The organism is Streptomyces sp. MS191, from assembly GCF_008042125.1.
GTDB lineage: Bacteria > Actinomycetota > Actinomycetes > Streptomycetales > Streptomycetaceae > Streptomyces.
The window spans coordinates 899,665-955,516 of the sequence record NZ_RDBI01000040.1; the positions used below are offsets into that span (position 1 = coordinate 899,665).

Genomic DNA, 55,852 nt, shown 5'->3' on the forward strand with positions numbered 1-55,852 from the left:
GCGCGGCCCGCCGGCCGGGCGCGCCGCGGGGCGGGGAGGGGTCCTCGGTCACGGCGGGGGTCGTCGGCTTCGCGTCCACGCGGTGATTGTGGCCCCTCACGCGCGAAGGCGCAGCCCGGCCGTGCCGGACTGCGCCTTCGCGTCGGTCGTACGTCAGGAGCGCGCCGCGGCGGTCGCGGCGGCACGCGCGGCGACGACGTCGTCGGATTCCTTGGGCATGCCGAGGCCGGCCATCTTCATCGCGAGGCCCACGGCACCGCCGACGAAGATCACCGCGATGCCGGCCCAGAAGCCGGCCACGTTGGCGGCCACCATGAAGACTCCGGCGATGCAGAAGCCGATGAAGGAGATGATGACACCGGTCCAGGCGGCCGGGGTGTGTCCGTGGGCGCTGCCCGCCATGAGTTGCTCCTCGTTGCAGTTGCTCGGTGGTGGCTCGGGGTGAGGTTCGCGCGCGTGCGCGGGACGCTCGGACTCATTGTCCCGCACGCGGGGCCGCGGAGGTGAATCGGGGGGTGGCCACGCGATCACGCGTCGCGGTCAGTCCCCGTGCGTCGGGTCCTCACCGCGGTCCAGGGCCTTCCAGAGGTCCTCGGGCCGGTCCGGGTCCGTGCCGGTGCGGGCCGTCCTGCGGGCCGCGCGGGGGCTGCCCTCCCGCTCGTAACGGCCGCCCATCGCGGGCCAGTTCCGGCCGAACCGCAGCGCGAGCAGTCCCGCGACGAGGATCAGCAGCGCGCCGGCGGCGGCGACGTACGGCCAGGCGGTGTGGGCCAGGCCGGCCACGGAGGCGGCGCTGTCACCGGTGATGCGGGCGGCCTCCGCGTCCAGCGCGGAGCTGTCGGAGGCGCCGAGCACCGCGCTCAGCGCCGCGCCCGCGCCGCTGAGCGCGAGGAGGCCGGAGACGAGGAGGCGTCCGGCGCGCCGCACGGCGAAGACGGCGACCAGCGCGGCGAGACCGACGATGGCGAGCGCCGTCGGGACACCGGTGACGGTGCCGCCGTCGGCCTCGACGGGCAGGGTGCCGCCGCCGACGGCCGCGGTGCCCTCGGCCCAGATCTGGCCCGCGGACAGCAGCACGACGGTGGCGCCGAGGGCGCCGAGCAGGAGGGCCGCGGCCAGACTGCGGCGGCCGCCGGGCGCGGCGGCCGCGCCGTTCGGGCGTGCGGCTCGGGGCTGGGGTACGGGAACAGCACTCACGTACCCCACTATCCCTTACGTCGTCACGCGCCGGTCATCCGGTTGGCGGTGTGCACGGCGCGGAGCACGGCCGCCGCCTTGTTGCGGCACTCGTTGTCCTCGCCGACGGGGTCGGAGTCGGCGACGACACCCGCTCCGGCCTGCACGTATGCGGTGCCGTCGCGGAGCAGTGCGGTGCGGATGGCGATCGCGGTGTCCGAGTCGCCGGCGAAATCGAGATAACCGACACATCCGCCGTACAGCCCGCGCCGGGAGGGCTCGAGCTCCTCGATGATCTGCATCGCGCGCGGCTTGGGGGCGCCGGAGAGCGTGCCGGCGGGGAAGCAGGCGGTGAGGACGTCGAAGGCCGTCCTGCCCTCGGCGACCCGTCCGGTGACCGTGGACACGATGTGCATCACGTGGGAGTACCGCTCGATCGACATGAAGTCGACGACCTCGACGGAGCCGGGCTCGCAGACCCGGCCCAGGTCGTTGCGTCCGAGGTCGACGAGCATCAGGTGCTCGGCCCGCTCCTTGGGGTCGGCGAGCAGTTCCTCGGCGAGGTCGTGGTCCTCCTGCGGGGTGGCGCCGCGGTGCCGGGTGCCGGCGATGGGGTGGACCATCGCCTGCCCGTCCTCGACCTTCACCAGCGCCTCGGGCGAGGAGCCGACGACGTCGAAGCCGTTCTCGAAGCGGAAGAGGTACATGTACGGGGACGGGTTGGTGGCGCGGAGCACCCGGTAGACGTCGAGTGCCGAGGCCGTGCACGGGGTCTCGAAGCGCTGGGAGGGGACCACCTGGAAGGCCTCGCCGGCCCGGATGCGCTCCTTGATGTCCTCGACGGCGTCCTGGTAGGCCGTGCCGCCCCACAGCGCGGAGTACTCCGGCAGCTCCGAGGCGGGCAGGGCGGCGGGGACGCCGGCGACCGGGCGGGCCAGGTCCTCCTGCATGGCGTCGAGGCGGGCGACGGCGTCCGCGTACGCCTCGTCGACGCCGGTGTCGAGGTCGTTGTGGTTGATCGCGTTGGCGATCAGCAGGACCGACCCGTCCCAGTGGTCGAGGACGGCGAGGTCGCTGGTGAGCAGCATCGTCAGCTCGGGGAGTTCGAGGTCGTCGGCGGTGTGCTCGCCGATCCTCTCCAGCCGGCGGACGATGTCGTAGCCGAGGTAGCCGACCATGCCGCCGGTGAACGGGGGCAGTCCGCCGCCGGGCACGCCGACGAGGTCCCGGGGGGTGTGCAGGGCCTCGACGGTGGCGCGCAGGGCCTGCAGGGGGTCGCCGTCCGTGGGGACCCCGACGGGCGGCGTGCCGAGCCAGTGGGCCTGTCCGTCCCGGACCGTGAGGGTGGCGTCGCTGCGGACGCCGATGAAGGAGTAGCGGGACCAGCTGCGGCCGTTCTCCGCGGATTCGAGGAGGAAGGTGCCGGCGCGTTCGGCCGCGAGCTTGCGGTAGAGCCCGACCGGGGTGTCGCCGTCCGCGAGGAGGCGGCGGCTGACGGGGATGACGCGGCGGTCGGCCGCCAGCTTGCGGAAGGTCTCGAGATCCATGGCGGCTGACCTTACTGGGAGAGCGGGAGCACGTCGGCGTCGAAGCAGGTGCGGGCGCCGGTGTGGCAGGCGGCCCCGACCTGGTCGACCTTCACCAGCACCGTGTCCGCGTCGCAGTCGAGGGCGACGGACTTGACGTGCTGGACGTGACCGGAGGTGTCACCCTTGACCCAGTACTCCCGGCGGCTGCGGGACCAGTAGGTGCAGCGGCCAGTGGTGAGGGTCCGGTGCAGGGCCTCGTCGTCCATCCAGCCGAGCATCAGCACCTCGCCGGTGTCGTACTGCTGGGCGATGGCCGGCACGAGTCCGTCCGGGCTGCGCTTGAGGCGGGCGGCGATGGCCGGGTCGAGATTGCTGCTCATGCGGCCATTGTGCCGTGAGGGTGCGGTGTTCCCGGCAGGGCGTCCACTGGGCGGACCGGGCCGTACCGCCGTACGCTGGCGTGCATGTCGACCCATGCCAAGCGTGAACGACTTCTGCTCGCCGACCTGTTGGAAGCGGCCGGGCCCGACGCGCCGACGCTCTGCGAGGGCTGGCTGACCCGGGACCTCGCCGCCCACGTGGTGGTGCGCGAGCGCCGTCCGGACGCGGCGGCGGGATCGGTCGTGCCGCCGCTGAAGGCGCGCCTCGACCGGGTGCAGGCCGAGTTCGCCGACAAGCCGTACGAGGAGCTGATCCGGCTCATCCGAACGGGTCCGCCGCGGATGTCCCCGTTCACCATCAAGCAGGTGGACGAGGGCGCGAACACGGTGGAGTTCTACGTGCACACCGAGGACGTCCGCCGGGCCCAGCCCGACTGGTCGCCGCGCGAGCTCGACCCGGTCTTCTCGGACGCGCTGTGGTCCCGCCTGGAGAAGAGCGCCCGGCTGCTGGGCCGCAAGGCGCCGGTGGGGCTGGTGCTGCGCCGTCCGAACGGCCAGACGGCGGTGGCGCACCGCGGCACCCCGGTGGTGACGGTCTCCGGGGAGCCGGGCGAGCTGACGATGTTCCTCTTCGGGCGGCAGGACACGGCGAAGGTGGACCTGGAAGGCGAGCCGGACGCGATCGAGCGGCTCCACCAGGCGAAGCAGCTGGGTATCTAGGGCGTGTCCGGGCGACCTTCGCGGGCCCGAGAAGATCACCCGGACAGGACCTGGGGCGACCGGGGCCCCGTACGGCTCAGGCCGTCGTGCGGGGCAGTTCCGCGCGGCGCAGGGCCGGGACGAGCAGCCCGAACGCCCCGCCCAGCGCGCAGACCGCGGCGCTGGCGGTGAAGACCGGGCCGAGTCCCCACAGGCTCACCGCCGCGCCCGTGAGCGGGAAGCTCAGCGGGGCGAGTCCGAGGCTGAGGAAGCTGGAGACAGCGGTCACCCGTCCGAGGTAGGCGGGGTCGCACTCGGTCTGGACGAGGGCTCCGCACAGGGCGCCGGAGAGGCCGGCGAGCAGGCCGACCGAGAGCGCCACGGCGACGGCGACCGGCAGCCGGGGCACCTGGGCGAGCATGGCGATGGACCCGGCGCCCAGGGCGATGGTCCAGCCCAGGACGGCGCCGGCCCGGGGGACGCGGCCCCTGACGGCCAGCAGCAGGGAGGCGGCGCCCGCGCCGGTACCGAAGCCGGCCAGGACCCAGCCGACGCCGGCGGCGCCCCAGCCCCGTGCGTCGGAGAGCAGGGCGAGTCCGAGGTTGAGCGGGCCGACGAAACCCAGGTCGCTGAGAGCGATGACGATCATCAGCGGGCCGAGGACGCGGTGGCCGCGCAGATAGCGCAGGCCGTCGGCAAGGTCGCGCAGGGCTGTGCCCGACCGGGCGGCGGGCTCCTCGGGGAGCGGGCGCAGCCTCAGGCCGAGCAGCAGCGGCAGGGAGGCGGCGAAGAGCAGTCCGGCCACGCCGAAGGCGGCCGCCGTTCCGCCGAGGGCGACGGCGAGGCCGCCGAGCGGGGCGCCGAGGACGGCGCCGACGCGGTGGGCGAGGCCGCGTATGCCCTGGACCCGGGCGAGTTGGTCGCGTGAGGCGATCCGGGGCGGCAGCGCGCCGACGGCCGGCAGGAAGACGGCGTCGACGGTGCCGAAGACGAGGGCGACGGCTGCGAGCACCCAGAGGGCGGGCGAGGTGACGAGCAGGGAGGCGGCGACGCCGAGGACGACGAGGCAGCGGACGGTGTCGGAGGCGATGACGACCCGGCGCGGGCCGAAGCGGTCGGCGATCACTCCCCCGCCGAGCATGAGGACGGCGCGGGGGGCGGCGGCGACCGCCATGACGAGGCCGGCCTCCCCCGGGCTGCCGCCCCGGACGGCGGCCCAGGACAGGGCGAGGTGGTAGACGCTGTCGCCGAGGGTGGAGGCGGTGTAGGCCCCGACCCATCGCAGGACGCCGCGATCGCGGTGGGCCGGCGGGGCGGCGGGGACGGCAGCCGTGGTCGTGGTCAACGGGTCAGCCTCGGTAGGGGAAGCCATGAAGGTGGACGGCGACGTTCTCGCGCCCCTCGGTGTCGCCGGCGGCCTCGGCGGCGCGGGCCCGCTGGTCGTACTTCTGCACGACCGCGTCCAGCTCCTCGCCCAGTGCGGCGAGTTCGGCGGCGGTGAGGCGGGGGAGCCACTCCGAGCTGACGGAGGCCGAACGCCACTCCTCGGGCCAGGTGTGCCGCTCGTCGAGGAAACGGTGGTGCATCAGCGCCCGCTGCTCGTGCACGGTGCGGCCGAAGGCGGCGCTCGCGGCGGCGAGTTCGGGGGCGTCGCGGAGGTCCTCGTCGTGGATGCTGAAGCCGTACGAGCTGGGCTGCCACCACCGCTCCCGGCCGTCCGCGGACCGCGTCTCGGCCTCCTCGATGAGGCCGTGGTCGGCCAGCTTGCGCAGGTGGTAGCTGACGAGGGAGACCGCCTCGTCGACCTGGTCGGCGAGCTGCGAGGCGGTCGCGGTGCGGGCGACGAACAGGGCCCGGTAGAGGCGCATGCGCAGCGGGTGGGCGATGGCCTTGAGAGTGCCGAGGTCGCTGATCCGGCGGTTGTCGGAAGTGGGCATGCACCTGACCGTAGATGCACAAGAAAAGTTGCGCAACAGATATTGCGCAAATGATCCTGCGCTTCTCGGCAAAGAGGAAGGGCCCCCGGAAGGGCCCTTCCTGACGACGGCACGGGCCGGCGGGTCAGCGGACCGGGTGGCCCGCCTCCCGCAGCGCGTCCTTGACCTGCGCGATCCGCAGGTCGCCGAAGTGGAACACCGACGCGGCCAGGACCGCGTCCGCGCCCGCCTCGATGGCCGGCGGGAAGTCGGCGAGCCGGCCGGCGCCACCGCTCGCGATCACCGGCACGGTCACGTGCGTGCGCACGGCCGCGATCATCTCGGTGTCGTACCCGTCCTTGGTGCCGTCCGCGTCCATCGAGTTGAGCAGGATCTCACCCGCGCCCAGCTCGGCGGCGCGGTGCGCCCACTCGACGGCGTCGATGCCGGTACCGCGCCTGCCGCCGTGCGTGGTCACCTCGAAGGTGCCGGCCGGGGTGCGCCGGGCGTCCACGGAGAGCACCAGCACCTGACGGCCGAAGCGCTCCGCGATCTCCCGGATCAGCTCCGGCCGGGCGATGGCCGCGGTGTTCACGCCGACCTTGTCCGCGCCGGCGCGGAGCAGCTTGTCGACGTCCTCCGCGGTGCGCACGCCGCCGCCCACGGTGAGCGGGATGAAGACCTGCTCGGCGGTGCGGCGCACCACGTCGTAGGTCGTCTCCCGGTTGCCCGAGGAGGCCGTGATGTCCAGGAAGGTCAGCTCGTCGGCGCCCTCGGCGTCGTACAGCTTCGCCATCTCGACGGGGTCGCCGGCGTCGCGCAGGTTCTGGAAGTTGACGCCCTTGACCACCCGGCCGTTGTCCACGTCCAGGCAGGGGATCACCCGTACCGCGAGGGTCACGCGCCCTCCCCCGTTCCCGCGGGCCGGTACGCCTCGACCTCGACCTCGACGACCAGCCGCGGGTCCACGAAGCCCGAGACGATGATCATCGACGCGGCCGGGCGGACGGCGTCGAACAGCTCCTTGTGGGCGCGGCCGACCTCCTCCACGTCCCGGGCGTGCGTGATGTACATCCGGGTCCGCACCACGTGCTCCGCGCCCAGGCCGAGCTTCTCCAGGGCCCCGAAGGCCACGTTGAAGGAGTTGACGGCCTGGTCGTACGGGCCGCCGTCGGCGATCTGGCCGTCGACCACCGAGGTGCAGCCGGCGACCAGCACCAGGCCGCCGGGCAGCTCCACCGCGCGGGAGTAGCCGAACTGCTCCTCCCAGGGGGCGCCGGTGGTCACCCTGCGGACCTCGGAGGTCACGACACCACCGCCGCGACGGCCGCGAGGGCCTCCTCCAGGGTGAAGGCCTTGGCGTAGAGCGCCTTGCCGACGATGGCGCCCTCGACGCCCTCCGGGACCAGCCCGGAGATGGCCCGCAGGTCGTCCAGGGAGGACACGCCGCCGGAGGCGACGACGGGCTTGTCGGTGGCGGCGCACACGTTGCGCAGCAGTTCCAGGTTGGGTCCCTGGAGGGTGCCGTCCTTGGCGATGTCGGTGACGACGTACCGCGCGCAGCCCTCGGAGTCGAGGCGGGCCAGCGTCTCGTAGAGGTCGCCGCCGTCACGGGTCCAGCCCCGGCCGCGCAGCGTGGTGCCGCGGACGTCGAGGCCGACCGCGATCTTGTCGCCGTGCTCGGCGATGACCTTGGCGACCCACTCGGGGGTCTCCAGGGCCGCGGTGCCCAGGTTCACGCGGGTGCAGCCGGTGGCGAGGGCGGCGGCGAGCGAGGCGTCGTCGCGGATACCGCCGGACAGCTCGACCTTGATGTCCATGGCCCCGGCGACCTCGGCGATCAGCGCCCGGTTGTCGCCGGTGCCGAAGGCGGCGTCGAGGTCGACCAGGTGCAGCCACTCGGCGCCGGAGTTCTGCCACGCGAGGGCGGCCTCCAGCGGGGAGCCGTAGGAGGTCTCCGTGCCGGACTCGCCGTGCACCAGGCGGACGGCCTGGCCGTCGCGGACGTCGACGGCGGGGAGGAGTTCAAGCTTCTGAGCCATGATCAGAGGGTCTCGATCCAGTTGGTGAGGAGCTGGGCTCCGGCGTCGCCGGACTTCTCGGGGTGGAACTGGGTGGCCCACAGGGCGCCGTTCTCGACGGCGGCGACGAAGGGTTCGCCGTGGGTGGCCCAGGTGACCTTGGGGGCACGGATGTTGGCGTTGCCGACCTCCAGGGTCCACTCGCGCACCGCGTAGGAGTGCACGAAGTAGAACCGGGCGTCGGCGCCGAGGCCCGCGAACAGCTCACTGCCCTCGGGCGCGTCGACCGTGTTCCAGCCCATGTGGGGCACGATCGGCGCCTTCAGCGGCTCGACGGTGCCGGGCCACTCGTCGAGGCCCTCGGTCTCCACGCCGTGCTCGATGCCGTTGGCGAAGAGGATCTGCATGCCGACGCAGATGCCCATGACGGGGCGTCCGCCGGAGAGCCGGCGGCCGACGATCCAGTCGCCGCGCGCCTCCTTCAGGCCCTGCATGCAGGCGGAGAAGGCGCCGACACCGGGGACGAGCAGGCCATCGGCGTTCATGGCCCGGTCGTAGTCGCGGGTGATCTCGACGTCGGCGCCGACGTGGGCGAGGGCGCGTTCGGCGGAGCGGACGTTGCCGAAGCCGTAGTCGAAGACCACGACCTTCTTCGGATTGCTCATTCCCAGATTCCCTGAATCCGCAGGACGCCCGCGGCCAGGCACATCACGGAGGCGATGGCGAGGACGGCGATCACGCCCTTGGGCAGTCCCTGCTTGGAGAAGGAGTACACGCCGCCGGCGAGGAAGAGCCCGACGACGATGAGGACGGTGGAGAGGCCGGTCATGGGGTTACAGGGCGCCCTTCGTGGAGGGAAGGATGCCGGCGGCCCGGGGGTCGCGCTCGGAGGCGTAGCGCAGGGCGCGGGCGAAGGCCTTGAACTGGCACTCCACGATGTGGTGGGCGTTGCGCCCGTACGGCACGTGGATGTGCAGCGCGATCTGGGCCTGGGCGACGAAGGACTCGAAGATGTGCCGGGTCATCGTCGTGTCGTAGGAGCCGATCATCGGCGCCATGTTCTCGGGCTCGGTGTGCACCAGGTAGGGGCGGCCGGACAGGTCGACGGTCACCTGGGCCAGCGACTCGTCCAGCGGGACGGTGCAGTTGCCGAAGCGGTAGATGCCGACCTTGTCGCCGAGGGCCTGCCTGAAGGCGGCGCCCAGCGCGAGGGCGGTGTCCTCGATGGTGTGGTGCGAGTCGATGTGCAGGTCGCCGTCGGTCTTCACGGTGAGGTCGAACAGACCGTGGCGGCCGAGCTGATCGAGCATGTGGTCGTAGAAGCCGACGCCGGTGGCGACGTCGACCTTGCCCGTGCCGTCCAGGTCGATCTCGACGACGACGGAGGTCTCCTTGGTGGTGCGCTCGACCCGTCCTACGCGGCTCATGAGCTCTGCTCCTTCTTCAGTGCGCGAACCGCATCGAGGAACGCGTCGTTCTCTTCCGGGGTGCCGGCGGTGACCCGCAGCCAGCCCGGTACGCCGTTGTCCCGGACCAGGACGCCCCGGTCGAGGATCTTCCGCCAGGCCTCGTGGGAGCCCTCGGCTCCGCCGAAGTGCCCGAACTGGACGAAGTTGGCGTCGGACTCGGTGACCTCGTAGCCGATGGCCCGCAGCTCGTCGACCAGGCGGTCGCGCTCGGCCTTGAGCTGCTCGACGTAGCCGAGCAGGGTGTCGGTGTGCTCCAGGGCGGCCAGCGCCGTGGCCTGGGTGACGGCCGACAGGTGGTACGGCAGGCGGACCAGCTGGACGGCGTCGACCACGGCGGGGTGGGCGGCGAGGTAGCCCAGGCGCAGTCCGGCGGCGCCGAACGCCTTGGACATGGTCCGGGAGACGACGAGGTTCGGCCGGCCCTCGATGAGGGGCAGCAGCGAGGCGCGGTGGCTGAACTCCACGTACGCCTCGTCGACGACGACCAGCGAGGGCCGGGCCGCCTGGGCCGCCTCGTACAGGGCGAGGACGGTCTCGGCCTCGACGGCGGTACCGGTGGGGTTGTTGGGGGAGGTGATGAAGACGACGTCCGGGCGGTGCGCGGCGATCGCCCGCTCCGCGGCGTCGACGTCGATGGTGAAGTCCTCGTGGCGCGGGCCGGAGATCCAGCCGGTGCCGGTGCCGCGCGCGATGAGCGCGTGCATCGAGTACGAGGGTTCGAAGCCGATGGCCGTGCGGCCGGGGCCGCCGAAGGTCTGCAGCAGCTGCTGGAGGACCTCGTTGGAGCCGTTGGCCGCCCAGACGTTGCCGACGGCGACCGGGTGGCCGCCCGTGCGGGTGAGGTAGCGGGCCAGCTCGGTGCGGAGCTCGACCGCGTCCCGGTCGGGGTAGCGGTTGAGGCCGCGGGCGGCCTCGGCGACCCGCTCCGCGATCCGCGCCACCAGGGGCTCGGGCAGCGGGTAGGGGTTCTCGTTGGTGTTCAGCTGGACGGGGACGTCGAGCTGCGGCGCGCCGTACGGGGACTTGCCGCGCAGCTCGTCTCGGATGGGGAGATCGTCGATGCCGACGGTCTGCTGCTGGTCGGTCACTTGCTCTCGGGCACCTTCCATCCGAACCGGGCCTTGAGGGCCGCGCCGTGGGCCGGCAGGTCCTCGGCCTCCGCCAGGGTCACCACGTGGTGGGTGACCTCGGCCAGGGCGTCCCGGGTGTAGTCCACGACGTGGATGCCGCGCAGGAAGGACTGCACGGACAGGCCAGAGGAGTGGCAGGCGCAGCCGCCGGTGGGCAGGACGTGGTTGGAGCCGGCGCAGTAGTCCCCGAGGGAGACGGGGGCCCACGGGCCGATGAAGATCGCGCCGGCGTTGCGGACGCGGTCGGCCAGGGCGGCGGCGTCGGCGGTCTGGATCTCCAGGTGCTCGGCGCCGTACGCGTCGACGACCTTGAGGCCGTCCTCCAGGTCGCGGACGAGGACGATCGCGGACTGCCTGCCGGCGAGTGCCGGGACGATCCGGTCGTCGACGTGCTTGGTGGCGGCGACCTGCGTCTTGAGCTCCGCCTCGACGGCGGAGGCCAGCTCCTCGGAGTCGGTGACCAGGACGGCGGCGGCCATCGGGTCGTGCTCGGCCTGGCTGATCAGGTCGGCGGCGACGTGCACGGGGTCGGCGGTGGAGTCCGCGAGGACCGCGATCTCGGTCGGTCCGGCCTCGGCGTCGATGCCGATGCGGCCGGTGAAGTACCGCTTGGCCGCGGCCACCCAGATGTTGCCCGGCCCGGTCACCATGTTGGCGGGGGCGCACGACTCGGTGCCGTGGGCGAACATCGCGACGGCCTGGGCGCCGCCCGCGGCGTACACCTCGTCGACCCCGAGCAGCGCGCACGCGGCGAGGATCGTCGGGTGCGGCAGGCCGCCGAACTCGGCCTGCGGCGGGGAGGCGAGCGCGACGGACTCGACGCCGGCCTCCTGGGCCGGGACGGCGTTCATGATCACGGACGAGGGGTAGACGGACCGGCCGCCGGGCGCGTAGAGGCCCACGCGCTGGACCGGGACCCACTTCTCGGTGACCGTGCCGCCGGGCACGACCTGGGTGGTGTGCGACGTGCGGCGCTGGGCGCGGTGGACGATCCGGGTGCGCCGGATGGACTCCTCCAGGGCCGCCCGGACGGCGGGGTCGAGCTGCTCCAGGGCGTCGGCGAGGGCCTCGGCCGGCACGCGCACGTGCGTGAGCTCCACCCGGTCGAACCTCTTCGCGTACTCGACCAGCGCCGCGTCGCCACGATGATGGACGTCCTCGCAGATGGGCCGCACCTTCTCCAGGGCGGCTTCCACGTCGAACTCGGCACGGGGCAGCAGGTCGCGCAGCGCGCCACCCTCGGGGAGGGCGTCGCCGCGCAGGTCGATACGAGAGATCACGGGTCAATTCTCGCAGACGCCCCACAAGCGCCGGACGCCCGTATCACTGGCTGATACGAGCCACAGTGGCGTCTTGTCGCCACAGCTGACCGTTAGCGTTCAGTCCGTCACTCAGCGGGAAGAACGGCTGTACGAATCCAGGGAAGCGGGTTCGTGGAAAGCGAGGGGGCGGCAGTGACCGAGCCGCACGAGGACGGAATGCCGGACGGTCTCACCGTGCCGGAGCAGGCGATGTGGCGGGGCTTCAGGATCGGCAGGACCTGCGACCTGAGCGAGGGGGACGCGGAGCGGGACGACCCGTTCGGGCGACACGTGTGGGGGCCCGGGCGCAGTGTCCGCGCCGACGTGGTGGCGCTGCTGCTGCTCGACGGCCCGCCCGCACGGTCCGGGCGTGTCGCGGCGCTGAAGCTGCGCGGGGTGCGGATCACCGGGGTGCTCAACCTCGCGGGCGGGACCGTCGGCCCGTACGTGGAGCTGAACCGCTGCCGCTTCGACGCCGAGATCGTGCTCCCGGAGGCGCACTTCGGGACGGTGCGGATGGTCGAGTGCGCGATACCCCGGCTGGAGGCGGCGCGCCTGCACACCCAGGGCGACCTGCACCTGCCGCGCTGCCGGGTGGAGCGGGGCATCCGGCTGACCGACGCCCAGATCGGCACCGACCTGCTGATCAACCAGATCCGGGTCTGGCCGGACCGGCGCGGCCGGGCGATCACCGCCGACGGGCTGGTGGTGGCGCAGGACCTGCAGGCGGAGCTGATCGAGACGCACGGGGAGCTGAGCCTGCGCGGGGCCAAGGTCGGGGTCTCGKTCAGCCTGCGGGGCAGCGTGCTGCGCGGGGCGCAGCAGCGGCGGGCGCTCAACGCGCCGCAGCTGACGGTGGAGCGCTCGCTCTACCTGAACGCGGCATGGGTGTACGAGGGCGCCGGCGGCGGTACCGCCGGGGGCTCGGGCGGGCAGGTGATGGCCACTCCCCCGTACGGCGTCGGCTACACGCCGGTGAGCGGGGCGCGGCGCAGGCCCGTGGAGTGCCACGGCGGGGTGCGGCTGGACGACGGGCGGTTCGGGGACGCGGTGGACCTGCACTACGCGAGGTTCCTGCTGAACGGCGCCCAGCGCGAGGAGGTGTCGCTGCGCCGGATAGTGACTCCGGAGCTGCGGTTCAACGGGGAGCGCCCGGAGGAGGGGCGCGTGGTGCTGAACGGCGCCAAGATCGTGACGCTGATCGACCTGTCGACCAGCTGGCCGGGCCCGGGCGGTCTCGCGATGAACGGTTTCGTCTACGAGAACCTCGTGCCGTACGGGCACTTCCCGCTGGCGCGGCGCCTGGAGTGGGTGGCGGCGGCGACCCCGGAGTACGCGCCGGAGCCGTACGAGCGGCTGGCGGCGGTGCTGCGCAACAGCGGCGAGGACGCGGACGCGCGGGTGGTGCTGCTCGCCAAGCAGCGCCGCCGCCGGGAGACGCTGCCGGTGGCGGGGAAGCTCTGGGGATACCTCCAGGACTGGACGGTGGCGTACGGCTACCGGCCGGGCCGGGCGGCGCTGTGGATGGCCGTGCTGTGGGCGGCGGGCGCCGTCGCCTTCTCGCACTACGACCCCCAGCCGATGAAGGCGGGCGAGGCCCCCCGGTGGAGCGCCACGCTCTACGCGCTGGATCTGCTGCTGCCGGTGATCAACCTGGGGCAGGACGGCTACTGGCGCCTCGAAGGCGCCTGGCAGTGGGCCTCGACGGCGCTGATCCTGCTGGGCTGGGTGCTGGCCACCACGGTGGCGGCGGGAGCGTCGAGGCTGCTGAGTCGGGGGTAGCGTGAGTGAAGAGGGGGGCGGGTTCTGTCGAAGCCCGCCTCTTTCTTTACGGTGTCTTGACCTCGGACAGGACAACTTTCCCGCCGCCACCAAAGCTTCACAGTCCCCCACTGGCGCCGCCCCCACCTGCGGTTTTCAATGGTCCGCACCATGTCAATGCTCCGCGCCCTGATCGGCACCGCCCGGATGGTCCGGCACGCACCGCGGCTGAGCGCCGCGATGCCGCCGGACGACGACGTGCTGCTCGACGTGCCGGACCAGCGGCTCGCCCCGGCTCTGGTCGCCGCCGCCCTGGCGGACCCCGAGCCGGCGGCCAAGCTGCTCGCGACCACCCGGGACGCCGCCGAGTGGGAGAACCGGGACCGCTACGTGACCCGGCTCGCCACCTTCGCGTACAGCCGCGACGCCTGGCTGGCCCACTGGCTGTCCACCACGCCCCGCGACCCCGACGCCCTCCTCGTGAAGGCCCAGCTGGAGGTCCGCCGGGCCTGGGAGTCCCCGGCCCGCGCCGAGCGGCTGCGCGAGCTCGGACCGCTGATCGACGCCGCCGCGGAGGCCGCGCCCCGCGACCCCGTGCCGTGGCGCATCGCCCTCGACCACGCCCGCGGCACGCACGCGAGCCACACGGTCTTCGAGTCGCTGTGGGAACAGGCCGTACGCCGCTCCCCGCACCACTACGGCTGCCACGTCGCCGCGCTCAAGTACCTCTCGGCCCAGTGGTACGGCTCGCACCGCGAGTGCTTCGACTTCGCCGAGCAGGCGGCCGAGGACACGCTGCCGGGCTCGCTGATCCAGGCGCTGCCGGCGCGCGCGGCCTTCGCCCAGCTGCTCGCCGGGACGGGACACGTCCGGGAGGACCGGATCGACGCGGCGGCGGACCGGGCCGTCGCGCTGTCCGCGGAGTACCCGACCGCCGATCCGTGGCCCGCGGAGGTCCGCAACCTGCTGGTCTACGTCCTGCTGCGGCGCCGGCGCGACGCGGAGGCGCTGGAGCAGTTCCGGCGGATCGGGCCGTACGCGACGTCCTTCCCGTGGACGCTGGTGAGCGAGGATCCGCTCGGCAGATTCCTGGAGGCGAGGGACGGCGTACGGCTCGAAGTGGCCCGCACGATCCCGCTCGGTCCGGTCCGTCGTGGACGGGCCGGTCGAGGCCGGGCCGACGGCCATTACGCTTGACCGCTGTGACCACCGCTCGTCTCCCCCTCTTCCCGCTGAACACGGTGCTGTTCCCGGGCCTCGTGCTGCCCTTGAACGTCTTCGAGGAGCGTTATCGCGCCATGATGCGCGAGCTGCTCAAGACCGACGAGACGGAGCCGCGGCGCTTCGCCGTCGTGGCGATCCGCGACGGCCGTGAGGTCGCGCCGACCCTGCCGGGCATGCCGGACCCGACGGCCCAGCCCGAGAAGGGCCCCGCGGCGGGCTTCGGCCCCGACCCGATCCAGGCCTTCCACCGGGTCGGCTGCGTCGCCGACGCGGCATCGATCCGGGAGCGCCAGGACGGCAGCTTCGAGGTGATGGTGACCGGCACGACCCGGGTGAAGCTGCTGTCCGTGGACGCGAGCGGGCCCTTCCTGGTGGCCGAGGTCGAGGAGATCCCGGAGGAGCAGGGCGAGGAGGCGGGCACGCTCGCCGAGGGGGTGCTGCGGGCGTTCCGCAACTACCAGAAGCGCCTGGCGGGCGCCCGGGAGCGGTCCCTGACGACGAGCGACCTGCCGGACGAGCCGTCGGTGGTGTCGTACCTGGTCGCGGCGGCGGCGGTGCTGGACACCCCGGCGAAGCAGCGGCTGCTCCAGGCCCCGGACACGGCGACCCGGCTGCGCGAGGAGCTGACGCTGCTGCGCGCCGAGACGGCGGTGCTGCGGCACCTGCCGTCGCTGCCGGCGGTGGACCTGACGACGGGGCCCACGAGCCCGAACTGACCGAGGAGTCCGATGGCGAAGAAGCAGAGGAAGCAGGCGGGCCAGGGCGGGGGCGGCACCCCGGCGACGGTCGCCCTGGCGGCGTCGGGTACCCCCTTCACGCTCCACGCCTACGACCACGACCCGGCCTCGCCGAGCTACGGCGAGGAGGCGGCCGAGGCGCTGGGCGTCTCCCCGGACCGGGTCTTCAAGACCCTGGTCGCGGACGTGGACGGGGAACTGACGGTGGCGGTGGTGCCGGTGGCCGGCCAGCTGGACCTGAAGGCCCTCGCCTCGGCGGTCGGCGGCAAGCGCGCCGCGATGGCGGACCCCGCGGCCGCCGAGCGCACCACGGGCTACGTCCGCGGCGGCATCTCCCCGCTGGGCCAGCGCAAGCGCCTGCGCACGGTCCTCGACGCCTCGGCCGACGGCCACGAGACGATCTGCGTCTCGGCCGGCCGCCGCGGCCTCGAGGTGGAACTCGCCCCGGCGGCGCTCACCGCCCTCACGTCGGCGGTGGTGGCCCCCATCGGCCGCGGCTGACCCGACGCCCGCGCGACCTCCCGGGGTACGCGCCACGGCGGGCCCGGCGACGGCTGGGGCACGTCATGGACAGGGGCCGGGGCGCCCGAAGGCGCTCCGGCCCCTGTCGCGAGCGGGTGTCAGCCCTGGGCCGGCGGGGGCGTCGGCGCCTCGGGCCAGTCGGGCTCCGGGTCGCGCGGGCCCAGCACCGCCGTCAGCGCCAGGTGGACGATCATCGCGGCGAGCGGCCAGGCCAGCATCGCGGCGCCCCACATCTTCAGCTTCAGCGGCGCGTCGAACACGACGTTCGGGCCGACCGACTTGGCGTGGGCGACCACGTCGTGCGTCGGTCCCAGGTACGTCCCCACGCCCCAGCCCAGCAGCGAGCCCAGCACGCCGCCGACCGCCAGTCCGAGCACCAGCGCGACGCCGCCGTAGCGGTGGAAGAGGAAGACGAGGCCCGCGGCGACCGCGCCGAAGCCCAGGCCCAGCAGCACGAACGTGCCGTCCCCGCCGATCGCGGACTCCCCCTCGCTGTGGCGCAGGAAGACCGCCTTGCCGTCCGAGATCAGCGACACCCGGGGGGCGAGCCACAGCCACAGCAGGCCCAGCGCCACGCCCGCGACCGTCGACACCGCGGCCACCACGGCGGCCTGCCGGAGCTCCTTCGCCGTGCTCGGGACGTCGTCCTTCCCGGACAGCGGAGGGTAGGGGGTGGGCCAGGAGGCGTCGGCGCCGTTCGAGGGCGGCTGGTGAGGCGGAGTCAGAGGTGCGGTCACCCCGCCATCGTGCCAGGTACCCGCGGGGGCCGCCTCAGCGGACCGCCGCCCGCCGGTAGGCCCAGGTGGCGACCGCCAGCGAGACCACGCCGACCGCCCCGCAGACGGCGAGGTCGAGACCGACCGCCGCCCAGTCCGGGTCCGGGTCGAAGGTGCGGGCGAGCGCCTCCACGCCGTACGTGGAGGGCAGCAGGTCCCGGGCGTAGCCGACCACCCCGGGCAGCCGTTCGGCGGGCAGCACGCCGAGCAGCAGGGCCGCGGACATGCCGAGCTGTCCCAGCAGCGTGGCCAGTTCCTGACGGGGCGCGAGCAGCCCGAGCGCCGCGCCGAGCCCGGCGAGGGCGGCCCCGGCGAGCGGCACGACGGCCGCGAGGATCCACAGGTTCCCGAGCGGCAGCCCGAAGAGGACCGAGCCGGCGACCGCGGTCACGACCGTCCCCGGCACGGTGAAGGAGGCGTACGCCCCGGCCGCGCCGAGCACCACCGCAGCCGGCGGCACCGGCAGCGTGGCGTAGTGGTCCAGGCCGCCGCCGGCCCGCAGCTGCCCGAAGTACTGGGCGAGCAGGTTCAGCGCGACGAAGGCGACGACGAGCACGGCGGAGCCGGCCACGACGGCACGAGCCTCCGAGCCGCCGTCGACGACGCCCCGCATCAGGATCATGATCCCGATGGACTGGAACGTCGCCACGAAGAGCAGGGGGATGCGGGAGACCCGGGCGCGCGACAGCTGCGCGCGGTACACCGCGGCGAGCGCCGGCAGCAGCCGGGCGCGCGGCGCGAGCGGCGCCGCCCCGTCCGCCTCGCCCGGGCGGGGCGCCCGGGCGGGGAGGGCGCCGGTCGGCAGGGCCTCGGCGGGCACGGTACTCACTGGGGACAGCTCCTGACGGGTCACGGGGTGCGTCATGCCTTCACCAGTCCCTCGGTCGCGCCGCCGAGCGCCAGGTAGACGTCCTCCAGGCTCGGTGTCGCCAGGGTGAAGTCGTCGAGCGCGGCGAACGCCGCGCCGCCGGTCACCGCGGCGACGGCGGCCCGGGCCTCGTCCGGGGCCAGCCGCAGGGTCCAGCGCCTGCCGGACTCCTGGGCGGAGGGCCGCAGGGCGGCGACCTCCGGCACGTCCAGCGGGGCGCGCTCGCGCCACACCAGGTCGACCCGGACCTCGCCGGCGACGCGTTCCTTGAGCCCGGCCGGCGTGTCGCAGGCGATGACCCGGCCGCGTTCGAGGACGGCGACCCGGTCCAGTACGGTCTCGGCCTCGATCACGTTGTGGGTGACCAGCAGGACGGTGGTGCCGTGCTCGGCGCGCCGCCGGTCGACCGCGGACCACACGGCGCGCCGGGCGATCGGGTCCATGCCGGTGGTGGGCTCGTCGAGGACCAGGACCGGCCGGGCGCCGACCAGGGCGGCGGCGACGCAGGCGAGCCGCCGCTGTCCGCCGGACAGCTTCTTCAGGGGGCGTCCGGCGAGTCCGGTCAGGCCGAGCTCGTCCAGGACGGCGTCCCGCTCGGCCCGCGCGTCCCCGGCGGACAGTCCGCGCAGCCGGCCGGTGGTCTCGGCGGCGAGCGCGACGGTCAGTTCGTCGAGCGCGGTGGACTCCTGGCCGAGGTAGGCCAGGAGCCGGGACGCGCGCTCCGGATGGCGTACGAGGTCGTGGCCGAGCAGCTCGACGGTCCCGGAGTCCGGGCGCATGAGGCCGGTCAGCTGGCGCACGAGCGTGGACTTGCCGGCGCCGTTGGGTCCGAGCAGGCCGAAGATCTCGCCGCCCCGGACGTCCAGGCTGATCCCGTCCGTGGCGCGGACCTCGGGGGTCGCGGGCGCCCCGCGCCTGCCGCGCGTGGCGGGGTACGTCTTGACCAGATCCCGCACCACACACACCGTACTCACGAGGGATGAGCCTACGGGGTCCGCGGCCCTAATCCCCCGCGGGGGCGTGCTCCGCGGCGGCCCGGACGTCGATCTCGCGCCAGAATCCGGCCCGGATCGCGTACCGGTCGTGCTCGTCGATCTGGTCGTCCTTGTGGGCGAGCAGGCCGAACCTGGCCGCGTACCGGAGCAGTTCGCCGTCGATGCGGTGCGGGACGCGCGGGTACATGGTGGCCAGCTTCTGGACGTGGCTCTGCTCGGGAAGTCGTTCCATCCAACGGCGGGCGAACACCTGTCCGACCTCGAAGGGGTCGCCGCCGACGGTGGTGATGTCCTCCTCCCGGTCGGCCCAGCGCTGCTCGGCGCTGGTGAGCTGGGCGAGCGTGGGCAGCGACGCGGTCTCGGGCGGTTCCCCGAGGGCGCCGCCCGGGCGTTCGATCCAGCCCTTGTCGGAGGACCAGCGCAGGGTGGCGCCGGCCGGCGGGACGGCGGCCGGGCTGCCGGGTCCGCGCAGTCCGGCGAGGTCCTTGGGCGTGGGCACGCCCCGGCCGCCGGGCGCCGGAGCGGGCACCGCGGCCGCCGCCCCCTCGGCCGCGGGCGCCGGGGCGGCGGTGTCCGCGGCCGGGTGACCGGCCGCGGCAGCCGCGGCCTGCGCCTCGGCGGCCCGCTCGGCGGAGGCCGCGAGCGCCGACTCGGGCAGCGGGGCGGAGAGGATCGCGGCGATCTCGGGGCGGGGGGCCGGCGGCGGGGCGCACAGTCCGGTGAGGTCCTTGGCGCGGATCGCGCGGGTGATCCAGGCCCGGTCGAGGACGCGCCGCTCGTCCGCCTCCGCGACCAGGTCCTCGGACTGGTTGTAGTCGCCGTCGGCGGCCTGGACGGCCCAGAGGTGGACGGCGACGCCGTGCTCCTTGGCGGACATCAGGCCGGGCAGCAGATCGCCGTCGCCGGTCACCAGGACGACGTCGGAGCAGGCGCGGTTGCGTGCCAGCTCGGTGAGCTCGGCGTGCATCGCCGCGTCGACGCCCTTCTGTGCCCAGCGGCCGTCGCTGCGGGTCAGGGCGCCGAGCCGGACGGTGACCCGGGGCATCACGCGCAGCCGGCGGTGCTCGGGCTGCGGGACCCGGTCGGGTGCGCCGTCGAACCAGTAGATGCGCAGCAGGGGCTGCTCCGTGTCCGCCTCGGCCCCTTCGCGCAGCCCCTGGATGAGCGCGGCGTGGTCGACGGTGATCCTGGAGCGGGCCGGTTCCCCGGCGAGGAGGCTCGCGGCGGCGCCCAGCAGATAGCCGGCGTCCACCAGAACGACGCAGCGGTCCACGTGTCCCACCTTCTTTCGGGAACCTCGGGATCAGGAGTGCTTCGGAGTGCTCCGAGTCTGCCCGACCGTGGGGAGGTTGACGGCCGGAACTCGATCATCGGCGTGGCGGATGTCACGCGGCGGCGCACCGGTCCCACCGCTCACTGTCGGTGATGATCCAAAATGCGGGGCTTTGCCCGACATGTGAGGCTGACAGCGGCCCTGGCCCCGAGATCCCTTTGAGGAGGCATCACCATGGCCAAGAATCGCAAGCAGAATCGCAGTCAGCAGCCGCAGTCCCAGGCCGAGCGCGGCGCCCAGCAGGCGCAGCAGTCCTCGATGGAGTCGCAGGCGGAGCAGCGCGCCTCGCAGGTGACTCCCGGCGACATGGCCCGCAAGGGGCGGCAGAAGCGCTTCGGTCACAACTGATCGACCGCAGGCACCGGAAGGGGCGCACCCGTGACGACGGGCGCGCCCCTTCCGGTGTCCGCGTGCGGGAGCTGACCGGCGCTATCCGGCCAGGCAGGACGGGCCGAGGAGCACCTTCAGGTCGCCGAAGAGCGCCGGATCGGGCTGCACCCGGTGCCGGTCGAGCCGCAGCACGGTGGTCGTCCGCGGGCCCTGGAGCTTGATCCGGACCTCGGTGTTGCCCTTGTGGTGTCCGAGGATCTCGCCGAGCCTGCTGATCATCGGCGGGGTGACCTTCACCGTCGGGATGGTGAGGATCACCGGCGCGTTGGTGCCGGCGTTGGACAGGTCGGGGACCATCAGCTCCATCGCGACCAGCCGCGGCACGTCCTCCCGCTTGTCGAGGCGGCCCTTCACGAAGACGACCGTGTCCTCGACCAGCTGGGTGGAGACCAGCTGGTAGGTGGCCGGGAAGAACATGCACTCGATCGAGCCGGCCAGGTCCTCGACGGTGGCGATGGCCCAGGCGTTGCCCTGCTTGGTCATCTTGCGCTGGAGGCCGGAGATGATGCCGCCGATGGTGACGACCGCGCCGTCGCTGTGCTCGCCGCCGGTGAGCTGGGAGATCGCCGCGTCCGTCTTGTCGGACAGCACGTGCTCGATGCCGAAGAGCGGGTGGTCGGAGACGTAGAGGCCGAGCATCTCGCGCTCCTGGGCGAGCAGGTACGACTTCTCCCACTCGACGTCGGAGAAGACCACGTCGAGGCCGAAGCCGGGCTCGTCGCTCGCCTCGTCGCCCATCCCGCCGAAGAGGTCGAACTGTCCCTCGGCCTCCTTGCGCTTGACGGCCACCACGTTGTCGATCATGGGTTCGTGGTGGGCGACCAGGCCCTTGCGGGTGTGGCCCATCTCGTCGAAGGCGCCGGCCTTGATCAGCGACTCGATGGTCCGCTTGTTGCAGACGACGGCCTCGACCTTGTCGAGGAAGTCGGGGAAGGAGCTGTACTTCCCCTTCGCCTTGCGCGACTTGATGATCGACTCGACGACGTTGGTGCCGACGTTGCGGACGGCGGACAGGCCGAAGAGGATCACGTCGTCGCCCTGCGCGGCGAAGTTCGACTCGGACTCGTTGACGTTGGGCGGCAGCACCTTGATGCCCATGCGCCGGCACTCGTTCAGGTAGACGGCCGACTTGTCCTTGTCGTCCTTGACCGAGGTCAGCAGACCCGCCATGTACTCGGCGGGGTGGTTCGCCTTGAGGTAGGCGGTCCAGTAGGAGACCAGGCCGTACGCGGCGGAGTGCGCCTTGTTGAAGGCGTAGCCGGCGAACGGGACCAGGACGTCCCACAGGCTCTGGATCGCCTCGTCGCTGTAGCCCTTGTCCCGGGCGCCCTTCTGGAAGAGGACGAAGTTCTTCGCCAGCTCCTCGGGCTTCTTCTTGCCCATCACGCGGCGGAGGATGTCGGCCTCGCCGAGCGAGTACCCGGCGATGATCTGGGCGGCCTTCTGCACCTGCTCCTGGTAGACGATCAGGCCGTAGGTGACCGCGAGCACCTCTTCGAGGGGCTTCTCCAGCTCCGGGTGGATCGGGGTGATCTCCTGCTGCTTGTTCTTGCGCAGGGCGTAGTTCGTGTGCGAGTTCATGCCCATCGGGCCCGGCCGGTACAGGGCGGACACGGCGGAGATGTCTTCGAAGTTGTCGGGCTTCATCAGCCGCAGCAGCGAGCGCATGGGCCCGCCGTCGAACTGGAAGACGCCGAGGGTGTCACCGCGCTGGAGGAGCTCGAAGGTCTTCGGGTCGTCCAGCGGCAGGGCCAGCAGGTCGAGGTCGATGCCCTTGTTGGCCTTCACCATCTTGACGGCGTCGTCCATGATGGTCAGGTTCCGCAGGCCCAGGAAGTCCATCTTCAGCAGGCCGAGCGACTCGCACTGCGGATAGTCCCACTGGGTGATGGTCACGCCGTCGGTGTGGCGCACCCAGATCGGGGCGTGGTCGACGATGGGCTCGCTGGACATGATCACGCCGGCCGCGTGCACGCCCATCTGCCGGACCAGGCCCTCGACGCCGCGGGCGGTGTCGATGACCTTCTTCACGTCCGGCTCGTTCTCGTACATCGCCCGGATCTCGCCGGCCTCGCTGTAGCGCGGGTGCGAGGGGTCGGTGATGCCGTTGAGGTCGATGCCCTTGCCGAGGACGTCGGCGGGCATGGCCTTGGTGAGCCGGTCGCCCATGGCGTACGGGTAGCCGAGGACGCGGGCGGAGTCCTTGATCGCGTTCTTGGCCTTGATCTTGCCGTACGTGCCGATCATGGCGACCTTGTCGGCGCCGTACTTCTCCGTCACGTAGCGGATCACCTCGACGCGCCGGCGCTCGTCGAAGTCGATGTCGACGTCGGGCATCGAGATGCGCTCGGGGTTGAGGAAGCGCTCGAAGATCAGGCCGTGCGGGATGGGGTCGAGGTCGGTGATGCCCATGGCGTACGCGACGATCGAACCGGCCGCGGAACCTCGGCCGGGGCCGACCGCGATGCCCTGCTTCTTCGCCCACATGATGAAGTCGGCGACGACGAGGAAGTAGCCCGGGAAGCCCATCGAGATGATGGTGTCCATCTCGTACTCGACCTGCTTCATGCGGTCGTCCGGGATGCCTCCCGGGAAGCGGCGGTGCATGCCGCGCATGGTCTCCTCGCGGAACCAGGTGACCTCGGTGTAGCCGTCCGGGATGTCGAACTTCGGCATGAGGTTCTTGGCCTCGAACATGCCGCTGGTGTCGATCTGCTCGGCGACCAGGAGCGTGTTGGCGCAGCCCTCCTGCCAGGCGTCCGAGGAGTCGATGGCGTACATCTCGTCCGTGGACTTCAGGTAGTAGCCGGTGCCGTCGAACTTGAAGCGGTCCGGGTCGGAGAGGTTCTTGCCGGTCTGGATGCAGAGCAGGGCGTCGTGCGCGCCGGCCTCGTGCGCGTAGGTGTAGTGCGAGTCGTTGGTGACCAGCGGCGGGATGCCGAGCTTCTTGCCGATCTCCAGGAGGCCGTCGCGGACCCGGTGCTCGATCTCGATGCCGTGGTCCATCAGCTCCAGGAAGTACCGGTCCTTGCCGAAGATGTCCTGGTACTCGGAGGCGGCCTTCAGGGCCTCGTCGAACTGGCCGAGGCGCAGCCTGGTCTGGAGCTCGCCGGAGGGGCAGCCGGTGGAGGCGATCAGGCCCTCGGACCACTTCGAGATGGTCTCCTTGTCCATCCGCGGCCACTTCTGGAGCCAGCCCTCGGCGTAGGCGTCGGAGGACAGCTTGAAGAGGTTGTGCAGCCCGGTGGCGTTCGCCGCCCAGATCGTCTTGTGGGTGTAACCGCCGGAACCGGAGACGTCGTCGCGCTTCTGGTGGGGCTGGCCCCACTGGACCTTCCGCTTGTTGCGCCGGGACTCCGGGGCGACGTACGCCTCGATGCCGATGATCGGCGTCACACCGGACTTCTTCGCCGTGTGGAAGAAGTCGTAGGCCCCGTGGAGGTTGCCGTGGTCGGACATCGCGATGTGCGTCATGCCCATCTCGTTGCACGCGTTGAACATGTCCTTCAGCCGCGCGGCACCGTCCAGCAGCGAGTACTGGGTGTGGACGTGGAGGTGCGTGAAGGGCGGCTTGGTCACGGCGGGAGGCCTCCGGAAAAGTCTGCGTCGCGGAGCGCCTCGTACGGGGTGGCGGTCGGGCGACGGGTGGCGATGGCAGGCTGCGGACAGTCTGGGGGGACAGCGTGGAAGTCTACGTCTCCGGAGTGACCGTCGCCGGGCACTCGGGGGTACGGTCACGCGTTGAGAGACACGGAACACCCGTCCGTTTTGTCACGCACCATTTTGCGCCACGTCCCGTACCAGGAGGCACCCTCGATGTCGGTCCCCCAGCCCGCCGCCGCACGCGGCGAGCAGATCCTCGGCGTCTTCGACAGCGCCTTCGGCGAGCTCCTGGCGGCCGACCCCGCGGCGTTCCGGGTCAAGTTCCGGAAGATGGCCGGCTCGGCCTTCGCCTTCTACCGGGGCACGGCGTGCCTGTTCTACTTCGACCTCGCGGGCGAGCGGCACGGCGGCCCGTACCTGGACGAGCGCACCGGCCGGGTCTGGATCCACGGCGACCTGCACGCCGAGAACTTCGGCACGTACATGGACGCCACGGGCCGGCTGATCTTCAACGTCAACGACTTCGACGAGGCCTACGTCGGCCCCTTCACCTGGGACCTGAAGCGCCTGGCCGCCTCCCTCGCGCTGATCGGCTACACCAAGGCGCTCAGCGACGACCAGATCACCGAGCTGGTCCGGATCTACGCGGCCGCCTACCGCGAGCGGATCCACTCGCTGTCGACCGGTGCCAAGCACGACGAGGTGCCGCCCTTCACGCTGGACACGGCCGAGGGCCCGCTCCTGCGCGCGCTGCGCGACGCCCGGTCCCTGACCCGGTTCGCGCTGCTCGACTCGATGACGGAGATCCGCGACTTCGAGCGCCGCTTCTCGGCGGGCGGCGGCGCGATCGAGCTGGACGCGGCCACCCGCTACAAGGTCCTGGCGGCCTTCGACGGCTACCTGGAGACCCTGCCCGAGGCCAGCCTGGCCCGCCCCGACTCGTACCGCGTCAAGGACGTCGTCGGGCGGCGCGGGATCGGCATCGGTTCGGCGGGCCTGCCCTCGTACAACATCCTGCTGGAGGGCAACAGCGACGCCCTGGAGAACGACGTCGTGATCTACATGAAGCAGGCGCAGACCCCGGCGGTCTCCCGCCATGTGACGGACGCGGCCGTGCAGGAGTACTTCCAGCACGAGGGGCACCGCACCGTGATCTCGCAGCGGGCGCTCCAGGCGCACGCGGACCCGTGGCTGGGCTGGACGGAGCTGGACGGCGCCGGGCAGCTGGTCGCGGAGGTCTCGCCGTACGCGGTGGACCTGGACTGGTCGGACATCGACGACCCGGAGGAGATCGCGGCGACCGTGGCGGACCTGGGCCGGGCGACGGCGACGATGCACGCGGCGGCGGACGACTCGAGCGGCCACTCGCTGGTGCCGTTCTCCACCGAGCGGGCCATCGACGCGGCGATCGCCGCCGACGAGGAGGGGTTCGCGGAGCTCCTGGTGGACTTCGCGCACAGCTACGGGGCCCGGGCGCGCGCCGACCACCAGATCTTCGTGGACCTCTTCCGCAACGGCCGGATCCCCGGCCTCTGACCCGGTTCACAGGCTCCCCTTAGGGGGGTCATACACGAGGACGTGGCACACTCTCCAGCGCGATGGACATCTCAGGGACGCGGCTCAGGATGCTGCGGGCGGCGCTCTTCACGGCACTGGTCGTGACGCTGTCCGCCGGCTCCCACGTGCTGCTGTCCCGGGCCCCGCTGCCGCTGGTGACCGTGGGCCTGATCTCGGCCGGCGTGTTCGCCGTGGCGTACGCGCTGGCGGGCCGCGAGCGCGGCTTCGGTGCGATCGCGGGTCTGCTGGTCCCGCTGGAGCTGGCCGCCGACACGGTCTTCACCACCGGGCAGGCGGTCTGTTACGGACCGGCCGGCGGGCCCGTCGCCGGTTCGCTGCGGGCGGTCGGCGTGGACGTGCTCTGCGGCGGCTCCGTGGGCGGCCCGCTGCCCGGGGTGGCCGCTCCCGAGAGCGGCGGTGTGGCGGCCCTGCTGCACACCCCCGATCCGGCCCTGCCGTGGCTGCTGCTGGCCGCCCACGTGGCGGTCGGACTGGGCGCGGCGATGTGGCTGCGGCACGGCGAGCGGGCACTGGCCCGGCTGGTCGGCGCGGTGGCGGCCTTCGCGTCCCGGCCGCTCCTGCTGGTGGCCGCGTTCCTCGGCTCGCCCCGCCCGGCCCGTGGACGCGGTGGGCTCCCCTCGGACCGGCCGCGCCGGTCCCGTACGCGTCTCCTCGTGCACTCCGTCGGACGGCGGGGACCGCCGTGCCCGGGCTTCGCCCTCGCCTGAGCACCAGTCCCCCTTTTTCTTTCCTCACACCGACGGAGATCCATCATGAGCGCACGCAACAACCAGGCGAACAAGGCCGCCGCCCGCGAACGGCTGCGCATCGAGCGCGAACGCCAGGCGAAGAAGGACAAGGCCCGCCGCCAGGTGATCGTCGGCGTGTCGGCCGTCGCCCTGCTGGCCGTCGCCGGCGGCGTCGGCTACCTCGTCGTCCAGGCCGGCAAGCCCGGGCAGTGGGAGGCCGCCAAGGACGCGAAGAACGTCACGGCTCCCCGGAACACCGAGGGCGCGAACGGCACCACGGTCGTGATCGGCAAGCCCGAGGCGAAGAAGACCCTGGAGCTGTACGAGGACTCGCGCTGCCCGGTGTGCGCGACCTTCGAGCAGCAGGTCGGCGCCGTGGTCGAGAAGGACGTCGCGGACGGCAAGTACAAGGTCAAGTACGTCGGCGCCACCTTCATCGACAACGCCGCGCAGGGCGAGGGCTCGAAGAACGCCCTGTCGGCGCTCGGCGCCGCGCTCGACGTGAGCCCCGAGGCCTTCCTGAAGTACAAGTCCGCCCTCTACTCCACGCAGTTCCACCCGGAGGAGACCCAGGACAAGTTCGCCAAGGACTCCTACCTCCTGGAGGTGGCGGACTCGGTGCCCGCGCTGAAGGGCAACGCGCAGTTCAAGAAGAACGTGGAGGACGGCACCTTCGACGCCTGGGCGATGAAGATGTCCGCGGCGTTCGACGCGAGCGGTGTGAAGGGCACGCCGACGCTGAAGATGGACGGCAAGGCGCTGACCGTCGAGGGCAGCGAGAACCCGCCGCTGACGGCGGACCAGTTCAACACGGCGATCACCGCGGCCCTCAAGGGCTGAGGGGTGGGCCGCCGCTCCGGGGCMKGCCCCGGAGCGTGGTGACACGGGCGGGGACCGCAGGACGGCACGGTGTCGACGGGCAGGCGAACTTTCCGGTTTTCGCCTGCCCGTTCGGCGTACCGGCCAGTAATCTGACTGCCCGTGACCAGTCGTTTCATACCCTCCGCCCCCACCCGCCGTACGGTCGTGAAGGCCGCCGCCGTCACGGCCGTCGCCGCACCGGCGCTGGTGGGCGCCGCCTCTCCCGCTCTCGCGGAGACCGAGGCCCCCGCATTCCTCCACGGCGTCGCCTCCGGCGACCCGCTGCCCGACGGCGTCCTGCTCTGGACGCGCGTCACCCCCGTCGCCGACGCCGTGCCCGGTTCCGGCAGGGGCCCGGACGTCGCGGTCGACTGGGAGGTCGCCGAGGACCGCGCCTTCGCACGGACCGTGGCCCGGGGAACGGCCACCGCGACCGCCGCCTCCGACCACACCGTCAAGGCCGACGTCCGGGGGCTGCGCCCCGCGACCGCCTACCACTTCCGCTTCACGGCCGGCGGGACCGTCTCCCCGGTCGGCCGCACCCGCACCACCCCGGCGGCCGAGGCCGCCACACCCGGCGTCCGCTTCGGCGTGGTCTCCTGCGCCAACTGGGAGTCCGGCTACTTCTCCGCCTACCGTCACCTCGCCGCCCGCGCGGACCTGGACGCCGTCCTGCACCTCGGCGACTACATCTACGAGTACGCCAGCGGCGGCTATCCGGAGGCGAAGTACGTCGTCCGTCCGCACGAGCCGCGGCACGAGATCGTCTCGCTGTCCGACTACCGCACCCGGCACGGGAAGTACAAGACGGACGCGGACCTGCAGGCGCTGCACGCCGCCCACCCGGTCGTCGCGATCTGGGACGACCACGAGTTCGCCAACGACGCCTGGTCGGGCGGCGCGGAGAACCACACACCGGGCGCCGAGGGCGCCTGGGCGGACCGGGTCGCCGCCGCCAAGCAGGCGTACTTCGAGTGGATGCCGGTCCGCGCGTCGACGGAGGGCACCGTCTACCGGCGGCTGCGCTTCGGCAAGCTGGCCGATCTGCACCTGCTCGACCTGCGTTCCTTCCGCTCCCAGCAGGCCGGGGTCGGCAGCGGGGCGGTCGACGACCCGGAGCGCACCCTGACCGGCCGCGCCCAGCTGGACTGGCTGAAGTCCGGTCTGGCGGGCTCGGACGCCCGGTGGAAGCTCGTCGGCACCTCCGTGATGATCTCGCCGGTGGCCTTCGGCTCCCTGCCCGCGCACCTGCTCGGCCCGCTCGCGGAGCTGATGGGGCTGCCGAAGGAGGGCCTCGCGGTCAACGTCGACCAGTGGGACGGCTACACGGACGACCGCCGGGAGCTGCTGAACCACCTGGCTCAGCGATCGGTGCAGAACACCGTCTTCCTGACCGGTGACATCCACATGGCCTGGGCCAACGACGTGCCGGTGAAGGCGGCGACGTACCCGCTGTCGCAGTCGGCGGCGACCGAGTTCGTGGTGACGTCGGTGACCTCCGACAACCTCGACGACATCCTCCACGTCGCGCCGGGCACGGTGTCGGTGGTGGCCGCCGGGGCGATCAAGGCCGCCAACCGCCACGTGAAGTGGGTGGACATGGACCACCACGGCTACGGCGTGCTCGACGTGACCGCCGAGCAGGCGCAGATGGACTACTACACGGTCTCCGACAAGTCCCGTGCGGACGCGACGGCCGCCTGGGCGCGCTCCTATCGGACGGCCACCGGAACGCAGCGTGTCGAGCGGGTGTACCAGCCGGTGCGCTGACACTTCGTCATGGTCGATTTTCGGCCATGATCCGCATTGTTAACGGGAGATCACATCATCACGGCGGGTGGTGGGTTCGGACGATCGAATCCGGACACACCATCCGTCTCCGCCTCCCCACTCATTACGCCTCTGTCTCAAACTCCGGAAGCCACACAAGTTTTTCTTCCCGTTGCCCCGAAATGCACCACGAATGATTGGGCTTGATCAATGCTCATCAACGGCTGACATGGACCCGTAATCTCCCCGCGATGGCGAGGAAGTCCCTCTCCACCACCCCCCGCGAGGAGTCACCAGTGCGTGCTCTTGTCCGTATATCGCCGCGCATGTCACGTCGTATGCTCGGCACTGCCGTGATGGCCGGAACCCTGGCCCTGGCGCCGCTTTCCGCCCCTTCGGCCTCCCCCCTCACCACCTCCGCCGCCGGCACGTCCGCCACGGACTGCGCGGACGGTTCGGGCGCCGTCTCCAGCGCCCGCAAGGCGAAGGGCGGCACCACCCACGCCGCCGAGCCCAACGAGGTCACCGCCGCCCAGGCCAAGGCCATGGACGCGGACCTGAACAACAGACTGTCCAAGATCCGGTCGTCCGGCCGCAGCTCCGCCGCCGCCTCCGCCGCGGCCGTGGTGAACATCCCGGTCTACTTCCACGTCATCCACAGCGGCACGACCGGCAAGCTCAGCTCCACCGCGATCAACAACCAGATGGCCGTCCTCAACGCCGCGTACGCGGGCCAGGGCACCGGCAACGTGAACACCAACTTCCAGTTCACCCTGGCCGGAACCGACTACACGGACAACGCCACCTGGTACAACCTGTCCTCGGGCTCGACCGCCGAGAAGCAGATGAAGCAGACCCTCCGCAAGGGCGGCGCGGGCGCGCTGAACTTCTACACCGCCAACCTCGGCGGCGGCCTGCTGGGCTGGGCGACCTTCCCGTCCTCGTACACCTCCAGCCCGTCCATGGACGGTGTGGTCGTGCTCGACGCCTCGCTGCCGGGCGGTTCCGCCGCCAACTACAACGAGGGCGACACCGCCACCCACGAGGTCGGCCACTGGATGGGGCTGTACCACACGTTCCAGGGCGGCTGCAACGGAGCCGGCGACTCGGTGAGCGACACCCCGGCCGAGAAGAGCCCGGCCTACGAGTGCCCGACCGGCCGCGACAGCTGCGCGTCCAAGGCGGGTGTGGACCCCATCCACAACTTCATGGACTACACCTACGACGCGTGCATGTACCAGTTCACCGCGGGCCAGGTCGCGCGGATGAGCAGCGCCTGGACCGCGTACCGCGCAGGCTGAACGTTCCTCCACTGAGGAGCCGGGCACTCTGAGGCCCGGCAACCGGGGAAGGGCGCGGCGGGAGAGCCCCCGCCGCGCCCTTCTTCCGTCGGATCAGAGGCTCTCGACGAAGCCCAGGGCCAGCGTCCAGGTCTCCTCGGCGGCGGTCTCGTCCCAGTCCGGGAGCTCCGGGTCGGTGTACAGGTGGCCGGCGCCCGGATAGCGGTAGATCTCGACGTCGGCACCGATCCGCCGCATCTGCAGGTACCAGGACGTCAGCCAGTCGTGCGACTCGAACGGGTCGGGATCGGCCACGTGGAGCTGGACCGGCAGGTCGTCGACCGTCGCGTTCGGGGCGATGTCCGAGGTGCCGTGGAGCATCAGCAGCCCGCGCGCCCGCTCGTCGCCGAGGGCGAGCGTCTGCGCGACCGAGGCGCCGAAGGAGAAGCCCGCGTAGACGAGGCCGCGCTCGGAGTACGGGGCCGCGGCGAGGATCGCCCGCCGCAGCAGCTCGTCCTTGCCGATCTTCTCCTTGAGCTCCGTCCCCTCCTCGACGGTCTCCGCGGTCCGCCCCTCGAAGAGATCGGGCACGTGCACCTCGTGCCCGGCGGCCCGCAGCCGCTCGGCCGCGGCCTCCACCGCCGGGCGCAGACCGTAGACCGAGTGGAAAAACATGATGTCCATGCGGTCATCCTCCCTCACGGCGGCTACTTCAGACTGCGCACGTCCAGGCGGCGCAGCACCCGGTCCACCACCTCGGGGTCGGCGCCCGGCTCGTTCCGGGCCGACAGCACCTCGTGCCGCGCGGCCGACATCATCTCCCGCTGGATCCGCTGGACCGCCTTGACCCGTCCGGCCCGCTCGGCGAAGGCGGCCCGCCGCTCCTCGTCCAGCATGTCCGGGCTGATGCGCGCCCCGATGTCGAACGCCCCGCGCAGGAGCCGTTCCTGGACCTCCTCGGGCAGGTCCTCCAGGTCCTCGATGTCCTTCAGCCGGCGCCGCGCCGCCTTCGCCGCCCGGATGGCGAGGTTCCGCTCCAGTTCCCGTTCGGCGTCGGTGTCGGCCCGCACCCCGAGCCGCCTCACCAGCCAGGGCAGGGTGAGGCCCTGGATGACGAGGGTGGCGATGATCACGCAGAAGGCGATGAAGACGATCTGGTCGCGGCCGGGGAAGGGCGCGCCGTCGTCCGTGCGCAGCGGGATGGCGAGCGCCAGCGCCACCGAGGCCACACCCCGCATCCCGGCCCACCACATGACGACGGTCTCCCGCCAGCTCATGGGGACCTCCTCGTCGTAGTCCCGCCGGGTGTGCAGCCGCTTGGCCAGCCAGGTCGCGGGAAGCAGCCACACCAGCCGGACGGCGACGACGACACCGGCCACCGCCGCACCCCAGCCGATCATCTCGCCGAGGTGCCCCTCGGCGGTCCCGAAGACGACGTGGAGCTCCAGCCCGATGAGTCCGAAGGCGATGCCCGCGACGAGCGTGTCGACGATCTCCCAGAAGGTCTGCCCGGCGAGCCGCCCCACGACGTCGTCGGCGTCGGTCGTGTGGTGCGCGAGGTAGAGGGCCACCACGAGGACGGCGAGGACGCCGGAGCCGTGCAGCTCCTCGGCGAGCACGTACGACACGAAGGGGACGAGGAGGGTGAGCCCGGTCTGCAGCGTGGCCTCGCCGAGCAGGGCCATGAGCTTGTTGCTGATCCAGCCCAGCGCGAGGCCGACCGCGACGGCCACGACGGCGGAGAGGACGAGTTCGGCGCTCGCCTCCTCCCAGGAGAAGGAACCGCCGACCGCCGCGCCGATGGCCACGTGGTAGAGGACGATCGCGGTCACGTCGTTGAAGAGGCCCTCGCCCTCCAGGATCGACACGAGGCGGCGCGGCAGCCCGAGGGAGCCGGCGACGGCGGTCGCGGCGACCGGGTCGGGCGGCGCGACGAGCGCGCCGAGGGCCACGGCGGCGGCGAGGGGGAGACCGGGGACGAGGGCGCCCGCCACGGCGGCGACGGCGGCCGTGGTGACGAAGACGAGGGCGACGGCGAGCAGGAAGATGGGCCGCCTGTTCGCCGCGAACTGGCGCCAGGACGTGCGCTGCACGGACGCGTAGAGGAGCGGCGGGAGGACCAGCGGCAGGATGAACTCGGGCGGGATGTCGACGTTCGGCACGAACGGCAGGAAGGCCAGCACGATCCCGATCAGGGTCATCAGGACCGGAGCCGGCAGCCCCAGCCGCTCCCCCAGCGGCACGGTGAGCAGCGCGCCGAGCAACAGCAGGAACAACAGGGCCAATTGGTCCACGGTGAGCCCTCCGCCTTCCGGCGCGTCGACGATCAGGGTCCCAACCCTGCCACGAACGCACCGAATCGGGCCAAAACACCGTGGGCGCGACGCCGCCGGACGACCGCTGCCGGCGGCGGGAGGAGCCGGACGGCGTGGACCGGCCGGGACGCCGTGCCGGTCAGGCCCCGACGGGCCGCCGGTGCCGGCCGCGGAAAAGCGCGGACGACCGCGCGCGGCGCGGCCGTCGGGGGCGGCCCCCAGGGGCCGCCGGACCTCAGATCGAGCGGCGCATCGCCCGGTGCGCGATGCCCGCGTCCGGGAACTCGGGTCCGTAGGCCGCGTAGCCGAGGCGCTCGTAGAAGCCGAGGGCGTGCGTCTGGGCGTGCAGGTCGACGGCCGTCAGGCCGCGCTCACGCGCCGCGTCCTCGATCGCGCGCACCAGGGCCGCGCCGACGCCGAGGCCCCGGGCCGCCTTGGTGACGGCGAGCCGCCCCAGGGAGCCCACCGCCGCGTCGCCGCCGGTCTTGCCCGCCGCGTCCGCGCCGTGCAGCAGCCGGCCGGTGCCGAGCGGCAGGCCGTCGTCGCGGATCGCCAGCACGTGCACGGCCGTCTCGTCGTAGGAGTCGTACTCGATCTCCTGCGGGACCCGCTGCTCGACGACGAAGACGTCCTTGCGGACCGCGAAGCATGCCGCGCGGTCGTCCGGCTCGACGGCCTCCCGTACCGAGAAGCCCGCGCCGGCGCTCACTGGCTCTCCGCCGCGATCCGGTCGAGCGCCTGCTGGAGGTCCGCCGGGTAGGTGGACGAGAACTCGACCCACCGGCCGTCCTCCGGGTGCTCGAAGCCGAGCCGCACGGCGTGCAGCCACTGCCGGGTCAGGCCGAGCCGCTTGGCCATCGTCGGGTCCGCGCCGTAGGTGAGGTCGCCGACGCACGGGTGGCGGTGGGCCGACATGTGCACCCGGATCTGGTGCGTGCGGCCCGTCTCCAGCTTGATGTCGAGCAGCGAGGCGGCGCGGTACGCCTCGATCAGGTCGTAGTGGGTGACGGACGCCTTGCCGTCGGCGGTCACCGCCCACTTGTAGTCGTGGTTCGGGTGCCGGCCGATCGGCGCGTCGATCGTGCCGCTCATCGGGTCCGGGTGCCCCTGCACCAGCGCGTGGTAGCGCTTGTCGACGACCCGCTCCTTGAACTGGGCCTTGAGCAGCGTGTACGCCCGCTCCGACTTCGCGACGACCATCAGGCCGGAGGTGCCGACGTCGAGCCGGTGCACGATCCCCTGGCGCTCGGCGGCGCCGGAGGTGGAGATGCGGTAGCCCGCGGCCGCCAGGCCGCCGATCACGGTCGTGCCGGTCCAGCCGGGGCTCGGGTGCGCGGCGACGCCGACGGGCTTCATGATCACGACGATGTCGTCGTCGTCGTGGACGATCTCCATGCCCTCGACGGGCTCGGCCACGATCTGGACGGGCGCGGGCGCGCCGGGCATCTCGACCTCGAGCCAAGCGCCGCCGCTGACCCGCTCGGACTTGCCGACGACGGAGCCGTCGACCTGGACCTTCCCGGCGGCGGCGAGCTCGGCCGCCTTCGTACGGGAGAACCCGAACATTCGGGCGATGGCGGCGTCGACGCGCTCGCCCTCAAGGCCATCGGGAACGGGCAGGGTGCGGATCTCGGGACTCGTACTCACCCGTCGAGTATGCAGGACGCCGCCGGTGACCGGTTCCGGCCTCAGTCCTTGTGGACGGTCCCGTCCGGGTCGAGACCGCGGAAGGAGAGGATCACGATCAGGAAGCCGCCGCACACGATCGCCGAGTCCGCAAGGTTGAAGACGGCGAAGTGGGCGGGCGCGATGAAGTCGACCACCGCGCCCTCGAAGACGCCCGGGGAGCGGAAGATCCGGTCGGTGAGGTTGCCCAGCGCACCGCCGAGCAGCAGGCCGAGGGCGATGGCCCACGCGGTGCTGTAGAGCTTCCGGGCCAGCCGGATGATCACGACGATCACCACCGCCGCGATGCAGGTGAAGATGATCGTGAAGGCCTCACCCATGCCGAACGCGGCGCCGGGGTTGCGGATCGCGTCGAACTTCAGCAGGTCGCCGACGACCCGGATCGGCTCGTGGCCCTCAAGCCTGGCGACGACCAGCATCTTGCTGCCGAGGTCGACGAGGTACGCGAAGAGCGCCACCACGAGCAGCGCGACGACCTTCCGCCTGCCCTTCGGCAGCTCGGCGGGGGCCGCCGCCTCGTCGGCCCCTGCTGAATCCGGCGTACCGATGATGCGCTCCGCCTCTGTCACGTGAGTCCCTCAACCTAGGTGCCTGACTGTGCACGAGGGTACGGCACGGCCGCGCGGCACCGTCAGCCGCGGCGCTCCTGCTTCTGCTTGTCCTCGACGCACAGGGTGGCCCGCGGGAACGCCTGCATCCGCGCCTTGCCGATGGGCTTGCCGCAGACCTCGCAGAGGCCGTAGGTGCCCGCGTCGAGCCGTTCCAGGGCGTGCTCGGACTGCTCCAGCATCTCCCGGGCGTTCGCGGCCAGCGCCAGCTCGTGCTCGCGCGTGATGTTCTTCGTGCCGGTGTCGGCCTGGTCGTCCCCCGCGCCGTCGCCGGAGTCCCTCATCAGACCGGTGAGCTCCTGCTGGGAGTGGAGCAGCTCGGACCGGAGTCTGAGCACCTCGCTCTCCAGCTCGGCACGGGCCTCGGCGACCTCCTCGGGCGTCCACGGCTCCTCGCCGGGACGCACGGCGAGCTCGCCGGCGCGGGCCTGGGGCACCGCGGCCCCGTCCTCGGCCGTCGTCACGCCACCCGCGGTCTTCTTCGCTGCCACCGTCCTGGCTCCTGTCTTCTCCACCCGTGCCGCGGACGCGGCCTTCTTCCTGACTGCGGTCTTCCTGGCCGGTGCCTTCCGGGCGGCGGCCTTCCTCACCGGGGTACCGTCCGTCCCCGCCTCCGGCACGGCCCCGTCCGCCACGGCGTCGGAGGCGGCGGCGTCGGACGCGGCGGCCCGCTTCGCCCCCGTCCGCTTGGCGGCGGTCTTCTTCGCCGTCTTCCTCCCGGTGGTGCTCCCCGTGGTCGCGGTCGTGGTCGTGCTCTTGCGGGCCGGGGCCGCCGTGCCCGCCTTCGTGGCGGCCGTGGACTTCTTGCCGTTCACGTCCTTGACCGCCCCGTCCGCACCGGCGGCGCCGGCGGCCGAGGTCTTCTTCGCGGCGGTCTTCTTCGCCACCATGTCGCGGCCCCTTCACATTTTGTGATCTTGCTCGCGAATCGTGCTGGGACGATAAATCGGCCCAGGGTCCGCGGCAACGGGGCTCGCCTCCGCGCCCCGTCCGCACCGGCGGCGCCGGCGGCCGAGGTCTTCTTCGCGGCGGTCTTCTTCGCCACCATGTCGCGGCCCCTTCACATTTTGTGATCTTGCTCGCGAATCGTGCTGGGACGATAAATCGGCCCAGGGTCCGCGGCAACGGGGCTCGCCTCCGCCTGCGTTGTGCCCAGCTCCCCGGCCGGTAATCACGCCGCCCCCTCCCCCACATGGGCGCACCCGAAGTCCGTGCCCCCGGTGTGGCCATTCGGGTCACCGGAAAACCGGTCTGCCACCCCGCTCCGGGGCCCGTACACTGGGCCCAGCGAAAGGCTTGGATGGGGACGAGTAGCGTCGTACGCAGCCATGAGCGACCCGGGGACGGTGAGAGCCCGGGGGCCAGCCCGATGTGAAGCATCACCCCGGAGCCGCCGGAAGAAAGCCGTGAGGCGAGTAGACCCGGCATCGCGACCCCAATGAGGGGGCCACGGGCGCACACCCGGGGCCAAGGAGGGTGGTACCGCGGGAAGCGCGCAGCACGGCGCTCTCGTCCCTCCGGACGGAAACGAAGCAGTCCGCCGGAGGAGCTCACCCCATGACGCCGCCGCAATACCGCCAGGTGCCCGCCCAGGTCGACCTGCCCGCGCTCGAGCACGCCGTTCTCGACTTCTGGCGCGAGAGCAAGGTCTTCGCCAAGACCCTGGAGCAGTCCGAGGGCCGCCCCGAGTGGGTGTTCTACGAGGGCCCGCCGACCGCCAACGGCATGCCCGGCGCCCACCACATCGAGGCCCGCGTCTTCAAGGACGTCTTCCCCCGCTTCCGGACCATGCGCGGCTACCACGTGGCCCGCAAGGCCGGCTGGGACTGCCACGGGCTGCCCGTCGAGCTCGCCGTCGAGAAGGAACTCGGCTTCGCCGGCAAGAAGGACATCGAGGCGTACGGCATCGCGGCCTTCAACGACAAGTGCCGCGAGTCGGTGACCCGCCACACCGACGCCTTCGCCGAGCTCACGACCCGCATGGGCTACTGGGTCGACCTCGACGACGCGTACCGGACCATGGACCCCGAGTACATCGAGTCGGTCTGGTGGTCGCTGAAGCAGATCTTCGACAAGGGCCTGCTCGTCCAGGACCACCGTGTCGCCCCCTGGTGCCCGCGCTGCGGCACCGGCCTCTCGGACCACGAGCTGGCGCAGGGCTACGAGACGGTCGTCGACCCGTCCGTCTTCGTCCGCTTCCCGCTGACCTCCGGTCCGCTGGCCGGCCGGGCGGCGCTCCTGGTCTGGACGACGACCCCCTGGACCCTGGTGTCCAACACGGCGGTCGCGGCCCACCCCGAGGTGACCTACGTCGTCGCCACGGACGGCGAGGAGCAGCTGGTCGTCGCCGAGCCGCTGGTCGAGAAGGCCCTCGGCGAGGGCTGGGTGACCACCGGCGAGACCTTCACCGGCGCCGAGATGGAGCGCTGGACGTACCAGCGCCCCTTCGAGCTGGTCGAGTTCCCGAGCGTCGGCGAGGGAACCGACGGGGACCGTCCGAGCGAGGCGCACTTCGTCGTCAACGCCGAGTACGTGACCACCGAGGACGGCACGGGTCTGGTGCACCAGTCCCCCGCCTTCGGTGAGGACGACCTCAAGGTCTGCCGGTCCTACGGCCTGCCGGTCGTGAACCCGGTCCGCCCCGACGGCACCTTCGAGGAGGACCTGCCGCTGGTCGGCGGCGTCTTCTTCAAGAAGGCCGACGAGGCCCTCACAGCGGACCTGGACGCGCGCGGCCTGCTCTTCCGGCACGTCCCGTACGAGCACAGCTACCCGCACTGCTGGCGCTGCCACACGGCGCTGCTCTACTACGCGCAGCCGTCCTGGTACATCCGCACCACGGCCGTCAAGGACCGTCTCCTCCAGGAGAACGAGAAGACGAACTGGTTCCCGGACACCGTCAAGCACGGCCGCTTCGGCGACTGGCTGAGCAACAACATCGACTGGGCGCTCTCCCGCAACCGCTACTGGGGCACCCCGCTGCCGATCTGGCGCTGCGAGGAGGGCCACCTCACCTGCGTCGGTTCCCGCGAGGAGCTCTCGCGGCTGACCGGCACGGACCAGTCGTCCCTTGACCCGCACCGCCCGTACATCGACGACGTCACGTTCGCCTGCGGTCACGAGGGCTGCTCGGCCGAGGCGACGCGCGTCCCGGAGGTCATCGACGCCTGGTACGACTCGGGCTCGATGCCGTTCGCGCAGTACGGGTACCCGTACAAGAACAAGGAGCTGTTCGAGAGCCGGTACCCGGCGCAGTTCATCTCCGAGGCCATCGACCAGACGCGCGGCTGGTTCTACACGCTGATGGCGGTCGGCACGCTGGTCTTCGACAAGTCCTCGTACGAGAACGTGGTCTGCCTGGGCCACATCCTCGCCGAGGACGGCCGCAAGATGTCCAAGCACCTCGGCAACACCCTGGACCCGATCCCGCTGATGGACCGGCACGGCGCGGACGCGGTGCGCTGGTTCATGGCGGCCGGCGGCTCCCCGTGGGCGGCCCGCCGGGTCGGCCACGGCACCATCCAGGAGGTCGTGCGCAAGACCCTGCTGACCTACTGGAACACGGTCGCCTTCCAGGCGCTGTACGCCCGTACGTCCGGCTGGGCCCCGTCCGCGGCCGACCCGGCGCCTGCCGACCGCACGGTCCTGGACCGCTGGCTGCTGAGCGAGCTGAACGCACTGGTGGACCAGGTGACGGAGGCGCTGGAGTCCTACGACACCCAGCGCGCGGGCAAGCTGGTCTCCACCTTCGTCGACGACCTGTCGAACTGGTACGTGCGGCGTTCGCGCCGCCGGTTCTGGCAGGGCGACGCGGCGGCGCTGCGCACCCTGCACGACGTGATCGAGACGGTCACCCGCCTGATGGCCCCGCTGACGCCGTTCATCACCGAGCGGGTCTGGCAGGACCTGGTGGTCCCCGTGACGCCCGACGCCCCCGAGTCCGTCCACCTCTCGACCTGGCCGGAGGCGGACCTCACGGCCGTCGATCCGGAGCTGTCCCGGCAGATGCTTCTGGTGCGGCGCCTGGTGGAGCTGGGCCGGGCGACGCGGGCGGAGTCCGGCGTCAAGACCCGTCAGCCGCTCTCCCGCGCCCTGGTGGCCGCGAACGGCTTCGCGGCGCTCTCCGACGAGCTGCGGGCGCAGATCACGGAGGAGCTGAACGTCTCCTCGCTGGCGTCGCTCAGCGAGGTCGGCGGCTCGCTGGTCGACACGACGGCGAAGGCGAACTTCCGGGCCCTGGGCAAGCGCTTCGGCAAGGGCGTCCAGGACGTGGCGAAGGCGGTCGCGGCGGCGGACGCGGCGGCGCTGTCGCTGGCGCTGCGCTCCGGTGAGGCGACGCTCGAGGTCAACGGTGAGACGATCACGGTCGGCCCCGAGGAGATCATCATCACGGAGACCCCGCGGGAGGGCTGGTCGGTCGCCTCGGACTCCGGCGCGACGGTCGCCCTGGACCTGGAGATCACTCCGGAGCTCCGGCGGGCGGGCCTGGCGCGTGACGCGATCCGCCTGATCCAGGAGGCCCGCAAGAACAGCGGCCTGGACGTGGCGGACCGGATCGCCCTGCGCTGGACGTCGGACTCCGCGGAGACGGCGGAGGCGCTGACGGCGCACGCGGACCTGATCGCGGACGAGGTCCTCGCGACGGACCACGCCCGGGGCGAGGCGGACGCCACCTTCGGCGCCCCGTTCACGGACGAGTCCCTGTCCCTGACGTTCCGCCTCCGCAAGGCGTAGCCGCTCCGTCAGAGGCCCGGCACCCCTCGGTGGGTGCCGGGCCTCCGGCGTGCGGGGCCGGGGGCGCGAAGCGCGGGCGGGCCGCCGGGCCGTGTCTCCGGGTGCGCGGGGCGCGCGACGGCGGATCCGCGGGGTGGCTCGGCCCTCCGTCGGCGAGAACCCGCCACTCCGCGGCCCGCGAGGCCCCGGCCGGGCTCCCGGGGCCTCGCGGGCCGCGGAATAGTTCAGGGGCCCGGCGCGAGGCCCCTGAACGGGGCTCCAGGGGCGTGCACCGTCCCCCGGGTACGGCGAAGGGCCGGGACCCTGGTCTCCCAGGGGCCCGGCCCTTGCAGCCTGCCGACGGCTACGCGGTGGTCACGCCACCGCCTGCCGTCAGTTGTCGTCCTCGTCGATCAGGAAGCCGCGCATCGGCGCCGGCGCCTGCTGCATCGGCTGCGGCGCCTGCGGCCGGACCGGTGCCATCGGCTGGGTCATCGCCGGGGACATCTGCTGCTGGCCGCCGTAGGACGGGGCACCTCCCATGGACGGCGCACCACCCATGCCGTTGCCGCCGTACGACGGGGCGCTCGCACCCGCCGAGGCCATCGACGGGGCCGGCGGCAGGGAGGCCGCGGCCGGGGTCCGCGGCGGAGCCAGCGAATCGTCGGCCTGGGTCTCCAGCTGGCGCAGCTGCGACTCGAGGTAGGACTTCAGACGCGTGCGGTACTCGCGCTCGAAGCCGCGCAGGTCCTCGACCTTGCGCTCCAGCGTGGCGCGGGCCGACTCCAGCGAGCCCATCGCGACGCGGTGCTTCTCCTGCGCGTCCCGCTCCAGCGCGTCGGCCTTGGCGCGGGCGTCCCGCTCCAGGCCCTCGGCGCGCGACCGGGCCTCGCCGACGATCTTGTTGGCCTCGGAACGGGCCTCCGCGATCGCCTGGTCGGCCGTCTGCTGGGCCAGCGAGAGGACACGCGCGGCGCTGTCGCCGCCGGGGCCCTGCTGCTGCATCGGCGGCTGCATCTGCTGCTGCGGGTGTCCCATGGGGCCGCCCATCGGCTGACCCATGGGGCCGCCCTGCATGGGGCCGCCCTGCATCGGACCGGGGCCGCCCATGGGGCCGCCCTGCATCGGGCCGGGGCCGTGTCCGCCGGGGCCGGCGGGAAGCTGCGGGGCACCGGACGGCAGCTGCGGCGGACCCATCTGCGGGGGCTGCTGCTGGACCGGCGGACCGGATATGGCGGCGGGCACGGGGGCACCGGGACCGCCGGGACGATCCTGCGGCTCCGGCGGCTTGCGCATGCCCTGCTGCTGGTTCTGCGCGGCGGCACGCGTCGCTGCGGCCAGCTTGGCGCGCAGGTCCTCGTTCTCGCGGAGCAGGCGGGTCAGTTCACCCTCGACCTCGTCGAGGAAGGCATCGACCTCGTCCTCGTCGTAGCCTTCTCGGAGGCGGACGGTCGTGAACTGCTTGTTCCGCACATCCTCAGGGGTCAGCGGCATCTCTTCTTCACCTCTACGTAGTCGTCGGCAGTCGGCAAGACCGTATCGTCCACATTCACCTCGCGAAGCTGCTCACGACGGAGATCAGAATGTAGACAATGATCATCAGAACGAAGAAGGACAGGTCGAGTGCCACGCCCCCGAGACGCAACGGCGGGATGAACCGCCGCAGAAGCTTGAGCGGTGGATCGGTGACAGTGTAGGTGGCCTCGAGAACGACCACCATCGCCTTGCCGGGTTGCCATGCGCGGGCGAACTGGAAGACGTAGTCCATGACCAGCCGGAAGATCAGCACGATGAGGAAGCACATCAGAGCGATGTAGACCACTTGTAGTGCGACGCCCATCCCGCGCTTCCCTCTCCCCTGGCTTTACTCTCGCTTGCCCGGCCTCGCGGCCGGCCCGTTCCGGTCTCGTGTTCTCAGCTCTGGTTGAAGAATCCGCCCTCTGCGATGCGGGCCTTGTCCTCCGCCGTGACATCGACGTTAGCAGGCGACAACAGGAACACCTTCTGCGTCACGCGCTCAATGCTGCCATGGAGCCCGAAGACGAGTCCGGCGGCAAAGTCGACAAGTCGCTTCGCATCCGTGTCGTCCATCTCCGTGAGGTTCATGATCACCGGGGTGCCCTCGCGGAAGTGTTCCCCGATGGTACGGGCCTCGTTGTAGGTCCGCGGGTGCAAAGTGGTGATGCGGTAGGGCTCCCGCTCGGACACGACCTTGGGCATGATCACCGGTGCGTTCTTCTCCAGGCTCGGGCGTTCGGGTGTGATGGATGCCACGGGGGCGATGCGAGCCGGGCGTCCGCTTTCGGCGGAAAGCGGGGCGGAATGGGCAACCGGCTCGCGCGGGGCCGCCTGGGCCACCACGCGGACCGGCTCCTCGCGCTCCAGCTGGCGGGGGGGCTGGTGGTGGCGCCGGTCGCGCTCGGGCTCCGGCTCCAGTTCGGGTTCGAAGTCGTCGTCGGGGTCGAATCCCCGGCCGTCGTAACCATCGTCCTCCACGAGGCCGAGGTAGACCGCCATCTTGCGCATCGCGCCGGCCATTCTCTGAGTCCTCCGCTCTGTGGTGGATCGCCCTTGCTCAAGGGCCGCAGTGTCACCAAGTGCCCGCGATCCACGGGGCCTGCCCACCTATCAGTGGGAATGACCATATTTTCTGCTGTGGTCCGACTTGCTTCGCGACGTTACCCGAGCCTGGGGCGGACACCCAGTACCGCCGTACCGATGCGCACATGTGTCGCTCCGGCCGCCACGGCCTCCTCGAGGTCCGCACTCATCCCCGCCGACACCATGTTCGCAGCCGGACGGGTCGCGCGCAGGGCAGTCGACAAATCCATGAGGTGGTCGAAAGCCGCTCGTCGCCGCCCCGCGTACGGTCCGGCGAGCGGAGCGACGGTCATCAGTCCGTCGAGCCGCAGTCCGGGTGCCGCGTCCACCGCGGCGGCCAACTCCTCGATGCCGTCCGGCGCCACGCCGCCCCGGTCGCCCCGCGCGCCCGACTCGGCGTCGAGCGCGACCTGGAGCAGGCATCCCAGCTCGCGGCCGGCCTTCTCGGCCGCCGCCGACAGCGCCGTGACGAGCTTCGGGCGGTCGACCGACTGCACGACATCCGCATAACTCGTCACAGAGCGGACCTTATTGGTCTGCAACTGACCGACGAAGTGCCAGCGGAGGTCCAGATCCGCACAGGCGGCGGCCTTGGGGGCCGCGTCCTGGTCCTTGTTCTCGGCGACGTCGCGGACGCCGAGTTCGTGCAGCAGCCGGACGTCGCTCGCGGGGTAGGTCTTGGTGACCACGATCAGGGTCACCTCCTCCCGCTCGCGCCCGGCCGAGACGCAGGCGGCCGCGATCCGCTCCTCCACCCGCGCCAGGTTCTCGGCGAGTTCGGCCTTCCGGCCCGTCATGCCCGTCATGTCTCTCTCAGTCCAACCAGACATATCCCGCGAGTCGCCCCGTGGTGCGATCGCGGCGGTACGAGTAGTGGTCGCCCGACTCGCGGGTGCAGGTCTCGTCGGCCCGACGGTCCCGGACGCCGAGCCGCTCGAGCTGGGCGTGCACTCCGGCGGTGACGTCGACGGCCGGGGTACCCCAGGAGGTCTCGGCCCACGCGGCCGGCTCGATCTCGGAGACCTCGGCCCGCATCTCCGGCGGGACCTCGTAGCAGCGCCCGCAGACGGCGGGCCCGGTCCGGGCCGTGATGCGGGAGGGCTCCGCCCCGAGATCGATCATCGCCTTCACCGCGGCGGGCACCACCCCGGCCACCATGCCGGGCCGCCCCGCGTGGGCGGCGGCCACCACCCCGGCGACGGGGTCGGCGAGCAGGACGGGGGTGCAGTCGGCGGTGAGGACCGCCAGGGCGAGTCCGCGTCGGGCGGTGACGAGCGCGTCCACCGACGGGATCCCGCGGTCCGCGGCCCAGGGGCCGTCGACCACGGCGACGTCGGGCCCGTGCACCTGGTTCATCCAGACGACCCGCGCCGGGTCGAGTCCCAGCGCCTCGGCGACCCGCGCCCGGTTCGCCAGGACGGCGGCGGGGTCGTCCCCCACCGCGCCGCCGAGGTTCAGCTCCTCGTACGGAACGGCGCTCACCCCGCCCCACCTGTCGGTGAAGGCGAAGTGCGCGCCGCTCGTGTGGTCGTGCCGCCCTATCACGTCGACCGGATCACTTCAGGAAGTCCGGGACGTCCAGCTCTTCCGCCTGCGTGTCCGGGTACGGACGGGCGGACGGGACCGCCGGCGGTACGGGCGGCTGGACCGGGGACTCGTTGACCGACGGCGCGGGCTCGGCCGGCGCGGCCGGCTCCTCCCGCGGGGTGACCGTGCCGAGTCCGCCCAGCGGGCGGTGGGTCTCGGCGGCGCGCGGCGCCGGGGTCGGCTCCTCGCGCTTGGCCGAGGCCGAACCGAGGATGTTGTCCCGGCGGGCCGGCGGCTGACCGCCGTCGAAGCCGGCCGCGATGACCGTGACCCGCACCTCGTCGCCCAGGGCGTCGTCGATGACGGCGCCGAAGATGATGTTGGCCTCGGGGTGGGCGGCCTCGCTCACCAGCTGCGCGGCCTCATTGATCTCGAAGAGACCGAGGTCCGAGCCACCGGAGATGGAGAGCAGCACGCCGCGGGCGCCGTCGATGGAGGCCTCCAGGAGCGGCGAGGAGATCGCCATCTCCGCGGCGGCCACCGCGCGGTCGTCGCCGCGGGCGGAACCGATGCCCATGAGCGCCGAACCGGCCTCGGACATGACCGACTTGACGTCGGCGAAGTCGAGGTTGATCAGACCCGGGGTGGTGATGAGGTCGGTGATGCCCTGCACACCGCTCAGCAGCACCTGGTCGGCCGACTTGAAGGCGTCGAGCACGGAGACCTGACGGTCCGAGATCGAGAGCAGCCGGTCGTTCGGGATGACGATGAGGGTGTCGACCTCTTCGCGGAGCTCGGCGATGCCGTCCTCCGCCTGGTTGGCGCGACGGCGGCCCTCGAAGGTGAACGGCCGGGTGACCACACCGATCGTCAGGGCGCCGAGCGAGCGCGCGATGTTGGCGACGACGGGCGCGCCGCCGGTGCCGGTGCCGCCGCCTTCGCCGGCGGTGACGAAGACCATGTCGGCCCCCTTGAGGACCTCCTCGATCTCCTCACGGTGGTCCTCTGCCGCCTTGCGGCCGACGGCCGGGTTGGCCCCGGCGCCGAGGCCCCGGGTGAGTTCACGACCGACGTCGAGCTTGACGTCGGCGTCGCTCATCAACAGCGCTTGCGCGTCCGTGTTGATGGCGATGAACTCGACGCCCTTGAGACCGACCTCGATCATTCGGTTGATGGCATTGACACCACCGCCGCCGACACCGATGACCTTGATGACTGCGAGGTAGTTCTGCGGTGCTGCCACGTCGAAGGCCTCTCGCCTCGAGTTACGTGTCGCCGCTTCGCGGTGGTAGTCGCGCTGCGACGACGGATGCCGATTGGGACGGTCCGAAACGCCGACCCAAACCCTAACGTTGAAGTTTAGGGTTACCAGTGTCTCTGTTCGCTGGACTCTTCCGAACAGGACACTAAGTCGACAAGTGGCGCACGTTCAACGAACACGCCGAACCTCCCGTTTTTCTTTTCACCCTATGTGATCACCCGTAGCGCTGGCCAACCAGGGTCCTGGCCAGCGACGATGAAGGTCAACTCCCGGCTGCCGCAGGGGCTGTGGGGGCGCTTACATCGAAGTGCCCCGCTTTGGGGGTTGCTTTCATCAAAGCAACCAGTACGCGCGCTTTGATCTCGCCGTCCTCGGCGCTTCCCCAGAAGACCGTACGGCCCCCGCTGAGCTCCAGGGTGATGGAGTCGTACGAGGCGACGCGCACGACACGAGCGTCCGCGGCGACTTTCTCCGGGAGTTCGCCCGTCACGCCCACCGCTTCGAGCAGCAGCCGGTCCGCGTCGAAGCGGCGGAGGCTCGGGGAGGCGGAGACGTCCAGGACGAGTTTCGGCACTCCGCGCGGCGCGCGGTCCACCGTGGCGAAACGCATTCCGGTGGAGTCCACTTCGATGAACTTTCCGCCCTTTTCCAGCAGGAGGACCGGCTTGCGTTCCGTCACTTTCAGACCGATTCCGTGCGGCCAGGAACGAACGACCTCGACGGTGTCGATCCGGGGCAGTTTCCGCAGCAGTCGCGACGTGATCGCGTCGGTGTCGACGGAGACGAGCGGAGCCCCGACCGGAACGGCCGCGACCGCCTCCACTTCACGTGGCGTCAGAACCTGCGTGCCGGATGTCGTGACCTGCTCGACCCGGAACCACGAGGAGCCGTAAAGCGCCCAGGTCCCGCTCGCGACGAGCAGGACGAGGGCCGCGGCGATCATCAGCAACCGCGGCCCCGGTGCCCGGAAACGCCCCTCACGGCGATTCCGGATACCCGGACGGGGCGGCCGGTCCGACGACCCCTCCGGCTTGCTCGCGCCGCTCTTCTCGGCTGTCGTCGGTCCGGCTGCCACCTGGCGTCCCCTGCCTTCCGCTGCCGCCCTATCCCTGCCGGTGGGCGGCGATCGCCTCGTACACCATGCCGACGAGCAGCTCGTCGGCGTCCCGGCGGCCGAACTCGGACGCGGCGCGGGACATCTCGTACAACCGGTGCGGATCGGCGAGGACGGGCAGGACGTTGCCCTGGACCCACTGCGGCGTCAGCTCCGCGTCGTCGACCAGCAGTCCGCCGCCGGCCTTGACCACCGGCTGGGCGTTGAGCCGCTGTTCGCCGTTGCCGATGGGCAGCGGGACGTACGCGGCCGGAAGCCCGACGGCGGAGAGCTCGGCGACGGTCATGGCGCCCGCGCGGCAGAGCATCATGTCGGCCGCGGCGTACGCGAGATCCATCCGGTCCACGTACGGTACCGGTACGTACGGCGGCATACCGGGCATGTTGTCGACGCGCGGCACTTCGTTCTTGGGGCCCACCGCGTGCAGGATCTGGATCCCCGAGCGCTGGAGCACCGGAGCGATCTGCTGGATGACCTCGTTGAGCCGCCGGGCGCCCTGTGAGCCGCCGGAGACCAGCAGGGTGGGCAGGTTCGGGTCGAGACCGAACGCGGCGCGCGCTTCCGGGCGCACGCGGGCGCGGTCCAGGGTGGCGATGGTGTGCCGCAGCGGGATGCCGATGTAGCGGGCGTTGCGGAGCTTGGAGTCAGGCGTGGCGACGCCGACCCCGGCCGCGTACCGGGACCCGATCTTGTTGGCCAGGCCGGGCCGCGCGTTGGCCTCGTGGACCACGATCGGCACACCGAGCCGCTTGGCGGCCAGATAGCCGGGCAGGGCCACGTAGCCGCCGAAGCCGACCACGCAGTCCGCCTTGGTGCGCTCCAGGATCTGCTCGGCGGCCTTGATGGTGCCGCGCAGCCGCCCGGGGACCGTGATCAGCTCGGGGGTGGGCTTGCGCGGCAGCGGGACGGCGGGGATGAGGGCCAACTCGTAGCCCCGCTCGGGCACGAGACGGGTCTCCAGACCCTTCTCCGTGCCGAGCGCCGTGATCCCCACGCTCGGGTCCTGCCTGCGCAGGGCGTCCGCGAGGGCGAGCGCCGGCTCGATGTGGCCGGCGGTCCCCCCGCCGGCGAGTACGACATGCACCGAAATTCACCGCTCTCCGGACGGACGCTTCTTGACACGCCGTCGCATCGACTTCCATCTCATCCCGGCCCGCTTTCCCCAGGTGGGGCGCCGCATGGCCAGGGCCGCTCTCGCGGCGGGTTCCTGTCGCGCGAAGGCGATCAGCAGCCCGACGGCGAACATGGTCGGCAGCAGGGCCGATCCCCCGTAGGAGAACAGCGGGAGCGGGACCCCGGCGATCGGCAGCAGACCGAGCACCGCACCGATGTTGACCACGGCCTGGGCCGTGATCCACGTGGTCACACCTCCCGCGGCGTACCTCACGAAGGGGTCCTCCGTGCCTCCGGCCACGCGGATACCCGCATAGCCTAGAGCCGCGAACAGGGCGAGTACCGACAGCGTCCCCGCCAGGCCCAGTTCCTCCCCGGTGACGGCGAAGATGAAGTCGGTGTGCGCTTCGGGTAGTTGACCCCATTTTTCCACACTTGCACCCAGGCCGGAACCGAACCATCCGCCTGACGCCAGAGCATAGATGCCGTGTGCGGCCTGCAGACAGGGAGCACCCTCTCCGCCGGGGTCGGTGGCACCGATGCAGGCGAACCGCTTCATCCGGTTCTCGCTGGTCTTGATCAGCAGGAAGCCGATCCCGCCGGCGAAGGTGAGCACGCCGACGAAGAGCCGCGTGGGCGCGCCGGCCGTCCACAGCAGGCCGAAGAGGATCGCGCTGAGCACGATCGCGGTGCCCATGTCCCCACCGAGCATGATCAGGCCGAGCAGCATGAAGGTCACCGGGACCAGCGGCACGAGCATGTGCTTCCACTGGGTCAGCAGCCGCATGTCCTGCTTGCGGGCCAGCAGGTCGGCGCCCCAGAGGATCAGCGCGAGCTTGCCGAACTCGCTGGGCTGGAGCATGAACGGGCCGCCCAGGGAGATCCAGTTCTGGTTGCCGCCGACCGCGTGCCCTATCCCCGGGATCTGCACCAGCACCATCAGGAAGACGGCGCCGACGAGGATCGGGTAGGCGAGCGCGCGGTGCAGTCGTACCGGCATCCGGGAGGCCAGCAGGAGCAGCGCGGCGCCGAGGATCGCGGCGAAGAACTGCTTGCGGAAGAAGTACGAGGGGACCAGGTCGTAGCGCAGCGCCGTGATCATCGACGCCGAGTAGACCATCACCAGGCCGAGGGTGGTGATGAGCAGCCCGGCCCCGAAGATCACGTAGTACGCGGTCAGCGGCCGGTCCCAGGCGCGGCGGGCCTGTTCGAACGTCCGCCGCAGCCCGCCGGCGCGTGGCGTGCGCGGCGGCGCCGGGGCGCGGCCGGCGCCGCGTGCGGCGGACGGCCGACGGGTCCCCACGATTCTGCTCGGCATGGTCGCTGTCCCCTCCAGTCGTGCCCGGCTCCGCCGGACCTCCTTGCTGGTCAGGTCAGGCGCGCCCGGTCGTGGCGAGGGAGCGGACCGCGTCCGCGAACGCCTCGCCCCGCTTGTTGTAGTTGGCGAACATGTCCATCGAGGCGCAGGCCGGGGCCAGCAGAACCGTGTCTCCGGGCCGGGCGAGGCCGGCCGCCTCGCGGACCGCCGCGGACATCGCCCCAGTGTCGGCCCGGTCGAGGTCCACCACCGGGACCTCGGGGGCGTGTCGCGCCAGGGCTTCGCGGATCAGCGCGCGGTCGGCGCCGATCAGCACGACGCCGCGCAGTCGCTTGGCCGACCGGCTGACGAGCTCGTCGAAGGTGGCCCCCTTGGCGAGGCCGCCGGCGATCCAGACGATCGGGTCGTAGGCCGCCAACGAGGCTTCCGCCGCGTGGGTGTTGGTGGCCTTGGAGTCGTCGACGTACACGACGCCCTCGATCTCCTCGACCAGTTCGATGCGGTGCGGGTCGGGGCGGAAGGCCCGCAGCCCGTCCCGTACGGCCCGGGGCTCGACGCCGTAGGCGCGGGCCAGGGCGGCGGCGGCCAGGGCGTTGGCGATGTTGTGCGGGGCCGGGGGGTTCACGTCCGCGACCTCGGCCAGCTCCTGGGCCTGCTTCTGCCGGTTCTCGACGAAGGCGCGGTCGACCAGGATGCCCTCGACGACACCGAGCTGCGAGGGCCCGGGGGTGGCCAGGGTGAAGCCGATCGCCCGGCAGCCCTCCTCGACGTCGGCCTCGCGGACCAGGTCCTCGGTGGCCTTGTCCGCCGCGTTGTAGACGCAGGCGACGGTGTTGCCCTCGTAGATCCGGCCCTTGTCGGCGGCGTACGCCTCCATGGAGCCGTGCCAGTCGAGGTGGTCGGGCGCCAGGTTGAGCACGGCGGCCGAGTGGGCGCGCAGCGAGGGCGCCCAGTGGAGCTGGTAGCTGGAGAGCTCGACGGCGAGGACGTCGAGGTCGCCGTACGTCTCCCGGTCGAGGACGGCGTCGAGCAGCGAGACGCCGATGTTGCCCACGGCGGCGGTCCGCAGTCCGGCCGCCTCCAGGATCGACGCGAGCATCCGGACGGTCGTGGTCTTGCCGTTGGTGCCGGTGACCGCGAGCCAGGGGGCCGCCCCGGGGCCGCGGAGCCGCCAGGCCAGCTCGACGTCGCCCCAGACCTCGACGCCCGCCTCGGCGGCGGCGGCGAAGAGGGGCTTGTCGGGGCGCCAGCCCGGCGTGGTGACGATCAGCTCGGTGCCCTCCGGCAGGGTCGCCCCGTCGCCGAGGCGGACGGCGATGCCCTCCGCCTCCAGCTCGGCGGCCTGCGCCCGGGAGCGCTCGTCGTCGCCGTCGTTGACGACGGTCACGACCGCGCCGAGGCCGTGCAGGACGCGGGCGGCGGGGATGCCGCTCACGCCGAGCCCGGCGACGGTGACGCGCTTGCCCTGCCAGTCGGAGACCTGCTGATCCGTGCTCACTTTTCGGCTGCCCATCCCGCGTAGAAGAGGCCCAGGCCCACGATCACGCACATGCCCTGGATGATCCAGAACCGGACGACGACCAGGACCTCGGACCACCCCTTGAGCTCGAAGTGGTGCTGGAGGGGAGCCATCCGGAAGACCCGCTTGCCGGTCATCTTGAAGGAGCCGACCTGGATGACCACGGACATCGTGATCATCACGAAGAGCCCGCCGAGCAGGGCGAGGAGCAGCTCGGTGCGCGAGCAGATGGCGAGGCCGGCGAGCGCGCCGCCGAGCGCCAGGGAGCCGGTGTCGCCCATGAAGATCTTGGCGGGCGAGGTGTTCCACCACAGGAAGCCGAAGCAGGCGCCCATCAGGGCGGAGGCGACGACCGCGAGGTCGAGCGGGTCGCGGACCTCGAAGCAGGCGTTCGGGTTGGTCAGCGTCATGGCGTTGGCGCAGGACTCCTGGAACTGCCAGAGCCCGATGAAGGTGTAGGCACCGAAGACCATCACCGACGCGCCGGTGGCCAGACCGTCCAGACCGTCCGTCAGGTTCACGCCGTTGGACATGGCGAGGATCATGAACAGCGCCCAGACCACGAACAGCACCGGTCCGATGGCCCAGCCGAAGTCGGTGATGAAGGAGAGCCTGGTGGAGGCCGGGGTGAGTCCGCGCAGGTCGGCGAACTGCAGCGAGAGCACGGCGAAGGCGATGCCGACGATCAGCTGGCCGGCCATCTTCGCCTTGGCCCGCAGACCCAGCGACCGCTGCTTGACGATCTTGATGTAGTCGTCGAGGAAGCCGACGAGGCCCATGCCGGCCATCAGGAAGAGCACCAGCACGCCCGAGTACGTCGGGTCCTCACCGGTGATGACCTTGGCGAGCGCGTACGCGATGAGCGTGGCCAGGATGAAGGAGATGCCGCCCATGGTGGGCGTGCCCTTCTTGCCGGCGTGGCCGCGCGGGCCGTCGTCGCGGATGAACTGCCCGTACCCCTTGCGCGCCAGGAGCTTGATGAGCAGCGGGGTGCCGATCAGGGTCAGGAAGAGCCCGATGGCCCCCGCGAAGAGGATCTGCCTCATCGGCCGGAAACCTCGCTCTCGGAGTCGAGCAGTGCCAGGGCGACCTGTTCGAGGCCTACCGACCTGGACGCCTTCACCAGCACGACGTCTCCCGGGCGCAGCTCACTGCGCAACAGGTCGATCGCCGCCCGCGCGTCGGACACGTGCACCGACTCCTCACCCCACGAACCCTCGTTATAAGCGCCCAGTTGCAACCAGGACGCTTCCCTGTCCCCGACCGCCACGAGCTTGCTGACGTTGAGCCGGACGGCGAGCCGTCCGACCGCGTCGTGCTCGACGAGCGACGCGTCACCGAGCTCGGCCATCCTGCCGAGCACCGCCCACGTCCGGCCCCCCTGGGCCTGAGCCGCCCGCCCCATGGCCGCGAGCGCGCGCAGGGCGGCCCGCATGGACTCGGGGTTGGCGTTGTAGGCGTCGTTGACGATCGTCACGCCGTCCGAACGCTCGGTGACCTCCATGCGCCAGCGCGACAGGGTCCCTGCCTCGGAGAGCGCGGTGGCGATCTCCTCGACGGGCATGCCCAGCTCGTGCGCGACGGCGGCCGCGGCGAGCGCGTTCGACACGTGGTGCTCACCGTACAGGCGCAAGGTCACGTCACTGCACCCGGTGGGTGTGTGGAGCTTGAAAGAGGGCTGTCCGTTCGCTGTGAGCCGGACGTTCTCGGCACGTACGGCCGCTTCGTCCGACTCTCCGAACAGCGTCACGCGCGCGCGGGTGCGGGACGCCATGGCGCGGACGAGGGGGTCGTCGGCGTTGAGGACCGCCACACCGCCCTGGTCGGCCGGCGGCAGGGACTCGACGAGCTCGCCCTTGGCCTGCGCGATCTGCTCGCGGCCCCCGAACTCGCCGATGTGGGCGGTGCCCACGTTCAGGACGAGTCCGATGCGCGGCGGGGTCAGTCCGGTGAGGTAGCGGATGTGGCCGATGCCGCGGGCACCCATCTCGAGGACGAGGTGCCGGGTGTCGTCGCCCGCGCGCAGCGCGGTGAGCGGCAGCCCGATCTCGTTGTTGAGCGAGCCGGGCGTCCACACGGTGGGGGCGTGGTGCTGGAGGACCTGGGCGATCAGGTCCTTCGTCGAGGTCTTGCCGGCGGAGCCGGTGAGCGCGACGACGTCGGTGCCGAGGCGTTCGACGACCGCGCGGGCGAGGGCTCCGAGGGCGCTCTGTACGTCGGCCACCACGATGGCGGGCACGCCGACGGGACGCGCGGCCAGGACGGCCGTCGCACCCGCCTCGACGGCGCGCACCGCGTAGTCGTGGCCGTCGACGTGTTCGCCGGCGAAGGCGGCGAAGAGGCTGCCGGTCTTCACCTCACGGGAGTCGATGACGACGGGACCGGTGACCAGCGCGGCCGGATCCGGTATGTCGTACGACTGCCCGCCGACGATTTCGGCGATCTCGGCGAGGGAGAGGGCGATCACTACTTATCCCTGACTGTTCTTGAGGCTGCGTTCAATCGCTTCGCGCAGGATCCGGCGGTCGTCGAAGGGGCGGACCACCCCGGCGATGTCCTGGCCCTGTTCATGGCCCTTGCCCGCCACGAGCACGGTGTCGCCGGGCCGGGCGCGCGCCACGGCCGCGGCGATGGCGGCGGCCCGGTCGGCGTCGACCAGGACYTCGCCGCGCTCGTCCGCGGGCACCTCCGCCGCGCCCGAGAGCATCGCGACGAGGATCGCGAGCGGGTCCTCGGAGCGGGGGTTGTCGGAGGTCAGTACGGCGGTGTCGGCCAGCCTGGCCGCCGCGGCGCCCATCGGGCCGCGCTTGGTGGTGTCGCGGTCGCCGCCGCAGCCGAGCACGACGTGGAGCCGGCCCTCGGTGACCTCGCGCAGGGAGCGCAGGACCGATTCGACGGCGTCGGTCTTGTGGGCGTAGTCGACGACGGCCAGGTAGGGCTGGCCCGCGTCGACGCGCTCCAGGCGGCCCGGGACGCCGGGCACGGCGGCCACGCCGTCCGCGGCGGTCTGCGGGTCGGTACCGGCCACCGCGAGGGTGACGATCGCGGCGAGGGTGTTGGCGACGTTGAAGGGGCCGGGCAGCGGGGCGGTGGCGGAGATCCGCTCGCCCTTCGGGCCGACGACGGTGAAGGTCGACTCGGCGGCGCCGAGGACGWCGTCCTCGGCGCGCCAGTCGGCTCCCGGGTCGCCCGCGGCGGAGAAGGTGACGACCGGGACGGCGGACTCGCCGGCCAGCCGGCGGCCGTAGTCGTCGTCGAGGTTCACCACGCCCCGCCTGCTGCGCTCGGGCGTGAACAGCTGCGCCTTGGCCCGGAAGTAGTCCTCCATGTCGGAGTGGAACTCCATGTGCTCCGGGCTGAGGTTGTTGAAGACGGCGACGTCGAAGACGCAGCCGTCGACCCGGCCGAGCACGAGGGCGTGGCTGGAGACCTCCATGGCCACCGCGTCGACGCCGCGTTCGCGCATGACCGCGAACAGGGCCTGCAGGTCGGTGGCTTCGGGGGTGGTGCGCTCGGACTTGATGCGCTCGTCGCCGATCCGCATCTCGACCGTGCCGACCAGGCCGGTCGCGTGGCCGGCCGCCCGGAGTCCGCCTTCGACGAGGTAGGCGGTGGTGGTCTTGCCGGAGGTGCCGGTGATGCCGATCTGGAGGAGGTCCTCGCCGGGCCGGCCGTAGATCTCGGCGGCCAGCTCGCCCATGCGGCCGCGCGGGTCCGCCACGACGAGCACCGGCAGCCCGGTCGCGGCGGCGCGGTCGGCGCCGGTCGGGTCGGTGAGGATCGCCGCGGCACCGAGTCCGGCGGCCTGGGCGGCGAAGTCGGCGCCGTGCAGCCGGGCGCCGGGAAGGGCCGCGTAGACGTCCCCGGGGCGCACCGCCCTGGAGTCGTGGGTGATCCCCGAGACGTCACCGGTGCCGGGAGTCTCGATGCCGAGCCGGGTGGCCAGATCGCCCAGGGGTGTGGGGCGGGCCTGCTCCGGACGGGGCGGGGCGGTTCGGTACTGATCAGCGTGTGGCACGGCGGTGAGCGTACCGGGCGTACCCGCCGCGGGGCCAAAAGAGGCCCGGGCGTCGCCGGAGTTCGATTTCCGGTTCCCGGAATCGGGGGTGATCGTGGTCACTGGTGCTCCCGGTCGTCACTCGCTGGCGGCGAAGGTCACGGGCAGCCGGGCGGGCGCGGTGCCCGTCGGGGCCACATGGAGCGTCTTGAGGGCGAACTCCATGACCTTCTTGTAGATGGGTCCGCAGATCTGGCCGCCGAAGTAGCTGCCCTTGGTCGGGTTCTGGATGGCGCAGTAGACCGTGATCTGGGGGTCGTCGGCGGGCGCGAAGCCCGCGAACGAGGCGGTGTAGCCCTTGTAGCGGCCGAGTTCGGGGTCGACCCGGTTGGCCGTACCGGTCTTGCCCGCGACCCGGTAGCCGGGGATGCGGGCCTTGGTGCCGGTGCCCTCCTCGTTGCCGACCACCGACTCCAGCATCTGCGCGAGGGTCCTGGCGGTCTTGGCGCTGACCACACGGGTCTGCTTCGGGGCGGGGGCGGGGGTGAAGCGGCCGTCCGGCCCCCTGGTCCCGCGTACGAGCGTGGGTTCGATCCGGACACCGCCGTTGGCGATGGTCGAGTAGACCGAGGTGGCCTGCATGGCGTTGACGGACAGGCCCTGGCCGAAGGGGATCGTGTACTGCTGCGAGGTCGACCAGTCCTTGGGCTTGGCGAGGATGCCCGGGGTCTCCCCCGGGTAGGCGAGCCCGGTCGGGCTGCCGATGCCGAACTTGCGCAGGTACGAGTACAGGACCTGGTTGGACTCGGCCTGGCTCCTGCCCAGCTGGCCGGTGGCCAGGATCGTGCCGATGTTGCTGGACTTGGCGAGGACGCCGTTGAGCGTCAGGTACCAGGTGGGGTGGTCGATGTCGTCCTTGAACAGCCGGTCGCCGCGGTGCAGCCGGTTGGGGACGGTGACGTGGGTGTCCGGGCTCGCGACGCCCTCCTCCAGGACCGCGGCCATGGACATCACCTTGCTGGTGGAGCCGGGCTCGTAGGCGTCCTGGAGGGACGCGTTGCCCATCGCCGTGGCGTTGGCCTCGGACAGGTCGTTGGGGTCGAAGCCGGGGGCGTTGGCCATGGCCAGCACCTCACCGGTCCGGGTGTTCTGCACTATCACGTAGCCGCGGTCCGCCCGGGACGCCCGCACCTGTTCGGTGATCGCCTGCTGGGCGGCCCACTGGACGTCCCGGTCGATGGTCAGCTCGATGTCCGAGCCGGGCACGGCCGGGGTGCCCTTGGAGCCCGCGGTGGGCACCCGGCGGCCCCCGGACTGGGCGTAGCGGATCTTCCCGTCCTTGCCGGCGAGCTCCGCGTCGAGCATGGACTCCAGACCGCCGGCGCCGCGGCCCTCGGCGTTGACGTAACCCAGTATCCCGGCCGCGAGTTCGCCGTTGGGGTACACGCGCTTGGTGCTGGGTTCGCTGATGATGCCGGCGAGCAGGTTGATCCCGTTGCCGCCCTGGGAGACCTTGGCCTTCCGCTCGTAGACCTTCTTGAGGTCCTTGATCTGCTTCCAGACCTGCGGGGTCTGCTTGCGGGCCAGCATGACGTAGCGGGACTTGGGGGTGCGGAGCTTCCCGACGAGTTCGGCGGGGTCCTTGCCGAGGAGCGGCGCGAGGAGGGCGGCGGCCTGTTCCGGCGCGTCGCGGACCTTGCTGTCCTCGGGGGTGAAGAGCTTGGGGTCGGCGGTGATGTCGTAGGCGTCGACGCTCGCCGCGAGGGCGATCCCGGCGCGGTCGGTGATCTCGCCGCGGTCGGCGGAGAGCGTGTACTCCTGGTAGCGGTGCTTCTCGGCCTTGGCGGCGTACGCGCTGGCGTCGACGGCCTGCACCTGGAGCAGCCGGACGACGAAGGCCAGCATCACCAGGGTCAGCCCGAGGGAGATCAGCCGCAGCCGGGGTTTGGGGCTGCCGAGCCGGATCGTGCGCGGTCTGGCCGGGGGCCGGGAGGCGGGCCGGCGTGGCGCGCTCGCACGGGACCCGCCCGATC

Annotated in this window: 51 protein-coding genes; 12 read left to right on the forward strand and 39 right to left on the reverse strand. The window is 72.0% G+C overall.

The genetic code is table 11. The features are described 5' to 3' along the window. Positions 1-153: 153 nt before the first annotated feature. The 4 genes from EAO71_RS11090 to hisI form a co-directional block, all read right to left on the reverse strand. Positions 154-402, reverse strand: coding sequence for an HGxxPAAW family protein (locus EAO71_RS11090; RefSeq protein WP_147977563.1), 249 nt, complete (start codon positions 400-402; stop codon positions 154-156). A gap of 138 nt (positions 403-540) precedes the next feature. Beyond that, positions 541-1,206, reverse strand: coding sequence for a TIGR02234 family membrane protein (locus EAO71_RS11095; RefSeq protein WP_147977564.1), 666 nt, complete (start codon positions 1,204-1,206; stop codon positions 541-543). 14 nt (positions 1,207-1,220) lie between these two features. Beyond that, positions 1,221-2,723, reverse strand: a complete 1,503-nt coding sequence (locus EAO71_RS11100) for an anthranilate synthase component I (protein ID WP_147977565.1) — start codon at positions 2,721-2,723, stop codon at positions 1,221-1,223. A gap of 11 nt (positions 2,724-2,734) precedes the next feature. Next, positions 2,735-3,085, reverse strand: coding sequence for a phosphoribosyl-AMP cyclohydrolase (gene hisI, locus EAO71_RS11105; protein WP_147977566.1), 351 nt, complete (start codon positions 3,083-3,085; stop codon positions 2,735-2,737). A gap of 84 nt (positions 3,086-3,169) precedes the next feature. Here hisI and EAO71_RS11110 point away from each other — a divergent pair, with 84 nt between their 5' ends. Continuing rightward, positions 3,170-3,805 (forward strand): TIGR03085 family metal-binding protein, encoded by a 636-nt coding sequence (locus EAO71_RS11110; RefSeq protein ID WP_147977567.1) that lies wholly within the window; start codon positions 3,170-3,172, stop codon positions 3,803-3,805. Positions 3,806-3,881: 76 nt separating this feature from the next. Here the strand turns inward: EAO71_RS11110 and EAO71_RS11115 are convergent, their stop codons facing one another. From EAO71_RS11115 to hisD, 10 genes are all read right to left on the reverse strand, one after another. After that, positions 3,882-5,129 (reverse strand): MFS transporter, encoded by a 1,248-nt coding sequence (locus EAO71_RS11115; RefSeq protein WP_261992094.1) that lies wholly within the window; start codon positions 5,127-5,129, stop codon positions 3,882-3,884. Between the two features lie 4 nt (positions 5,130-5,133). Next, entirely contained in the window at positions 5,134-5,721 is a 588-nt protein-coding gene (locus tag EAO71_RS11120) for an ArsR/SmtB family transcription factor (protein ID WP_147977569.1), read from the reverse strand. A gap of 124 nt (positions 5,722-5,845) precedes the next feature. Then, positions 5,846-6,601 (reverse strand): imidazole glycerol phosphate synthase subunit HisF, encoded by a 756-nt coding sequence (hisF, locus tag EAO71_RS11125; protein ID WP_147977570.1) that lies wholly within the window; start codon positions 6,599-6,601, stop codon positions 5,846-5,848. Next, positions 6,598-7,008 (reverse strand): RidA family protein, encoded by a 411-nt coding sequence (locus EAO71_RS11130; protein ID WP_147977571.1) that lies wholly within the window; start codon positions 7,006-7,008, stop codon positions 6,598-6,600. The genes hisF and EAO71_RS11130 overlap by 4 nt, the downstream gene beginning before the upstream one ends. Then, the gene (priA, locus tag EAO71_RS11135; protein ID WP_147977572.1) at positions 7,005-7,742 is read right to left on the reverse strand and encodes a bifunctional 1-(5-phosphoribosyl)-5-((5-phosphoribosylamino)methylideneamino)imidazole-4-carboxamide isomerase/phosphoribosylanthranilate isomerase PriA; all 738 of its coding nucleotides are present in this window, start codon (positions 7,740-7,742) and stop codon (positions 7,005-7,007) included. Before priA ends, EAO71_RS11130 begins: the two co-directional genes overlap by 4 nt. A 2-nt stretch (positions 7,743-7,744) precedes the next feature. Beyond that, a complete protein-coding gene (gene hisH, locus EAO71_RS11140; RefSeq protein ID WP_147977573.1) occupies positions 7,745-8,386 on the reverse strand; it encodes an imidazole glycerol phosphate synthase subunit HisH in 642 nt (213 codons plus the stop codon). Next, positions 8,383-8,550 carry a hypothetical protein gene (locus EAO71_RS37620; RefSeq protein ID WP_187282633.1) on the reverse strand — a complete coding sequence of 56 codons (168 nt, stop codon included), beginning with the start codon at positions 8,548-8,550 and terminating at the stop codon, positions 8,383-8,385. The genes hisH and EAO71_RS37620 overlap by 4 nt, the downstream gene beginning before the upstream one ends. Positions 8,551-8,554: 4 nt before the next feature. Continuing rightward, positions 8,555-9,148: an imidazoleglycerol-phosphate dehydratase HisB gene (gene hisB / locus EAO71_RS11145; protein ID WP_147977574.1), complete on the reverse strand. Its 594-nt coding sequence runs from the start codon at positions 9,146-9,148 to the stop codon at positions 8,555-8,557. Next, complete coding sequence (locus tag EAO71_RS11150) at positions 9,145-10,278, reverse strand: histidinol-phosphate transaminase (protein WP_261992095.1); 1,134 nt, start codon at positions 10,276-10,278, stop codon at positions 9,145-9,147. The genes hisB and EAO71_RS11150 overlap by 4 nt, the downstream gene beginning before the upstream one ends. Beyond that, positions 10,275-11,600 (reverse strand): histidinol dehydrogenase, encoded by a 1,326-nt coding sequence (hisD, locus tag EAO71_RS11155; RefSeq protein ID WP_147977576.1) that lies wholly within the window; start codon positions 11,598-11,600, stop codon positions 10,275-10,277. Before hisD ends, EAO71_RS11150 begins: the two co-directional genes overlap by 4 nt. Before the next feature lie 174 nt (positions 11,601-11,774). Here hisD and EAO71_RS11160 point away from each other — a divergent pair, with 174 nt between their 5' ends. From EAO71_RS11160 to ybaK, 4 genes are all read left to right on the forward strand, one after another. Next, the gene (locus EAO71_RS11160) at positions 11,775-13,403 is read left to right on the forward strand and encodes an oxidoreductase (protein WP_147977577.1); all 1,629 of its coding nucleotides are present in this window, start codon (positions 11,775-11,777) and stop codon (positions 13,401-13,403) included. Positions 13,404-13,541: 138 nt separating this feature from the next. Continuing rightward, positions 13,542-14,579, forward strand: a complete 1,038-nt coding sequence (locus EAO71_RS11165; protein ID WP_147977578.1) for a hypothetical protein — start codon at positions 13,542-13,544, stop codon at positions 14,577-14,579. A gap of 5 nt (positions 14,580-14,584) precedes the next feature. Then, a complete protein-coding gene (locus EAO71_RS11170; protein ID WP_147977579.1) occupies positions 14,585-15,322 on the forward strand; it encodes an LON peptidase substrate-binding domain-containing protein in 738 nt (245 codons plus the stop codon). Between the two features lie 12 nt (positions 15,323-15,334). After that, a complete protein-coding gene (gene ybaK / locus EAO71_RS11175) occupies positions 15,335-15,844 on the forward strand; it encodes a Cys-tRNA(Pro) deacylase (RefSeq protein ID WP_147977580.1) in 510 nt (169 codons plus the stop codon). A 119-nt stretch (positions 15,845-15,963) separates the two neighbouring features. On the opposite strand, the gene EAO71_RS11180 is transcribed toward ybaK, so the two are convergent. The 4 genes from EAO71_RS11180 to EAO71_RS11195 are packed head-to-tail and all read right to left on the reverse strand — an operon-like array spanning position 15,964 to position 19,777. Next, positions 15,964-16,602 carry a DUF2567 domain-containing protein gene (locus EAO71_RS11180; RefSeq protein WP_147977581.1) on the reverse strand — a complete coding sequence of 213 codons (639 nt, stop codon included), beginning with the start codon at positions 16,600-16,602 and terminating at the stop codon, positions 15,964-15,966. A 34-nt stretch (positions 16,603-16,636) separates the two neighbouring features. Next, positions 16,637-17,470, reverse strand: coding sequence for an ABC transporter permease (locus EAO71_RS11185; protein ID WP_147977582.1), 834 nt, complete (start codon positions 17,468-17,470; stop codon positions 16,637-16,639). Positions 17,471-17,502: 32 nt separating this feature from the next. Next, positions 17,503-18,474 carry an ABC transporter ATP-binding protein gene (locus EAO71_RS11190; protein ID WP_187282734.1) on the reverse strand — a complete coding sequence of 324 codons (972 nt, stop codon included), beginning with the start codon at positions 18,472-18,474 and terminating at the stop codon, positions 17,503-17,505. Between the two features lie 37 nt (positions 18,475-18,511). Then, positions 18,512-19,777, reverse strand: coding sequence for an NYN domain-containing protein (locus EAO71_RS11195; protein ID WP_147977583.1), 1,266 nt, complete (start codon positions 19,775-19,777; stop codon positions 18,512-18,514). 234 nt (positions 19,778-20,011) lie between these two features. Here EAO71_RS11195 and EAO71_RS37625 point away from each other — a divergent pair, with 234 nt between their 5' ends. Then, positions 20,012-20,185: a hypothetical protein gene (locus EAO71_RS37625; protein ID WP_187282634.1), complete on the forward strand. Its 174-nt coding sequence runs from the start codon at positions 20,012-20,014 to the stop codon at positions 20,183-20,185. Positions 20,186-20,266: 81 nt separating this feature from the next. Here the strand turns inward: EAO71_RS37625 and dnaE are convergent, their stop codons facing one another. Further along, positions 20,267-23,806: a DNA polymerase III subunit alpha gene (gene dnaE / locus EAO71_RS11200; RefSeq protein WP_147977584.1), complete on the reverse strand. Its 3,540-nt coding sequence runs from the start codon at positions 23,804-23,806 to the stop codon at positions 20,267-20,269. Between the two features lie 237 nt (positions 23,807-24,043). Between dnaE and EAO71_RS11205 the strand changes: the two genes are divergently transcribed. The 5 genes from EAO71_RS11205 to EAO71_RS11225 all read left to right on the forward strand — a co-directional run bounded on the left by EAO71_RS11205 (position 24,044) and on the right by EAO71_RS11225 (position 30,068). Beyond that, a complete protein-coding gene (locus EAO71_RS11205) occupies positions 24,044-25,366 on the forward strand; it encodes a DUF2252 domain-containing protein (protein WP_147977585.1) in 1,323 nt (440 codons plus the stop codon). Positions 25,367-25,428: 62 nt separating this feature from the next. Next, entirely contained in the window at positions 25,429-26,115 is a 687-nt protein-coding gene (locus tag EAO71_RS11210; protein ID WP_147977586.1) for a hypothetical protein, read from the forward strand. 45 nt (positions 26,116-26,160) lie between these two features. Continuing rightward, the gene (locus tag EAO71_RS11215; RefSeq protein WP_147977587.1) at positions 26,161-26,976 is read left to right on the forward strand and encodes a DsbA family protein; all 816 of its coding nucleotides are present in this window, start codon (positions 26,161-26,163) and stop codon (positions 26,974-26,976) included. Between the two features lie 141 nt (positions 26,977-27,117). Next, on the forward strand, positions 27,118-28,767 hold the full coding sequence (locus EAO71_RS11220; protein ID WP_147977588.1) for an alkaline phosphatase D family protein: 1,650 nt from the start codon (positions 27,118-27,120) through the stop codon (positions 28,765-28,767). A gap of 326 nt (positions 28,768-29,093) precedes the next feature. Then, complete coding sequence (locus tag EAO71_RS11225; RefSeq protein WP_261992096.1) at positions 29,094-30,068, forward strand: zinc metalloprotease; 975 nt, start codon at positions 29,094-29,096, stop codon at positions 30,066-30,068. Positions 30,069-30,161: 93 nt separating this feature from the next. On the opposite strand, the gene EAO71_RS11230 is transcribed toward EAO71_RS11225, so the two are convergent. From EAO71_RS11230 to EAO71_RS11255, 6 genes are all read right to left on the reverse strand, one after another. Next, positions 30,162-30,731, reverse strand: coding sequence for a dienelactone hydrolase family protein (locus EAO71_RS11230; RefSeq protein ID WP_147977589.1), 570 nt, complete (start codon positions 30,729-30,731; stop codon positions 30,162-30,164). A 23-nt stretch (positions 30,732-30,754) separates the two neighbouring features. Beyond that, the gene (locus tag EAO71_RS11235) at positions 30,755-32,341 is read right to left on the reverse strand and encodes a Na+/H+ antiporter (RefSeq protein WP_147977590.1); all 1,587 of its coding nucleotides are present in this window, start codon (positions 32,339-32,341) and stop codon (positions 30,755-30,757) included. Positions 32,342-32,597: 256 nt separating this feature from the next. Then, a complete protein-coding gene (locus EAO71_RS11240; protein WP_147977591.1) occupies positions 32,598-33,071 on the reverse strand; it encodes a GNAT family N-acetyltransferase in 474 nt (157 codons plus the stop codon). Beyond that, positions 33,068-34,009: an RluA family pseudouridine synthase gene (locus EAO71_RS11245; RefSeq protein WP_147977592.1), complete on the reverse strand. Its 942-nt coding sequence runs from the start codon at positions 34,007-34,009 to the stop codon at positions 33,068-33,070. Before EAO71_RS11245 ends, EAO71_RS11240 begins: the two co-directional genes overlap by 4 nt. A gap of 41 nt (positions 34,010-34,050) precedes the next feature. Next, a complete protein-coding gene (lspA, locus tag EAO71_RS11250; protein WP_147977593.1) occupies positions 34,051-34,617 on the reverse strand; it encodes a signal peptidase II in 567 nt (188 codons plus the stop codon). 62 nt (positions 34,618-34,679) lie between these two features. Next, positions 34,680-35,546 carry a TraR/DksA family transcriptional regulator gene (locus EAO71_RS11255; protein ID WP_147977594.1) on the reverse strand — a complete coding sequence of 289 codons (867 nt, stop codon included), beginning with the start codon at positions 35,544-35,546 and terminating at the stop codon, positions 34,680-34,682. Positions 35,547-36,213: 667 nt separating this feature from the next. Here EAO71_RS11255 and ileS point away from each other — a divergent pair. Beyond that, the gene (gene ileS / locus EAO71_RS11265) at positions 36,214-39,390 is read left to right on the forward strand and encodes an isoleucine--tRNA ligase (RefSeq protein ID WP_147977595.1); all 3,177 of its coding nucleotides are present in this window, start codon (positions 36,214-36,216) and stop codon (positions 39,388-39,390) included. 372 nt (positions 39,391-39,762) lie between these two features. Here the strand turns inward: ileS and EAO71_RS11270 are convergent, their stop codons facing one another. From EAO71_RS11270 to EAO71_RS11340, 14 genes are all read right to left on the reverse strand, one after another. Further along, entirely contained in the window at positions 39,763-40,863 is a 1,101-nt protein-coding gene (locus EAO71_RS11270) for a DivIVA domain-containing protein (RefSeq protein ID WP_147977596.1), read from the reverse strand. A gap of 55 nt (positions 40,864-40,918) precedes the next feature. Then, positions 40,919-41,209, reverse strand: coding sequence for a YggT family protein (locus EAO71_RS11275; RefSeq protein ID WP_147977597.1), 291 nt, complete (start codon positions 41,207-41,209; stop codon positions 40,919-40,921). 74 nt (positions 41,210-41,283) lie between these two features. Next, positions 41,284-41,907, reverse strand: a complete 624-nt coding sequence (locus EAO71_RS11280) for a cell division protein SepF (RefSeq protein ID WP_147977598.1) — start codon at positions 41,905-41,907, stop codon at positions 41,284-41,286. Positions 41,908-42,047: 140 nt separating this feature from the next. After that, positions 42,048-42,767, reverse strand: a complete 720-nt coding sequence (locus tag EAO71_RS11285) for a YggS family pyridoxal phosphate-dependent enzyme (protein WP_147979230.1) — start codon at positions 42,765-42,767, stop codon at positions 42,048-42,050. A 16-nt stretch (positions 42,768-42,783) separates the two neighbouring features. Next, entirely contained in the window at positions 42,784-43,515 is a 732-nt protein-coding gene (gene pgeF, locus EAO71_RS11290) for a peptidoglycan editing factor PgeF (RefSeq protein WP_147977599.1), read from the reverse strand. Positions 43,516-43,525: 10 nt separating this feature from the next. After that, positions 43,526-44,740 (reverse strand): cell division protein FtsZ, encoded by a 1,215-nt coding sequence (gene ftsZ / locus EAO71_RS11295; RefSeq protein WP_147977600.1) that lies wholly within the window; start codon positions 44,738-44,740, stop codon positions 43,526-43,528. Positions 44,741-45,020: 280 nt separating this feature from the next. Continuing rightward, positions 45,021-45,833 (reverse strand): cell division protein FtsQ/DivIB, encoded by an 813-nt coding sequence (locus tag EAO71_RS11305; protein WP_147977601.1) that lies wholly within the window; start codon positions 45,831-45,833, stop codon positions 45,021-45,023. A 28-nt stretch (positions 45,834-45,861) separates the two neighbouring features. Beyond that, entirely contained in the window at positions 45,862-46,956 is a 1,095-nt protein-coding gene (gene murG, locus EAO71_RS11310) for an undecaprenyldiphospho-muramoylpentapeptide beta-N-acetylglucosaminyltransferase (protein ID WP_147977602.1), read from the reverse strand. A gap of 6 nt (positions 46,957-46,962) precedes the next feature. Beyond that, positions 46,963-48,303, reverse strand: a complete 1,341-nt coding sequence (gene ftsW / locus EAO71_RS11315; protein WP_147977603.1) for a putative lipid II flippase FtsW — start codon at positions 48,301-48,303, stop codon at positions 46,963-46,965. 55 nt (positions 48,304-48,358) lie between these two features. Then, positions 48,359-49,816, reverse strand: a complete 1,458-nt coding sequence (murD, locus tag EAO71_RS11320; RefSeq protein WP_147977604.1) for a UDP-N-acetylmuramoyl-L-alanine--D-glutamate ligase — start codon at positions 49,814-49,816, stop codon at positions 48,359-48,361. Next, entirely contained in the window at positions 49,798-50,868 is a 1,071-nt protein-coding gene (mraY, locus tag EAO71_RS11325; RefSeq protein ID WP_147977605.1) for a phospho-N-acetylmuramoyl-pentapeptide-transferase, read from the reverse strand. The genes murD and mraY overlap by 19 nt, the downstream gene beginning before the upstream one ends. Further along, positions 50,865-52,289: a UDP-N-acetylmuramoyl-tripeptide--D-alanyl-D-alanine ligase gene (locus EAO71_RS11330; RefSeq protein WP_147977606.1), complete on the reverse strand. Its 1,425-nt coding sequence runs from the start codon at positions 52,287-52,289 to the stop codon at positions 50,865-50,867. The genes mraY and EAO71_RS11330 overlap by 4 nt, the downstream gene beginning before the upstream one ends. Before the next feature lie 3 nt (positions 52,290-52,292). After that, a complete protein-coding gene (locus EAO71_RS11335; protein WP_147977607.1) occupies positions 52,293-53,942 on the reverse strand; it encodes a UDP-N-acetylmuramoyl-L-alanyl-D-glutamate--2,6-diaminopimelate ligase in 1,650 nt (549 codons plus the stop codon). A 15-nt stretch (positions 53,943-53,957) separates the two neighbouring features. Continuing rightward, positions 53,958-55,852, reverse strand: a 1,895-nt coding sequence (locus EAO71_RS11340; protein ID WP_147979232.1) for a peptidoglycan D,D-transpeptidase FtsI family protein, incomplete at its 5' end; no start/stop codon positions are given.

Bases quoted from the DNA above. Each gene is read 5' to 3' on its own strand.
- EAO71_RS11215 (WP_147977587.1), top strand. From the start codon at position 26,161: ATGAGCGCACGCAACAACCAGGCGAACAAGGCCGCCGCCCGCGAACGG.
- priA (WP_147977572.1), bottom strand. From the start codon at position 7,742: ATGGCTCAGAAGCTTGAACTCCTCCCCGCCGTCGACGTCCGCGACGGC.
- EAO71_RS11205 (WP_147977585.1), top strand. From the start codon at position 24,044: ATGTCGGTCCCCCAGCCCGCCGCCGCACGCGGCGAGCAGATCCTCGGC.
- hisI (WP_147977566.1), bottom strand. From the start codon at position 3,085: ATGAGCAGCAATCTCGACCCGGCCATCGCCGCCCGCCTCAAGCGCAGC.
- EAO71_RS11110 (WP_147977567.1), top strand. From the start codon at position 3,170: ATGTCGACCCATGCCAAGCGTGAACGACTTCTGCTCGCCGACCTGTTG.
- EAO71_RS37620 (WP_187282633.1), bottom strand. From the start codon at position 8,550: ATGACCGGCCTCTCCACCGTCCTCATCGTCGTCGGGCTCTTCCTCGCC.
- EAO71_RS11280 (WP_147977598.1), bottom strand. From the start codon at position 41,907: ATGGCCGGCGCGATGCGCAAGATGGCGGTCTACCTCGGCCTCGTGGAG.
- ybaK (WP_147977580.1), top strand. From the start codon at position 15,335: ATGGCGAAGAAGCAGAGGAAGCAGGCGGGCCAGGGCGGGGGCGGCACC.
- EAO71_RS11090 (WP_147977563.1), bottom strand. From the start codon at position 402: ATGGCGGGCAGCGCCCACGGACACACCCCGGCCGCCTGGACCGGTGTC.
- EAO71_RS11120 (WP_147977569.1), bottom strand. From the start codon at position 5,721: ATGCCCACTTCCGACAACCGCCGGATCAGCGACCTCGGCACTCTCAAG.
- hisB (WP_147977574.1), bottom strand. From the start codon at position 9,148: ATGAGCCGCGTAGGACGGGTCGAGCGCACCACCAAGGAGACCTCCGTC.
- murD (WP_147977604.1), bottom strand. From the start codon at position 49,816: ATGGGCAGCCGAAAAGTGAGCACGGATCAGCAGGTCTCCGACTGGCAG.
- EAO71_RS11270 (WP_147977596.1), bottom strand. From the start codon at position 40,863: ATGCCGCTGACCCCTGAGGATGTGCGGAACAAGCAGTTCACGACCGTC.
- EAO71_RS11285 (WP_147979230.1), bottom strand. From the start codon at position 42,767: ATGACGGGCCGGAAGGCCGAACTCGCCGAGAACCTGGCGCGGGTGGAG.
- EAO71_RS11275 (WP_147977597.1), bottom strand. From the start codon at position 41,209: ATGGGCGTCGCACTACAAGTGGTCTACATCGCTCTGATGTGCTTCCTC.
- ftsW (WP_147977603.1), bottom strand. From the start codon at position 48,303: ATGCCGAGCAGAATCGTGGGGACCCGTCGGCCGTCCGCCGCACGCGGC.
- EAO71_RS11210 (WP_147977586.1), top strand. From the start codon at position 25,429: ATGGACATCTCAGGGACGCGGCTCAGGATGCTGCGGGCGGCGCTCTTC.
- ileS (WP_147977595.1), top strand. From the start codon at position 36,214: ATGACGCCGCCGCAATACCGCCAGGTGCCCGCCCAGGTCGACCTGCCC.
- EAO71_RS11165 (WP_147977578.1), top strand. From the start codon at position 13,542: ATGGTCCGCACCATGTCAATGCTCCGCGCCCTGATCGGCACCGCCCGG.
- mraY (WP_147977605.1), bottom strand. From the start codon at position 50,868: ATGAGGCAGATCCTCTTCGCGGGGGCCATCGGGCTCTTCCTGACCCTG.
- EAO71_RS37625 (WP_187282634.1), top strand. From the start codon at position 20,012: ATGGCCAAGAATCGCAAGCAGAATCGCAGTCAGCAGCCGCAGTCCCAG.
- EAO71_RS11255 (WP_147977594.1), bottom strand. From the start codon at position 35,546: ATGGTGGCGAAGAAGACCGCCGCGAAGAAGACCTCGGCCGCCGGCGCC.
- hisH (WP_147977573.1), bottom strand. From the start codon at position 8,386: ATGAGCAATCCGAAGAAGGTCGTGGTCTTCGACTACGGCTTCGGCAAC.
- EAO71_RS11225 (WP_261992096.1), top strand. From the start codon at position 29,094: ATGTCACGTCGTATGCTCGGCACTGCCGTGATGGCCGGAACCCTGGCC.
- EAO71_RS11100 (WP_147977565.1), bottom strand. From the start codon at position 2,723: ATGGATCTCGAGACCTTCCGCAAGCTGGCGGCCGACCGCCGCGTCATC.
- EAO71_RS11230 (WP_147977589.1), bottom strand. From the start codon at position 30,731: ATGGACATCATGTTTTTCCACTCGGTCTACGGTCTGCGCCCGGCGGTG.